Consider the following 44,524-nt stretch of genomic DNA (forward strand, 5'->3'; position numbering starts at 1 on the left):
GGCGCTTTCATCTCGGTCATTGAATGACCGAGGATTCCCGCTTAGATGTCCTAAAACAGATCCGAAAGGAGGGGATCTCAACCCCCGTTCTGATGCTGACCGCCCGCTCCGAACTGACTGACCGGGTCAAAGGTCTTGACTGGGGAGCAGACTACTATCTCACAAAACCATTTGAGAACGAGGAGCTTCTAGCCTGTCTCCGCTCAATTCTTCGCAGACCGTCAACTATGGTTCCCGAGGATCTGCAATTTGGAGATTTGACTCTGATTCCCTCTGCCTCCAAGCTGACCTGTGGGGAGCGTGAGGTTCTGCTGAGCGCCAAAGAGCTTGAGATGATGCGCCTTCTGATGCAGAATATCGGACAGTATCTCTCCAAAGAGACTCTGATTTTGAAAATCTGGGGATACGACGGGGATGTCTCCTCAAACAGTGCCGAGGCATACATCTCTTTCCTGCGAAGAAAACTGAAACTCCTCCGCTCAACGGTTCAGATCTGTTCTGCGCGAAGCATCGGATACCGACTTGAGCAGAATCAATAAAAATCAATTATTTTGAGAACAAAAGGGGGAAAGGGGGGGATTTACCCATGCTGAAACAGCTTCGCTGGAAGATTACAGGACTGATTATGAGTGTTGTCGTGATTCTTCTGACGGCTATTTTTCTCGCGCTCTACTCCTCAACCGCGCTGAGTTACCGAAATCGCAGTATGGAGGCAATGCGAACGGCACTTCAACAGAATCAGAGCGGGCAGCTTAAGCCCGGACAAGAAAAACCGCAGGCTCAAGCTGAACCTCAACCGGATTCCACACAACCGCCCAAGCAAGAACAGAATTCATCCATGCCGAGTCAGCGTTCATCAGAAACACCTCTTGAATCACCTCCTGAAAAGCCACAAAATGAGCCAAACGCAAAGACAAGTAGTGATCCGAGTCTAAATCAGCCAAAAAATACCGATTCTCCTCCACCGCCCAGACAGGAAATCTCCGCAGTCGCAGTCGTGGAGATCGGCACGCTGACAAACGCAGATGGAAAATTCACAAATGAAACAGCACCCGATGAAGTCCTCGAGAACACGGACACAGAGGAGACGAACTTCGTCCTTGAAAATCACATTCCTGCCCTCTCCGATGAGGATGCAATCACGTTTGCTCTTCTCGCAGAAAAAGAGGAAAAGGACGGACTGTGGTTCCCTGTGCGGACAACACCTTCGCTATATGAGACAGAAAACTCCTCTGGGAAGCGTCCGCTATGCGCTTGCAGACACGTTCAGCGAAGATCATGCACTGAAAACTCAGATGCTCCACTCCGGCGCCGTCGCACTTCTCGCTCTCGTCGCCTTTTTCGTTGCATCGTGCCTGCTCTCCCACCGTCTTGTCGCTCCGGTCGAGACTGCATGGAAGCAACAGCAACAGTTCGTCGCCGATGCCTCCCACGAGCTAAAAACCCCTCTGACCGTCATTTTGTCAAATACCAATCTGCTTCTGCGCGACTATGATGATCGCAAAAGTGGGAATTTTGAGCGAACTTTGCGGATACAAAGCGAAGCGACCCGTATGAAACAACTCGTCGAATCTCTCCTCCTCGCCCGAAGCGATTCAGGACGACTCTCTCAGGATTATCACAACGTCGATTTCAGTTATCTCGTTGAGAGCAGTGTCATGGCATTTGAGCCTATTGCCTTTGAGAGCGGGCGGAAAATTGAGGCTGACCTTACCGAAGACATCGAGCTTTATGGAAATGAGACAAGACTTCGCCAGCTTGCAGACATCCTGATCGACAACGCCTGCAAATACAGCAATCCCGGTTCCGTCATTGAAGTTCAGCTTTGTGAAAAGAAAGACACTCGTAGCGTTTCCTTTTCTGTCACCAGCGAGGGAAAATCATTGAATGAGGAAGAACAAAAACAGATTTTCCTGCGCTTTTACCGCGCCGACCCTTCCCGCGGAGAGAGCCCCGGCTTCGGTCTCGGTCTCTCGATTGCGTCAAGCATTGTAAACGAACAGGGGGGAACGATTCAGGTTTCCTCCGATGGAGTCCAAAAGAATACGTTTACTGTAACCTTGCCAAAAAAGAAAGATGGTTCAAGGTCAGATTCCAATTAAGTGAACTCTGATTAATCGTTTGACTATGCATTTGATTACACGCATAAGAACGAACCATCAAATCCATAAAACCCATAAAATGCACAAAACATCCAAAAGAAAAAGACGAAGAGTTCTCCGCCCTGCAAATTCACAAACTCTCTTTTGTAGTCTCTAAATTTGCATGCGAAGTTATCTTCGTCTTTTGTGTTTCTACGGATTCGTCATTCAGATTCTAATTTTTCTGCAACGTCTCCAATTTTATTTATGCCAGAATCTCTTTTACAACTGCCTTCAGATTCTCATCCTTGCAGTTATCCCAGAAATACTCGTCAAATCCCTTGGTTGCCAGAGCGCCCTTAACCAGCTCACGATCCAGATTCTTTAAGATTGTTCCGAGATCCTGATAGGTTACCGTCTTCACCTGATCCAGAATCTTCTTATTGCGCTGTTCCGGAACGGCACGCTCTCTCGGATATCCCTGACCGCTCTCCTCCACATACAATTTCTCAAAGATGTACTCGAGGTTCAGATCTCCGCCCCAACCGAAGCCTTTTGCAAACGGGATAGCAATCGCATTTCCGTCATTGATCTGTGCAAATGTATATGCATCCAGTGCATCCTCCACATGACCGCAGATAACACCCGGGAAGGAGTTGCATGCCAGCATAGCGCCCTCGCCAGTTCCGCATCCGGTAATCACATAGTCTGCTGCGCCGGAATTCAGAAGAACTGCTGCCAGAATACCAACCTGAACATAGGTCAGCTGTGCCTCATCATCTGCGGAATACATACCATAGTTGTATACCTGATGTCCCATCGGCTCTACAACTTTCTTCAGCGCATTCTCAATAATAGCGTTCTTTCCTGCCTGGCTGTTCTCATTAATCAGTGCAATTTTCATGTTAAAAATCCCCTTTCTGATGATTCAATGCATCGATCGCCGATAAATCAGTGATAGATAAATCGGTAATGGATAAATCAAATCATTCTATACATATTGATACGGATACTTCATACCTTCCCTATCATCATATCTGATTTTCCGCATAAAAGCAACGCAGTTTTCATTATTTTCTGAATTTTGAAAGTAGTTACTATTTTCTCTTCCCTGTGCATGTTTTTTTTTGCACATTTTCCATATTTTCTCAATAATGCGCTTGTTCATTATCCGCAGTTGACAGGTTGATCCTCTTTTTGTGGTAAGGCGATAAACAGCTCCATAATCACAATCTGTCATTCACGCATTCGCTTAAAAATCCAGATAAAGTAGGTAATCTCTGCCACAGCCGTGATCGACCAAGAAACCGGATAGAGCAGATAAAGCGAACGAATCGTGTGAATGCTCGCAAATACCGTGTAAATCCAGACAAGTCGGAAAACACAGGAACCAAGAATTACCACAACCGTCGGCACAACCGTCTTTCCAAGTCCGCGCGAAGCTGCAATCGTCGCATCCATGAATGCGCTGACCGCATACGAGAGTGCCATCACGGAGAGACGATGAATTCCCGCTTCCATAACTTCACGGTCACTCGTGAAGAGTCCGAGGAATGCATATCGCATCACATAGAGTCCAACACCGAGAGCCAGTGCCAAGGTAAATGAATAAATGATACTGAACACATAGCTCTTCATCATTCGATCACGTTTTCCTGCACCGCGGTTCTGCGCGATAAAGCTGGTGCCTGCGGTGTAGAATGCCGCCATCATGTCATAGACAAGCGGATCTGCATTTGCCGCAGCCGAATTTCCCTCAACCATCACATGATCAAAGGAATTGACACTCGCCTGAACGAAGAGGTTTGCAACCGAAAAAATCGTATTCTGGAACGCCGCCGGAACACCAAGCTGAAGCACTCGGCGCAGTTTATCCGCATTGAACTCTTTTCGGACCTCATTTGGGTGAAACGCAAAAGAAGCCTTGCTTCTGATGAGCATTCCTACAACAAGAATTGCAGAGACATACTGGGAGGTGACACTTGCAAGTGCGACACCTGCCACATCCAAATGGCATCCAATGACAAAAATCAGGTTGAGAATCACATTCAGAATTCCCGAAAATGTCAGGCAATACAGCGGTCTCTTCGTATCTCCCGCTGCGCTGAGCACAGCATTACCGAAATTGTACATTGCGAGTGCAGGAGATCCAAGCAGATAAATATGCAGATATAAAACCGCTCCCTTCATCAGCTCCGCCTTCGTCTTCATCATCGTCAAAACGGTCCGCGCAAACACGATTCCAAATCCCATGATCAAAAGTCCCGTCACCAGACAGACCACCGCTGACGTGTGAACCGTCTGTCGAATATTTCGCTCATGTTTTGATCCGATATAAAGTGCCGTCAGCGCGTTCACTCCACTCGCAATTCCGAGCAGAATTCCTGTAAACAGTGTCACAAGCAAACTCGTCGAGCCTACTGCACCGAGCGCAAGCGGACCTGAAAATTTCCCGACAACTGCGACGTCCGACATATTAAACAGCACCTGCAAGATGTTGGAAAACATCAGTGGCACACTAAAAACAAGCATTTTTTTCCACAACAAACCCGTTGTGAGATCCATCTCCGTGCTTTTCATTTTTCTTTTGTCCTTATTTTCTTTCGTGATTTTTTCTGTTCTCGTATTTCTTTTTTCTGTCTCCCCGTGCATCCGATGCGAAGATTCGTTCTTTCCCCGTTTTGTTCAAGCTTCGTTCCATATCCACCATGCTCAACTTTTTTGTAAACATAGAATGAGCGTTAGAAGATGCAGGACTTAAAATTCCGATTCATCCACTAACGCTCATTCCATCATACACTTAAAATATCAAAATGAAAAGCACATTTTTCTTACAAATTGAATCTCTCTACTTTAAAAAATTATCTATCGATCCAAAAAATGATATATTTCTCAATCATATCTTTCTTTTGCAGTGCATCAAACCACTCAGATTCACAGCCGTGATCAGTGCCTCCTCAAAGGAATCCGTCTGAATCAGACACCAGATTGCAGATTCCAGTGTATCTACCACATATCCACTGCTCGAAATTTCCATCTCCGGAAGCTCCCGAAACTTCTCCAAATGCATCAATCTCTGGAAATGTTGCAGTTGTGCATAATTTCTCAGATCATGTCGATAATATTCATATGTCTGATCAATTCCCTTTTGTAAACGCTCGATCAAACCAAATATTTCTCAATTTTTCATCCTCTCCCCCAAATGTTTCTTCGAGTTTTTGTGGACCTGTTATTCAATCCTGTCTTCACGATTATCCTCATGATCGAATTTTCACTTCTCCGGCAATATCAACCGAAAAATATTCTTTCATCTCCCGAAGATCATCGGTCTGACCAAGCACCCACATCAGTTTCGTCATCGCCGCCTCGGCTGTCATATCATAAGCCTGGAGAACACCCTTTTCAAGTGCCAACCGCCCTGTCTCATAGACAGAGAGATTGCTTCCCTCATACCGACACTGGCTTCCAACAAGAACCAGCATTCCCTTCTCGACTACCGTTCCAACCGCTCCTATAAAATCATTTTTCAGAAACGGCATTCCACCAAGTCCAAATCCTTCAATAAATACGCCCCGGCAACCTCTCTCATAGAGAAGTTCTAAGACATCCGGCGTAATGCCCGGATAAAGTTTCAAGAGCGCTACCCTGTCTGAATAGGCAGTCTGAGGTCTGAAAATCCCACGTTTTTCTACAAGATTTTCTCGAAAAATCTGAAGTCCGAGTGAACTGATCTCTCCGACATAGGGATAATTGATGCTCTCAAATGCATCAAAACTCATCGTCCTCACCTTGGAAGCGCGACAACCCAAAATCACTTTCCGATTAAAGGCGACAAAAACTCCGGGGCATCCGCTCGCAGACATATGAATCCCACAGCGACAGTTTTCCAGAGCATCTGCCACCGGATTTGCCATCGAAAGCTGACTTCCCGTGACTACCACCGGAATTGAAATATTTTGGAGCATGAAAGAGAGCATCGAAGAAGTGTATGCCAGCGTATCTGTGCCGTGAATCACCACAATCCCGTCATACTCATGACTTCTCTGTGCAATGCACGATGCCAGTCCCGCCCAATCTTCCGGTCCGATATTGGCACTGTCGAGAGAACAGAAATCCTCCGTCTCAAGTGTAAGATTTTTTGAGACCATTTTCAGCTCCTCCATCATGTCCTTGCCACTGATTCCCGGCACAAGACCATTTGCTCCCTTTACAGAAGAAAGCGTTCCTCCAGTGTTGATTATCAAAATTTTCTTAGACATTTTCTCGTTCTTCTCCATTGTCCTGTCTGTTATCGTTACTTGCTATTACTATTTTGTATTATGATTTCTTGTCCAAATCTCTCCGTTTTTTCACCAGATCATCCACCTGAGCGATCGAAAGATTCTGCTGTCGCGCAATTCTGACCAGATCGTCATACTCTGCTTTCTCCCGCTCAACACCCCAACCGGAGACATGTTTGATCCGTACAGGACCATACTCCGTCTCCACAGTTTCCATAAAACGCTTCATGATATAACGATTGCAGACCTTTTCCCTGATTCCGAGCGTTGTCGTATGAAGGAATAACAGCTTAATCATCCGCTCCCGCAATTCCACACGGCACATGCAAATCAAAAGAACTGCCGGACGATTTTTCTTCATTCCAATCGGTGTGGTATAGACATCAAGTGCTCCAGCCAGAAATAACTCCTCCATCGCAAATCCGATTCGCTCCGGTGTCATATCATCCAGATTACAGCACAGTTCCAGCACGCTGTCTTCGTGCGCTGCGCTCTCACCCATCATTGCGCGCATCACGATTCCGGTATCCGCTACAATCCTCATCCCTGTATCACCTGTATTTAAAGAATTGGCAAATGCAAATCCATATCCGATTTCTTCCACTCGCATTCGAGGCTGGCTGCCAAACTCCTGGACAAAATGTTTGAGCAGACCCGCTCCTGTCAGATCACAGACTTCTTTTTGAATCTGATCTTTTTGAATCTGATCTTTTTGAGTCCAATCTGCCTGAGTCCAATCTGCCTGAATCCAATCTGCCTGAATCCGATCTGCCTGGATCTGTTGAATCTGTCCTCCATAAGTCGGCACGCCTCGCAACATCCAAGCAACCTCAGGCGATGGAATTGGAAAAAATCCATGATCCCTGCGCTCTACTCCACTGCCGACCTGAACACAGGATGCCACGACTTTCTCTGGTTTCAATTCATCCATTAGAACACAGACAGCGATCACTTCCGCGATCGCCGTCTTATTCTCTACCTTCCAGACACCATTTCCACCTTCTTGTACTCGAGATCGAGATCCGGTTCCAGTTTCATTCTCGTCGCCCAAATCACTATCATTCATCGGCAAATCTGCCTTTGCTTCGATCGATTCCATTGATTCAATCGGCTCGATCGGCTGGCCACAGACAGCAGATTTTGCCTCTGCAATCAACCGAAAGACCGCCTGCACACCTTCTTGAATCTTCTCCGGGCAATTTTCCGATAAATCACCCATCAGATTTTGATAAGAACAAGAATCCAGAAAAAGTGACTGAGGAGAAGAAAAACGTTGAGAACCCGAAGCAAGGGAATCCTCTTTAAAAACAGCAGAATCTCTCAAAATCTTTATATGAGTACCTACAAGTCCACCCGTTGCCACCGATTCAGCCTGAAACCTGATTCCCGGCAAGTTCAACTGATTCAGCCGTTCGATCACTTGATTTTGATTTGGGTGAATCGCCAGCAATGCCGATGCCAACATCTCCCCCGTTGCCCCCATATTACAATCTAAATATAAGGTTTTCATGTCACTCTTTCTACTCTCCTCACATCATTTTTGTCTATTTCTGATTTTGTTATTCCTCTGATTCATCCGGCTTCTTCTCAAAATCCCTTGCCACATCTACGAGCAAATCGCGAATCAGCAGATGGTAATAATAATCTGCGTTCCAGTCATGGTAGATCTGCTTCGTATTCATCGTCGCAAACAGATCCGGAATGGAGATGTGTTTCGGACAGCCATCTGTGCAATAACGGCTGGCGGTACACGGAATCAAACGCTTGCTTCTGAAAATCTCCTGCACCGTTTTAACTGCATTAAGTTCCGTCTTATTTCAAAACATTCCCAATTTTATTTCTAAGACCCTATCGCATAAACCTATATCATAAATTCTAAACGATTTCATTCTAAGATGCAATTCCTGGCGCTATAAAAAAATTTTATCAATCTAACAGTCATTATCGGGCGTAGTATTGCACTAACACAAGTTTGATATCCCATACCAGATATTTTCCATATATTAAATTCCATATACCAAATCCATACAACACAAAAACAGAATGACCTTCCATCTCACAAGATAAAATGTTCATTCTGTCCTTCAACTGATTTCCCTGCCAAGCTGCATTAGACTTGATTCAGTGTTTCCCCGATATCGCCATCGATGCAGATCGATCTCTCCCGAATCTCCTCCGGCGCATATGCCTCGCCTTTATTGAGGCACAGATAGAAAGATTTTTTATTTGCTATATTGTATCATATATAGTCCGCAACCTGATCCAAATGATCGATCACAAAGTCAATTCTTCCCATCTTCTGCTCCGGCATTGCTCTCTCAGAGTTTCTCCGATAATAGCAGGTCTTCATTCCATATTGCAATCCACCTGCCATATCGGAAGTCAAAGAATCCCCGATAATCATAGTCTCCGCCGAAGAGATTTTCTCGGTTCTGTTTTCATTTAATTGCTCAAATGCCGTCTCAAAAAATTCTCGCGCCGGTTTTGAGACTCCGATCTTTTCTGAGACAAACACATAATCAAAGTATTTTCTCATATCGGCAAGCTCTAACCGGTGCACCTGCTGTTCATACGGTCCGTTGCTTGCAACACATAAAATGTATTTTGATTTCAGATATGCCAGCATCTCCCGTGCTCCCGGCTCCTCAATTGCACTCTCATGAAGCGCTTTTCGGAAATATTTTTCAAACATCGGACCATCAAAAGAAATCTCTAATTTTTCAAATACAAGATTCCATCGAACTTTCTGTAACTCCGGAAACGTCAATGTCCCCTGCTCAATCTTTTGCCAGAGTGCATTATTTTCCTTTTCAAAAACATCATACATATATGGTTCATACGGCTTCAAGCCAAAATGTTCAAATCCACTTTTCATTGTCTGTCTGACATACTCATCAAAACTCAGAAGAGTATTATCAATGTCGACAAAGACTGCTTTTAAATTCATCATAATTATTCTGTTGCTCCGTTTCTATCGCATTCTTAATAAGTCATTTTTTATGATTAATCCCTTTATGATTAATCTGTTGAATCGAATAAAACCATCCGAAACGCAAATGCAAATGTAAATAAATACAGGATAACGCCAAAGATCAGCGTAACCCATTGGCTTACGCCGTCTTTTTCTTTTCCATTGCTTTATTCATATGGATGAAATATCCCGTACTCAGAATGACTCCGACAATCGTGGAGATCGGCGCGGCAAGACCGATCTTTGTCAGGCTTGCATTCGGCTGAATACTCATAAAGTACGCTAACGGAAGTCGAATCAGAAGGGTCTGAATCAATCCCTGTACCATTACCCAGACCGTCTTGTTGTTTCCGTTGAAATATCCGATCATACTGAACAGAATTGCGGTCGCAATCGTCTCGAGTGCGAATCCCTTCAGATACTCGTACGCTCTCGCAACAACTGCCTCATCCGTCGTGAAGAATCCAGAAAGCACATCACCCTTGAACATCACGAGCAGAAAGACCAGACAACCCACAGTCAAACCCACACCGATTCCGGTAAACAGAGACTGTTTTGCACGCTTCATCTTGCCTGCACCGACATTCTGTGATACAAAGGATGCCATTGACTGCATCAGGGAACTCGGAATCAGCATCGCAAAGTTTACGATCTTGCAGGCCACTCCGTAACCGGAGGAGGCATCCAGACCGAGGCGATTGACAAACGCGCACAGTGCGAGGAACGAAAGCTGGGTCAGCATCTCCTGAAGTGCCAGCGGGAATCCAATCTCAAGGAATTTCGGACACTGTTCATTCCATCTGAAATCGCTCTTTTTAATCTCAAACGGCATTTTCTTCTTGATCAGAAGAATCACGGCAAAGACAACACTGCATGCCTGAGCCATTACCGTTGCAATCGCTGCACCCGCTGCATCCATATGAAAACCGGCAACCAGAACGAGATCTCCAATCACATTGATGATGCAGGCAACAAAGACAAAGAGAAGCGGAGAATTGCTGTCTCCGAGTCCTCTAAAGATTGCAGATAACAGGTTATATGCCACGATGAAGAAAATACCGCTTCCGCAAATGCGCACATATGTCGAGGTCAGATCAACTGCCTCAACCGGAGCCTGCATCAGCACGGAAATTCCGCGCGCAAATCCTACCATGACAACAAACAAGATCACTGCAAATACGGTAAATACAATGCCTGCACCGCCAATCACAGAGCCGATCTTCTCTGCACGCTTTTCACCTAAATAGCGGGCAATCAGAACGGTAACGCCCATTGCAAGCTGAGTCACAACAAAGGTGACAAAATTAAGCACCTGGCTTCCGGTTGAAACCGCAGAAAGACCGGATGTCGATCCAAATCTTCCGACCACAAGCAGATCCACCGCACCGTAGGCCGCCTGCAAAATCAGCGCGCCAAGAATCGGTATCATAAATGCGATCAGCTTCTTTAAAATACTTCCTTGTGTAAAATCTGCCTTATCATTTGTCATATCCATGATCCCCCTCTTTTCTCTCACACATGATCCGATAAAACTTTTCTATCGTCTGGATCATGCAGTTTGCTTCCTCCTCCGAAATCTCCTCCATATAGGGGGACAACGCATCAAAATACTGTTGATCATACTTCCTTGAGAGTTCTTTTCCTGCCTCTGTCAGTGAAATATAGACCACGCGCCCATCTTCCGGTGAGGCGAACTTGTGAAGATATCCCTTCATCTCCATCTCTTTGATTGTTCTGGTAACACCGGGTCGCGGAAGATTCATGGCATCGCTGACATCGGACACTCTCACTTGATGATGTTCTGCTTCCATCGCCTGAATCACATCCAGATATTGAATATAAGATGGCATGACTCCCTTCGGCAGTGCCGGAAGCATCTCTCGAGTCCGTTTTGCGAGATAACATGCATCAAACATCCTCTTGATCGTCTTGTTATTCATGTTTTCTTCTCATTTTCCTCCTCAGAACCATCAATATAATTACCATTGGTAATTATATCAAGATTTTTCATTTTGTCAATTCCCAAATTTCCAGTCCGCAGATTTTGCCATAAAATCCCACCCAAACGATTGACACAGCGCCCCTTTTTCCAAGATTATCCTCTCACCAACGTCAACGTTTCGCCTTCATAAAACAAACAAATAAACTTCAAAAACTTCAAAAGCCTCAAAAATCTTACATCACAAAGCGAGCAAAATAAATGAAACAAACGAATCGAACGAAACTCGCCCTTACAGAAGCAAACTCTCCAGCTTCTTCTTCATCAATTCTCTTCGTTTCTGCAAAAACTGCTCAAAATTCGGATAAGTATATGCCAGATCCGGGAGATAGTGAAGATTCCGGTAAGCAATCTTCTCGTCATCGGTCGGATAAGTCTCGGCAAACCACAGATCAAAATCCCTGTTCTGCTTCTCGATGTTCGGAATTGCAGGCAAAAGCTGAAGATTGCTCAAATCATTGACATGAGCGATGTACGCTTCCGTCTTCTGATCCGAAACACCGTTCTTCTCAAGCATCTTCTTCGTAAACTTGCTCTTCGGATACATGTGATCAATATGAAACTTGTTGTTGAAATCGAGCGATGGATACAGAAGCATCAGCACGTTAAGCGTCTCCGCCTTTCCGTACTGATGATCGAGAAGGCTCTCGATGTCGTCACTCGTGAAGACCATCGTCTTGCTCGTTCCACGCAGTTTGCTTATGATCTCATCGAGCGGAAATTCCTTTGTCCCGTTGTTCTTGATGATCTCACGCATCAAGCGAAGCAGATTGTCGGGCTGTCCGCTGAAAATCCGCTTAAACAGGGACATAATCAGCCACTTCTTAATCTTTGCACGGTTCCCCTTCTGAAGCGTGGAGACCTCAAAATTTTCCGGATTTCCGATTGTCATCAGATAATAAGCGATCGGAATCACTGCATTGTTTGATTTTAAACTCTCCCGCGAAAATCCAAAACTTGCGACAAGCACAAATGCCTGATACAGGGACTTCTTGATCTTCTGCCAGTTTGCCTCAATCTTCAGCATATTCGGCTTATTGAAATTGTCCACCTTGAATGCAATGTTTTTAAAATCGCTCAGGACAAGCGAAGCCTTCAAGACAAAATCCTTGTTTACGCGGAATCCTCCTCCAATCCCATTTAAGAGATCTACAAAGTCCGTGATCTCCTCCCTTGCGTCTAAACTCTCCCACTGTGCGGTGGCAATCGAGAGAAGCAGATCCGAATAGCTTAAAATCGTTCCCCCGCTGTTAACTCGGATGAAGATATTGAGCACCCGGTCAAGCTCCTCTGACTTGACTTTGTAATAGCTGATAATCGGCTGAACGTGGATCACCTTGTGCAACTGGGCGAGACAATCCATCGCAAAATCGCCCTGATCCTCGTCATATCGATCATCCTTATAAATCTGGCGATTGATGAATTTCGTGACATCCCCGATATTTTTCATATCAAGAATCTGCCCGACCTCAAACCAGTAGTGATCGTCGTCATTGACACTCTCCGTCTCCGTCAGAAAGGCAAACTCGTACCGGTCATTCTCCTCCTTCGCCGGTTCGACGAGATTTAAGTAGAGTTTTCTCTTGGGAAATGCCTCGTCATTCTTCCACTGCTTCCACGGCATCTTATACGCATAAGACCCCTTCAAGCCGATAAAAAGAGAACTCAACCTCTGCTGACCGTCGAGAACCGCAACCGCATTGTCACTTCCACTTAAGTTGATCTTTGTGTTATGCCGTGCCTTCTTCTCGTGATAATTTTGAAGAAAGCCGTAAAAATCGTACAACGTATTCTGACCGTCTGCAAGCTCCCAAAACAGAAATGCTCCAATCGGATATTCCTGCATCACCGAATCAAACAGTCTCTCAATCTGTGTCGTGCTCCAGACAAACTCCCTCTGAATCGACGGTAGAACATACCGATTCTCCGAAATATCTCCGATTACATCCGCAATTGTCAATGGTGATTCATATGCCATCTTCTTCTCCCTCCCCGTTTTTCCATTATTATTTTTTGTGTTATCTATCTTTTTCGTTCTCTACGTTTGTCGCTTGCTTCCCTCTCATTAAAAAATGGAGGATTCCGAAACAGAATTCCTCCATTTTCCATTCATGCTATCATCTACTTATTCAAGTCGACGCAAGCATCGACTTGGCGCGATTCTGTCAGGCTTCGCTGACATCTTCCTATCAGAATCACGGCTCACATTTCTATGGACTTTGGTTCTTTACTGCATCTTGAGCTTTGCAAATCACCCATCTTGCCTCTTACAGATAGCGTTTTGCAAACTCTCCGATCGAGCCATCCGCGGTTCCCTGCCCGACTGCGTTGAACTTCCACTCGCCGTTGTGGCGATATACCTCGCCAAACAACATTGCGGTCTGGTTGGAATAATTATCCGTCAGATTGTAAATGCACATCTCCTTGTTGTTTCTTGCGTCCACAAGGCGGATAAATGCATTTCGGATCATTCCAAAATGCTGATGACGCTTGTACGCCTCATAAATATTGACCGCAAGCACAATCCGGTCATACTGCGCCGGAACGCGATTCAAATCAATGACAATCTGCTCATCATCTCCCTCGCCCGCTCCGGTGAGGTTATCCCCCATATGCTGTACCGATCCGCTCATATGAGTCAGATTGTGGAAATAGACAATATCTTTATTGTCTACGAGCTTTCCATTCTGGAGCATCAGCGCAAACGCATCACAGTCGATCGCCTGCGGACTCGAGAGAAATGAAAAGAATCCTCCCGGCTGTTTCACCTCATCCCAGCCAAGTCCCACAATAATTTTTGATAATCCTGCATTTTCCTTTGACAGACTGACTTTCTGTCCCTTTTGAAGTTTTACAGACATCTCCTCTGTCACCTCCTAAACGATTGGAACAACTTTCCGTAATAAATAATTGACTTAAATCATTACTCTGCATCAATTCCATAATGTGCGCAGAGTGCGGCAAGACCACCTTGGAATCCACTTCCAATCGCATTGAACTTCCACTCGCCATTGTGCTTATAGAGTTCTCCGACTACCAGTGCTGTCTCGATCGAGAAATCTTCTCCGAGATCAAAGTGAACGATCTCCTCGCCGGTCGCCTCATCCACAATTCGACAATAGGAATTCGATACCTGACCGAAATTCTGGCGTCTCTTATCTGCATCATAAATCGTGACCGTGAACGCAATTCTCTCAATATTTGCAGGAACAAGGCTTAAATCTACCTCGATCTGCTCATCGTCGCCCTCGCCTGCTCCGGTACGGTTGTCTCCCATATGCGCCACAGCACCGCTCTGATGCTCCAAATTTCCATAGAAAATAAATTCCTGATCGGTCGGGCATTTTCCATTTGCTCCGGTGAGGAATGCAGACGCATCGAGATCAAAATCTGCTCCGGAGTCAAATGCATTGACATCCCATCCAAGTCCCACCATAATTTTTTTGAGTCCCGGATTCTCCTTTGTAAGGCTGACTTTCTGTCCTTTTGATAAATTGATAGGCATAATCGCTTCCTCCTTGTCATTTCTTTTTTATTTTTATGGGTGGTCAAAAAAACCATCCATTTTTATCTTTCCTGTACCACAGTCCACACACGAATTGTCTCGGTCATCCTACTTTTTCTCTCTTTACCTCTTGCTTGGCATATGATACTTCTGGTTGAACTCCTGCTTGATCGCCTCAAGACGCTTTGCATCCTCGACTCTCTGTCTGCGCGCATTGTCCTGAATTGCTCTCGTCTCATCAATTCCATTCACGATCGTTCTCCACGTCGTCTCAAGCGTCTCAATCTTGATTGAACTTCCCGATGCCAGTTTCGAGGTCAGCTTCGCCTGTTCCACCGTGTTTCGCGCATTCTTGACGAGAAGCTCATTCGTCTTTGCATCGAGTGCCGCCATCGATTCTGCCTGAATCTTCTGGCGTTTAAGCATCATCGCCTGTGCTAGTGACTGCTTAAAGACCGGAAGCGTGATGATAAATGCCGAATTGATCTTTCTGACAAGATTCATGTTGCTGAATTCCATCGTCTTCAGCATCGGAATCGACTGGATCGCAACGCTCTCCGCCGTTCTCAAATCCTGAGTTCTCTGCTCTAAAAGCATCAGACACTGATTTAAGTTTGTGAGTTCAAACTGAATCGACTGATCCCCGGTCGCCTCCATATCCGCCTGTCTCTGTGCGATATAGTTCTCGATCTCTCTGCATCCCTGCTCTCCGGCAAGAATATATTTGACAAGCTCATGATAGTAGTTGACATTCGCCTCAAAAATCTGGTCGAGCTTCCGGTTGGACTGCTTGATCTCCGACTCGTACTGTTTGAGCTGAACATAGATCTTGTCGACTTCCCCGCCCATCGTGTGATATTTGTCGAGAATCTGGTCGAGCTTCTTTCTCATATTTCCGAACAGTTTATCGAAAAATCCTTTGCTCTCCTTGATCTCCTCAATATCGAATTTGTCCATGATCTTTGCAAGTGCGCCGAGCATCTGACTCGACTCGTCGAGCTGTGCCAGATTCATGCTGTTTAACACGACATCCGACACCTTTGAGATCTCCTCCGCCGCATGCGCACCAAACGTGACGATAGTCTCCATATTGTCAATCTCAATCGTGCTAACAAGCGCATCGACCTCCGCAGAATTTGTCCATTCATGATTCATCTGCTGACGATCTGCCACAATATCATACTGCTGAACAACCAGTTCATCCTTCGGCTCCTCCTGTGGTTCCGGTGCCTTTGATGATTTGCTGAAATCAAGCCCCATATCGCTATATCCTCCTCTTAAAGTTAAAGATTTTCTCACACCACCCAGGGCGCTGTGTATGCAGGGGAAGCCGATCGAAATCGGGCACCTGCTGTTCATACCGGTATGTGCCAATCTGATGTTCCTCAAAGATTCTCTCACGGAAAAACCGCTCCACACACTGATATCCGGTCGGAACAAACATCAAAATATCAAACCCGACCAGATTCAGAAATGCCATCTGAATCGAATCCTCGAGAGACATCATCTCCTCCCCGGTTATAAGATAAATCAGCTTTGGATTCTTCTTGGTAAAATCAAATCTCTGGATCATTCGCAGCAGAGATTTATCCAGATTCAAAGCTGTCGACACAATCGTAAATTCCGTTCCATTTTCCCCGGTTCCGCGAATCGTCTTCCGGTCAATCAAGAGCTGAATCTTGTCAAGCAGGTAATCCTGCATCGGCTCCCGCAAAAATCCATACGGATAGGCGCGATGCTGTCGGATTTTTTCTCGCTGAAGACGACCGTTTCTGAAAAATTCCACGGCAAACGGCTTGATCGGATTCTCTGAGGCAGAAGTCAGGTTCGGAATTTTGCTGATCACCGTTACATTTTCTGTGTCTGCTGTGATCAGCTCCTTGATCGATTGCCAGTAGATCCCCATGATCCCATCTTTCACACCGGAAATCTTAGAGAAGATCACCGGTATATTGACGGTATCCGAAAATGTGCTGAAATTCGGGCGGTACTTCAACTCCTGATTCCACAGGATCGGAATCTCCTCATACATTGTCTGCAAGGTGATCGTATTCGCCTTCGCATACTGCTGTTCCCGGTAAATCCCGCTGTCCTGATACATCAGCGTGTCAAGCTCCCGCTCCGCATAGTAGGCAACCGTCCCGACTCTGAGTCCTGCGCTCGCCTCCGGATAGGACGAGAGCGAGAGCGAAAACGGATAATTCACCTCATACAGGGACGAATCTGTCAGAGCACAGGTCTCATTGAGATCCGGCTGAAAAATCACGACATCGACAGGAAGTCTCGCAATCAACCTGCAAAATATCGCCTCTTTCTCATTCTTACAACCACCAAGATAAAAGAAACCGGAAATCTCAGGCTTCTTCCATCTATGAAAGAGATCCCGCTGATAGCGCTTCAGCCAACAGATCAGGTAAACCGCCGTATTTATCAGTCGATTTAAGGAATTTGAATTTGGACTGTTTTCCCGTCGTCCTTCCTCCGCCATAACCTCCACAAAGGCTTTTCTCATCATCGGTTGAAGCTCAAAATTTTCTGAACAGACGAGATTTCGCGATAAATCTTCCAAAACCTGATTTAAATTCGGATAACTGTTTTTTCGCTTTACCTCTTGAGTCTCCTCGACTGTCGGCGGAGAAATCCGCTGATTGACAATTACAAGTCTTCGCCCGCTCCCTCGAATCGCCTGTCCGAGCTGATAGAGTTCATTTTCATAAGTAAGTTTGTCCGAAACGCCACGAATCCGGCAAAAACAATTATAAAAAAATCGTGTATCATTCCCACGCTCTCCCGCAGACTCTTTGATTTGCTCAATCAGATCGATTTTTGCGGAAAGCCAGACATTTGTCGCAGGAATCAGAGAGGACACTCCCGAAAATCCCCCGCCGTACAAGCGTTCTTGGCTCTGCTCAGTCTCGAGCTCCTCGCGAATCTGCTTTAAATCAAAGGAGTCCGGAAAATTCTGTGCCCCGCCCGCTCCAAATGCTGACACCGGTATCTCCTCCGAGATCTCCGATTGCGGGTCCACACTCCGGTAAGCGTCATCCCCGTGATACTCTAAGATCACCAGATCACAGCCAGCTTGCGTGAGTACCCGCATCAACAGCAGTTCGTAAATGCTGATCTCCCCCTCATAGAGAATCTTTGGAAGTTTCTCCTCTCCGAGATGGTTGACGATCCGCTCAAATCGGTAATAGAGCCAGCACATGAACTTGATATATGCATTTTTCAGCATATTGTCATTTTTCCCACTCTCACGCAGGTGAAGCAGTGTTGCATAGATCGCACCGGATACATTTGCCCTCTGCCTCTCATTCATCCGCGGAAGCCATTTTTTGAGTCTCTGCGAGAAAAAGTTCTGGTCAATCTCAAATGCGGTCCCCATCATCTCCTGATAATAATCGAGCTGGCGCTGATCGGGATTCTTTAATTTTCCCTCCACAATCACTCCGGACAGGCGCGCCGTCTCGTAATATTTTCGGATAAATGCATGAACCTGTGAATTATATTCATGGATTCGACAGGCGTAAATCCCCCTGCGATTCCGTTTTCCCAGTTCCAGGAAATAATCATCGGGATTTTGCAGTGAAACACGCTCTAGCATGATGACTCTCTCCTTTCCGGTCTACTTACTCATCAAAAAAAATCCAAACCAAGCCCCGACAACTCCACCGAGAATATGCGTAAAGTTAGAGATGTTGCTCGGCACGAAAATTCCTTCATAGATCTGCCCGCCCAGATAAAAGATTGCGACGAGAAGAAACGTCAGCGGTATGTAGTGTTCCCGGATACTCGTAAATGAGGAGAGCAGGATAAAGGCGGATACCACCCCGCTCGCCCCCAAAAGCTGAGTATGTGGAAACAGAAGGAAACTTGCAATTCCCGTCACAAACGCCGTGATCAATATGACAACCAATAGATTCAGAGAACCGTATTTTTCTTCCAACATTGGTCCGATAATCAGAAGAAGCGTCATATTTCCAAGCAGATGATCGAGACTGGCATGTCCAAAGACATGACCGATCAGCCGAACATAGGTAAACGGACTCGACAGCGAAGCTCGATATACGCTGAAAAACATGGTTGTAGTTCTTCCTCCACTGAGCCACCCCATCAGCCATGCGACCAGACAGATCAGCGCAAAGCAAAGCACAACCGGAGAATTAAAAGAAATGCTCCATCCTCTACTGTTTTTCAATCGTTTTCCCCCTCTCATCCGTCCTGGCGCCCTTTCTTTCCGACCTCCAACAGAATCTCCGTTATCTTTCCCATTGACAGACTGCGATTTTCTTTTTTGCATCCCCGCTCCTTCTATAATGAAACGAAAACTGGCGAAAGCATACGGACAGAACTCAATCTGTTCTCTCCAGACGCTTTCGCCAAACTCATCAAAATCTCCTGCGACTGAAGCCGGGAGAATCTCCGCTATCATCCAAAAACTGCTATAACTTCGTACATGAACTTAACCTCGTACTTAATTCCTACTTGATTTTCTACTTAACCTTCCACCTCACGTCCTACTTGTGTGCAGTCAGTAACTTTCTTACCGCATCGATCGGAATGACCATAAATGCCAGAACCAGGCAGATCAGCCAGGACTTCAGGCTCAGGCTCTCAACACTGAGCACCTCTCCGCCGAAGGTGACAAACACAAACTGCATCACAAAGATCGACAGCATAACGAGAAGGAAATTCTTATTTCTCATCAGGTTCTCAAACGGATTGATGTGAGCGGTTCTCGCATTGAATCCGTTGAATGTGATCGCCATCATAAACGTCGCAAACAGTGCCGATTTGAGGTAGGTCATATCGACATCTCCGAACAGGTTTCTGATCGGTGCAAAGAAGAGAATCGACAGACAGATAACGGTAATATAAAGTGCACTGATAATTACCTCAATCAGCATATCTTTCGTGACAATTCTCTCATTTCTCGGAACCGGTTTGTCTTTCATATACTCTCGAAGTGCCGGCTCACTTCCGAAGGCGATCGCCGCAAGCGTATCCATTGCAAGGTTGATCAACAGAAGCTGAATAACCGTCAAGATTACATTTTCACCCAAAATCGGTCCAATAAAGCAGGTCAGAACCGCCGACACATTTACCGTCAGCTGGAAGATCAGGAACTTGCGGATGCTCTTAAACATTGTACGTCCGTACAGGATTGCCTTCTCAATCGAGGAGAAGTTATCGTCGAGAATCGTGATGTCTCCCGCCTCCTTTGCAACCTCTGTACCGCTTCCCATTGCAAATCCAACATCCGCTTTTTTCAGAGCCGGGGAATCGTTGACACCGTCTCCGGTCATTCCGACTACCTCCTCGAGCTCCTGTGCCAGTCTCACGAGACGGCTCTTGTCCGTCGGAAGTGCTCTTGCGACAACTCTCAGATGCGGAAGAATCTTCTTCATCTCCTCGTCGCTCTTCTCTGCCATCTCCGCAGAAGTCAGAGCGACATCTTCCGGATTCACAAGCAGACCTGCCTCTTTTGCGATTGCGACAGCGGTCTCTTTTCGGTCACCGGTTACCATGACAACCTGAATTCCCGCATTCTGTACCTCATGGATCGCATCAGCTGCCTCCTTGCGGACGTTATCACGGATACTGATCACACACACGAGAGTCAGATCGCCCTCATCAGACTCGCCCTCTCTCTTTGCAACTGCAAGAAGTCTCATCGAGCGTCCTGCCTGTGCATCCATATGCGCGATCAGGTAATTCTTCTCAACAAGTTCTTTCGTCTCACCGTTCTCATCAATGTAATGCGTACATCTCTCAATGATTCGCTCCGGCGCACCCTTGATGTAAGTCATGCTCTTGCCATCGCGCTGAACGGTTACGCTGGAAAATTTCTTTGCGGAATCAAACGCGTTAAAGTTTCTCGCCTCTTCCTTCGCAATCGAATTTACAACCTTTGAGTCAATCAGGTATGCCATCAGTGCACGGTCGGTGCTGTTTCCACCGATGATCGAGCCATTTGAGGCAACTGCACTGTTGTTGATTCCGGTTCCGATGATCACATCCCCTGCAAGATTGGACGGCATCTTGGAAAGCTCCTTAAACGGAACAACATTTCCCGTCACAAGCTCTACAACAGACAGGCGACCCTCGGTGATCGTACCGGTCTTATCGCTGAAGAGAATGCTCAAACTTCCTGCGGTCTCAAGACCGTTGATTTTTCTGACGAGGACGTTGTCCTTTGCCATTCTAAGGCTCTGAAACGACAGCAGAATCGAGGTCAGCATCGGCAGACCCTCCGGCACTGCACAGACAATGACCGTGATTGCGACGGTGATCGCATCGAGAAGCAGGCGAATCCATCCATAAATTCCAGTCGGAAGCGCGCCCGTTATAAACGTCTTTGCAAGAATTCCTACAACAATTGCACCTGCGCCGATATAGCCAAACTTGGAAATCTGCTGAGCGAGAACGCCGAGCTTTACCTGAAGCGGAGTCTGTCTCGTCTCCTCCTGCACCTCAAGCGCAAGCTCTCCGAACAGCGTCTTGTCTCCGACTACCCTGATCTCCATATAGCCTTCTCCGCCACAAACGACGGTTCCGCGATATGCGTAATGCTTATTGAGCAAATCTTTCACGTCATACGAAGTCTTCTCATCCGGACACGGAATCTTCGTTGCCTCCTCAGTCTCACCGTTGAGTGCTGCCTGATCGACCTTGAGAACACCTTCCACGACAACTCCATCTGCCGAAATCTTGTCGCCCGCCTGAAGATACACGAGATCTCCAACCACAACCTCACTCACATGAATCTCGAGAAGTTTTCCGTCTCGAATGACTTTTGCGATCTCCTTTGCCTCTTCCTCTTCCTTGAGGGCAGACGCCTTGTTTTCCTGTTTGTTCTCACTGATCGATGCAACTCCATTTGCAATCACAATCGCAATCAGAATTCCTACCGGCTCAAACCATTCCGCCTGTCCGAGCAGAAAAAGTCCGATCTGAACAACCAGTGCGACCAGCAAAATCATAATCATCGGATCCTTGAAACCTTCAAGAATCTTTTTCCACAACGGGTCCGCCGGAATCTGCGTCAGCTCATTCGAGCCATGCTGTTTGCGACTCTCTTCTACCTGTTTTGATGACAGTCCCTGCAACTTCATTTTTTTCTCCTATTTTCTCCTATCTTTTCCCTAATCCGGAACCAAAGTCTGAATTAAATTCCAAATCGCATTCTGGATCAAATTTTGAATCAACTTCTGGGTCCATATTGAGAATTTTTTCGGCAATCTCGTCAAGAAATTGTCTAAACAATATTTTATAAAATATCTCGTTTTTTGTCAATATATGCTTGGTGTGAATACAAAAAACCTTTGCGCTTCCATTCCTATCCGTGTCCAGTAAGAAGATTTGTTTTCACAATCTCATCGAGCTGTCTCGCAATCCCTGAGAACTTTTGGTTCAAGTCCAGTGTCTTCACGCTGATCCGATTTCCACCGATCACAAACTCGCAGTCCGGCGTGATCTCCTCCTCCGTCTTCGCATACAAAAGAAGTCCCGATACCTTCCCGCTCCCCATGACATCCTGATTTTTTACATAGGTAAAGATCTGATAAAGGTTTCCAGAGTGAATCGTCTCCTTCTCATAATGGCTCTGCATCGTGTGACCGTAATATTTTGCGTCAATAATCAAAATCTCATCACCCAATCGCAAAAAAATATCCGTCTGCATCACCGGAAGGAAATGAATCATCCGAGACTGTGGTCTTTCCGTCAAATTCCACTTCACCTGCGCTGACCGCACCTCATTGAGTTCCGGGTGATGACACCTGATATACTCCAGAATAAACTTCTCGTAGAGCCGGTGCATCGATTCTTCCGAAAATGTCATCATCCGGTATCCACCTGCCTCCTCCGTCTGGATCATCCCCTCGTCAACGAAATAGCAGAGATTGAGAAGCATCTCATAATTCGCGTTTCCGCGCTCGTAGCGAAGCGACTCCCAGCAGATCTTGGAAACGTCCACCGAATCCACCTCATGAAAGAAGGAAATCAGTTTTTTGAGCCTTGCCCGCCTTGCCCTCTTCACCTGTGAATCCCGAATCAGAGTTTCCATCGTTGCCTTTAAAATCTGATTGAACAGGTTGTTTACCGACATCTCCTCACACTCGCACTGCATCTGTCGTTTTCTCTGAATCTGATTGCGGATGGTTCCTGCAATCAGCAACTTTCCGCGCACAGTCGACAAATCTTCCTCACGATTCACATACGTCCGATAAAGTCCCTGTTTTAACTGACGGGAAATTCCGCGAAACAAAATCTCCGCAAAGAGATCCGAGATCTCCTCAAACTCCTCCGCAACCACATCCTCATAAGAGTTCTGGCGTAGCACCTGAAATGCATACGCCAGCATGTAATAAACATTTTTGATGAAAATTCCTTTGTCCTTCATAAATCTTTACTTTAATAAGTCCATAAATCTTCGATAAATCCTACATAAATTGTCTATCAAATTTTTGTCGTCTATTCACGACCCGGTCTTCCCGATTTACTTTATTTTTCCCTATTTTTTCGTCTCCAACACGCCTTTCAGCCGCCTCTCCCATCCTGCCAGTCGTTCTCTCTCGTCAAACCAGTACTCGCGAAGCATCGGGAGAATGTCGTAATTCACAACCATCTTCATCCACTCCAATGTACAGGTTTCCCGATTCTGTCCGCAAAAATAACTGTGACCGATGCAAAATCCATCTCCAAGAGAGTCATCCTCCCGAATCTCCCGATTTAAGTCCACGATCTGTTCAATCAGCCGGTCAAACACTTCATTTTGCAGGAATTTCTGATAATTTTGAAAACCCTCAGATGAGAATCCAGGCTCCATCTCAAAGAAACTGAACCGCCTGCGCAGAGCATAGTCGATCATCGCAAGACTTCGATCCGCCGTGTTCATCATACCAATCAAATAGAGATTTTCCGGCACTGAAAACAGTGTCTGGCTGTACGCCAGCGTCGCCGGTGTTCTCCGATACTCCTTTTCAATCAGCATCAGAAGTTCACCAAAAATTCGACTCAAGTTTCCACGATTGATCTCATCAATCAGAAAGAAATATTCATGGTCAGGATCTTTCTCTGCCTGTTTGCAGGCGCGATAAAAGATTCCCTCTCTGAGCTTAAATCCCTCTCCGACCGGCTTGTAACCCATAATAAAATCTTCATACGAATAACTCTGGTGAAACTGGATCAGACGAATTCTTGACTCATCCTTTTTTCCCATCATCGCATACGCGAGGCGCCTTGCCGTAAACGTCTTTCCGACTCCCGGGGCTCCCTGCAAGATCAGATTCTTCTTATTTTTTAGCAGAGCCACAAGCGTGTTAAAATCCTCTTCCCCGATATAAACTTCGCTCAGAAAATCCTCTTTTGTATAAGGCGTATAAGATTCAAGTTCAGACTCCGATTCATATTGACATGGACCCTGATCACATGGAGAGGATTCACAATTCGATTCTCCATTGTTATTCCAACTCGCGATCGGTTCTCGACTTCTGTCCCGATATCGTGCTTCCCTCGACTCTCGATCTCTGTTGTGACCTCTATCTTGCCCTTTATCCCGATTTCTATCTCGATCGTGATCCTTCTTGCCCCGATTTCCATAAAAACGACTCACAAAAAATGCGAGATCAGTCGTCATCGTGATCTTCTCCGGATCGGGATAACAAGACTCATCTGACAAATCCCGAAACATCTGGTCTAGCTCCGAATCCCTGCGGATCACATCCCGAATCTCCTCATAAAGCTGGTACGTTCCTCTGACATTCAGAATTGCATCTCCGCGAATCGGCAAAAAATCCGACTTCACCGCCTGCGCGAGCGCAAGTGCATCCGAGTATTTATACACATAGTACTGATCCGGATTTTTCAGCCACAGATACGTTGTGATTGCATTTGCCATCTGATAGTGATGATTCCACGTTCCATCATCGTACTTCATCCGAAGCCAGTCCGCCGATGCCTGAAACTGACCAATCCTTAAAGCAAGATCCTCCGACTCATCAAACAGACTGCGAAACATACTCCGAACCGCCTCTGCGTCAGCACTCGCAAACTGACCAATCATCCTGCGCGGATAATTACTCCGGTTTGCAAGCAGATTTGCCGTCTTTTCTGTTGCCTTCATAAACATCTGCCGAAAATCATCCGCCTCAAAATCCCAGTATCTCTGAAAATGCAGGATTGCTCTCCATTTATAGCGTTCCCTGTTCCAGTGTTCCGGGAAATACTTCTTGTAGGCAGAAAGAATCTCTGCCAGATTTTCCGGATGAAACATCTCCTCATTCCGCCCTTCTCTATTTATTCTATCCTTTTCAATCCACTTTTCTCGGTTTGCACTTTTATTTTCTCATAATATTAAAAACTTTTAAAATATAAGTCCATATTTTTTTATTAAAAACTGGTCGACATCTACCTGATCACGCTCTTTCACATACTCAATTTCTGCCTTTGTAAAAACAGGTAAAGAAAATTTCTCTATATATTTTTTTTGATAACAGTAATATCCACCTTCTATGCTGTAACTGGTGTTTTGAACATAATAATCCATAATTGCTGAATTTAAAACTTTACTCAAAAAGCCAAGCTCATATTTATCATTTTCAAATACTGCATATCCATTGCAGAACAAAGTATCCTTATTTTCCACATAATAGAATTTCGGTTTTTGTGAAAATGTCGGAAACAACAATTTCTTTCCATATTTGTTTAATCCCTGTGTTCTTCCATATGCATACCAACCCTGTTTGTTTTTCTTTCCTTTATCTCGAGAATCTAGGATCTCCTTTTGTGTCAGTAAATACTTATACGTCCTAAAATAACGTTTTTTTAAAACATCTTCAGGTATAATTGTATATCCCTGATCTGCATGTACATATGGAAAAATAATATAACGCTGCGCTTTTAAAAGAGTCTCACATTTTTTTAATTCTGGAATTTTATAAATTGGTTTTATGAGTTCAGAATCTAACTCATACCGTTCTCCCCCTGCTGTCACAAAAAATCCATCTTGATCTTTCTGTGCAAAATAAACCTGATCTTTTAATGTTGCAATTCCTGTTCTAACAAAATCTTTAATTAAGGTACCCTGATTTTCAATTCTATGCAAATTTTCCCATGTTTGCCGATTTACCAACTTCCAGCCTTCTTGATCTAACTGGCAAATTGGCATTTTGCAAAATCTAATATCTTTAAGTTCTTTTTCAATACACTCTGCTCGATCCATAACCGCATACTCAAACTCTTCCTGTTTTTTTCTTGAAAGAAATAAAATGCAATTATAAGTACGAACTGGCTTAAATACCATATTTTCTCCAAAGTCTAGAATTCTTCTCAAGAAAGCATGTTCTTTCAAATATTTTCTTAACTCTAAAGCAGATTTAATTGTCAAGAAATTATTTGGAACAATAAATCCTAATCTTCCATCTTCTGAGAGTTGATCCATAGCATGTTCAATGAATGCATAAAAAATATTAAAAGTACCATTTACCGTCGTTTCAAAAGTATTTTTCAAAAATTCTATGGTATCTTTACTCAAATCGTGTGGATTCACATATGGAGGATTTCCAATCACATACGAAAAGCCAATTCTCTGATTTAAATGAAAAGTATCTTTCCATCTCTCTTTCAGACTATTTTTGCATACGATATGAGGAATTTCACTTATTTCCTCCCCATACTTTTTGGTCAAAAGTCTCATAACCAATTTGCATCTTCGCACATTATCCTTGTTGATATCTATTCCAAAAATATGATCCCTCAGCAACTTTTTAATGGAAATCTGAAACCTTTCATGAATATATTCGATTGCAGAAACTAAAAAAATTCCACAACCACAACCAGGATCTATAATCGTAATCGTATCATCCCACACCATCAAGTCAGAAAACAAATTTTGAACAATGTAATCTGCAATATATTTGGGAGTAAAAACAATTCCATTTTCCGTTGTCTCCTGATTTTCCAGCAAAAACTCAAATAGCTCTATCACCGATTCGATTGTTCCTGAAAAACCACTTGTTGACAACTCATATGCTACTTGTTCTGCTTTCTCAGAACCTATTAAAAAATTTTGTTCTGGATGTAATGCATATTCAAAAATTCCATTTTCAATTTCATCCATCTCAAATTTTTCTAATTTCTGTATAATAGAACGATAGTCTTTTATACGGTTACTCTTTTCCATTTAAGTTTCTTTCTCCAATTATCTTATCTTACACCAACAAATTTTGTATCTGGTAACGCTCTGAATAAATCTCCAGAATCTCTTTTACAAAATTTTGAAAGTTCAATTTCTCATACTCTATGTTAAAATCTTCTGAAATCAGTCCTGCTTCTTTCAACTGATTGCTATTCGAGAACAAAAGAGGCTGCTCTTTATCAAAATCAACAATCAATAGAGCACATCTTTCATAACTATAATCTGGACCTCCAATTTCTCTACGATTGATTCCACTGAAAAAGCTAATATATTTTTCAAGATCCGTCTGTTTCTTTTTAAATCCAACCACCTTCTGTTTTACCAATTGATCATCATATTCATGAGTTGGAATCAGATAAACTTCTCCTAAAACAATATTGGAATAACGCATATGAAGATTTTGCGCCTCTGCAAAAGTTCTCTCAAAAAGAGTGTCCGCATTCTTTGCTAGACTACTCATCTGACTTCTCACATTTACAATCAGTGTATTCTCTGAATATTCTTCCCCATAAAGATCCACTTTTCTCAAAAATGCCAATGGTCCCCAACTAATTAACGTTGGGATCGGTTCTATGTTAGAAGGAACAATGCAGATGTCCTGATCTTTTTGCTTTAAAAAACCTGCTATTTTTAATTCTGGTTTTGTTTCATAAAGATGAGGATAAATATTATCAGGGCATACTCCTGCTTCTATGAATTCCTGTTTTACACCGTCATGGATAAGATTAATCAGGCTAGAGGATCGAATCACTGATTCTTTTCCTCTAGCACCATCCTCAAGAATCGCTTCTTCTATTAGTTTCTTAAACTTATACAACTGTTTATCCATAAACATACGATCCGTCCCTCCCCTTTTTCTTATTGTACCTTAAGAAATTCTACTAATCGTGAACTCCCCCGACTTAAAGAAGTCGAAACTTCCTGATTAAAAATATCTTGCTAAGTGTTCCTAATTATATCATATTTTTATTTTTCGTCCAATAAACGAATGCAATTATACACAGAATAAGCTGTACGGTCGAGGATGCCGGTGTGCCAAGGCCAATCTCAAACAGCGTCGCTCCTGCCATCTTGCTCACTGCATAGGCAATCGGAATTCTCACTCCAAATGCGCCGATCAATCCCTGGATCATCACAAACAAGGTCTTCTCGCATCCGTTGAAATATCCGATGAAACAGAACAAAAACGGAGTCAGGAAACAGTCAATGCCGTATGCTTTTAAATAGCTATGAGAAGCGACAATCACATCCAGATCCTTTGAGAACAGACTACTCAGGATATCTCCATGAATGTACGCAAGGAATCCCATAAACGCACCTGCAAGGAATGCCGTAACCATTCCCGATTTCAGCGCCGATTTTGCGCGCTCCGGCTTTCCCGCTCCACGGTTCTGTGCCGTAAATGCCGACATCGACTGCATAAACGCCGAGGTGACAAGCATCATAAATACGCAAACTTTCTCTGCAACGCCAACTCCGGCAGATGCCGTCACACCAAAGGTATTGACGATCATCTGAAGAACCAGAAATGAGGTTCCCACCAGAAATTCCTGAAGAGCAACCGGTGTTCCAAGTCTCAGTTCTTTTCCGATCACCCTGCCGTGAAAACGCACATCCTCCCGCTTTAAAAAAAACGGAAGTTGCTTTCTTCTGACAATGCCAAAAGACACCAGCACACTCACTGCCTGGGCAAGCACCGTCGCAAGACCTGCTCCCAGCGCACCTAAATGGAAGTCTGCGACAAGAACAAGGTCCCCCACAATATTGACCACACACGCAATGCAGACTGTCACAAGCGGAGTCTGGGAATCTCCGATTCCTCGAAAGACCGCACTGAGCACGTTGTAAGCGACAATAAAAAGAGAACCTGCTCCGCAGATTCGGATATAAGTGGTCGTCTCCCGAAATGCCTCCTCCGGTGCATGGAGCATGATCGCAATCCGCTCTGCAAATGTCAACAACATTACAGTTAAAATCAGTCCAAAGACCAGAAACAGACAGATTCCGCTTCCGATCGCCTCCCCCGCCTCTCTTGGCTTTTTCTGTCCAATCTTCTCCCCAACGAGAATTGTGATTCCCATTGCAAGACCCGTAATCACATTTGTCACCGTCTGAAGCAGATTACTTCCAGATGCAACACCGGAGACATCCGCGGTTCCCGCAAACCGTCCGACTACCAGAAGATCGACACCTCCATAAAGTGCCTGCAAAAACAAGCTGAAAAAAATCGGGATTGCAAACATAATCAGACTCTTAAAGACGCTTCCCTCCGTCAGACTTCTCATTTTTTGTTTCATTTTCCTCTCTCCTCGTATCTGCCATTTTTCTTACTTTTTCTGTTTTTCTCGTCTTTTTCCCTACCTCTATCTCGAACAGCAACCTGCTTGTGATACCTCACCTATAGAGGAGGGGGACATCTACTCCTGCGCCGAGTGCGCATCCTATCATATAAATAAAAAAAGCTGGACAGGACGCAGATATTTCAATCTACCGCCTTATCCAGCTTATCATTTCTTCTGAATGATTCACCCTCCAAACGAGCACCTGTATTATAGCAAATTATAAAAAAATGTCAAGCTCCGATTAGCCTTGACGAATCCCCTGGAAATACGTTATGCTGAAGATGCACTCACGAGTTTACAGAAAGGATTTTTTATTTGCTATGAGTTCTTCAATCAACCAGCATTTCACTCCGTGGAAGCTCTTGCAGTTTGCCACTCCGTCAATCATCATGATGATGTTCATGTCACTCTACACGATTGTGGATGGAATTTTTATCTCCCGTTTTGTCGGAAGCAATGCACTTTCATCTTTAAATATCGTTTTTCCCGTCCTCAACGTCGTGATCGCGGTTGCGACAATGTTCGGAACGGGCGGAAATGCAATCATCAGCCGTTATCTCGGAGAACAGAAACCGCAGGAAGCCAGAGAATGCCTGACCCAGTTCGTCGTTGTCAGCCTGATTTTCAGCATCGTGATTCTGATCCTGACTCAGTTTTTCCTGACTCCGATCTCCCTGTTTTTAGGTTCCAATGAGGTGCTTCTTGACGACTGTCGAATCTATCTGTCGATCGCAGTCAGCTTTGCCCCGGCATGCACGCTCCAGTCCCTGTTTCAGTCCTATCTGGTGACTGCCGGTCATCCGGGATTCGGTCTGTTTCTGACAATCGGAGCCGGCATCCTAAATGCCGTCCTCGACTACGTTCTGATCGTCCTCTGCAATCTTGGAATCGGCGGTGCCGCACTTGCGACGGGAATCGGTCAGTCCGTCCCCGCGATCGCCGGAGTCTGTTTCTTTCTTTTTTCCAAGAGAGAGCTGCACTTTACCCGGTTTCATCTGCGTCCGAAGGAGCTTCTTCTTGCCTGCTACAACGGCTCTTCCGAGATGGTCACCCAGCTTTCTAATGCAGTCGTGACCTTTCTCTTCAACATTGTGCTGATGAATCTCGCAGGCGAGCACGGAGTCGCAGCGATCACAATCCTGCTCTACGGACAGTTTCTGTTCAATGCGTTCTATCTGGGATTTTCAATCGGCATCAGCCCGATTGTCGGCTTTCAGTATGGCGCACGTAACAAAAAGGAGCTTGAGAACGTTTATCGGATCTCCTTCGTCTTTGTCGGAGCTTCGTCGATCGTTCTTCTGTTTGTCGCGATCTCACTCTCACGCCCACTTGTGACCGTGTTTACACAGGACCCGAAGACACTCTCGCTTGCAGTGACCGGATTTCCGATTTTTGCGTTCAACTTCCTGTTCAGCGGACTCAACATCACATCATCCGGATTTTTCACGGCACTCTCAAACGGAAAGATCTCCGCGATCCTCTCATTCAGCCGGACCCTTGTTTTCACCGTGATCTCCCTGCTCGTGCTTCCGCCGATCCTCGGAATCAATGGTGCCTGGGTTGCAATTCCGACCGCTGAATTTTTCACACTTCTGCTGTCGATCGCAATGCACTTAAAATATTTCCTTCGTCCGGGTCCAAAAAACTATTTTTCTACGACATAATAAACACTTATTAAATTCAAGTCGACGCTCGCAGGGCGCAATCACGCCCTGCTCTTTACATTTCCGATCGCTCAATCGCCGCTGTTGCAATCTGCTCCGGTGTGATCGGAAGCTCATAGAAACGCTTTCCGACCGCCCGGCAGACTGCGTCTGCGATCGCCGGGAGAGGGGTATTGATCACAACCTCGCCGATCGACTTTGCTCCAAACGGTCCCTCACTCTCATAACTGCTCTCAAATGCAACCCGAATCCGTCCGATGTCAGCACGCGTCGGAATCTTGTACTGCATCAGAGAATTTTCCAGAACCTGTCCTCGCTTTGTATAAGTGATATTCTCCGTCAGCGCCATTCCGATTCCTTGAAGGATTCCGCCTTCTGCCTGCACTCTCGCAAGGTTCGGATTGATCGGCGTTCCACAGTCGACAACACCCACGTAGTCGATAACTTCGACCTCTCCGGTCTCAAGATCCACCTCGACCTCCGCCGCACCGACCATGAACGGTGGCGGGGAGAGCTTGGAACTGTTCGTCACCGTCGCCTCGAGTGCAATGTCATTTCCACACATCGAGTCAGTCGCAAGATCTACCAGAGAAACCTTGCGCACCGTATCTTCTGCATCTCTGACAGATTTTTCCTCTGTGTCCGCTGTTGTTTCTGCACCCTCGTCCTCATTCTCCACATAAACCCATTTTCCATCGAAGCTCACATCCTCGGGCGCACATCCAAGTTTCTTTGCTCCGAGTTTACAGATCTGATCGCGAATTTGCAGAGCGCACTTTTCGACTGCCTTTCCGGTTACATACGTTGTGCTTGATGCATAGGAGCCGGAATCATAAGGGGAGAAATCCGTGTCCGCTCCGCAGACTGTGATGTCATCGATCGGGCACTCAAGCACCTCCGCTGCAATCTGCGCAAGAATCGTATCGCACCCTGTTCCCATATCCGCCGCACCGATCGCAAGCGTGTAGAATCCATCGTCATTGACCTTGATTGTCGCACTTCCGACATCGACTGAACCGATTCCGGAGCCCTGCATCGCCATACCAATTCCAACAGCACGGACTTTTCCATTTCCCATATCGCGAACCATCTTTTTGTGATCCCAGTCCACCATCTCGCGGACTTTTTTCAGACAGCGGTCAAGCGCACAGCTTGTATTGACCTGACCGTAGTAGGCAGGCATCACATCGCCCTCTTTTACGATATTCTTCTCGCGGATCTCAAATGGGTCCATGTTGAGACGCTGTGCAAGCTCATTGACTGCCGACTCAACTGCAAAAAGTCCCTGCGTCGCTCCATATCCGCGGTAAGCGCCCGACGACATGCGGTTTGTATACACCACATCGTTGACAAATCGGAAGGCTTCCGCTTTTCCGTAAAGCGGGATCGATTTGTGGCCGGAAAGTCCAACGGTTGTCGGTCCATGCTCCCCGTAAGCGCCCGTGTTCGACAGTGTGTAGAGGTCAATTCCCCGCACAATTCCATCCTTCGTCGCCCCAAGGCGCACATGCATCTCCATCTCGTGACGCGGGGTCGATGCCGTCATACTCTCCTGGCGTGTGTAAATGATCTTCGACGGTTTCTTCGTCATCCAGGTCACAAATGCCGGATAAACCTCACAGACTGAGGTCTGTTTTGCCCCAAATCCACCTCCGATTCTCGGCTTGCTGACTCGAATCTTTGACTTGGGAATGTGGAGCGCATTTGCGAGAATGCGACGACAGTGGAAGACGATCTGTGTCGAGCTGAACACATTCAATCGCCCATAAGGGTCAATCGAACAATAGGTGCGAAACGTCTCCATCATCGTCTGCTGGCACGCTTTCGTGTGATAGACACGATCAATCACAATGTCACAATCTGCCAAAACCGCGTCAATATCACCGTCCGAAGATTCTGCATGGGCACAGAGATTGCGCTTGTTGTCCGCTCCGACCGGACAAAGACTCTCCCAATTTTCCTCCGGATGGACAAGGACCGGATTGTCCTTTGCAGTGTGAAAATCGAGAACCGGATCAAGCACCTCATACTTTACTTTTATCATCCGAAGTGCCTTGTCAACACACGCCTCATCCTTTCCGGCAACAATCGCAACGACATCCCCGATAAAGCGCACATGGCGATCAATGATCAGGCGATCATACGGGCTTGCCTCCGGGTAAGTCTGTCCCGCCTGTGTGTAACGTCTTCCATTCTGGTCAATATCCCTCCAAGTGTAAATCACTTCGATTCCCGGCACCCGCATTGCAGAAGTCGTGTTTACCTCCTGCACTATCGCATTGGCATACGGGGAGCGCAACAATTTGACTATCAGGCAGTTCTGAGGAGCCAGATCATCCATGTAGACCGGCTGTCCCGTCACAAGCTGCATCGCGTCTTTCTTTCGCACAGCATGATTTACAATAAGATTTCCTTCGCGTTTCATTTTTTCCTCTCCTCCTCTCCCTGCACAGGCTTTTTCTCCTGCTGTTTGTTCTTTTTCCAGTCCAGAAATGCGAGAATTCCACGAAGCTGTCCCTCATATCCGGAACAACGGCAAAGATTTCCGGCAAGGTACTCCTTGATCTCCTCCTCGCTCGGGAATTCGTTTTCCCGAAACAGTGCAAGCGCATTCATGATAAATCCCGGATTGCAAAATCCACACTGCTCGGCACCCTGATCGGCAATAAAAGCTCCAAACTCCGCTGCCTCCTCCTGAAGCCCCTCTAATGTTGTTACTGTTCTTCCATCCACGCGCACTGCCAGAACAGAGCAGGACAACACCGGTTTTTCATCCAGAAAGACCGTGCAGAGACCGCAATTTGAAGTCTCGCATCCTCTCTTTACACTGTAACAGCCCATCCTTCTGACCAGATCAATCAGAAGCATATCCGGCTCGATCTCCTCGCTCACCTTTCTTCCATTTAGTACAAATGTAATCTGCATCGACTGTCTTCCCTTCTCTCAACTCCACAAAATTTCACCATTTTCATTTTTATCTTTCTTGGCGATTCGCACGATTCGCAAATCATTTCTCACGTCATTCAAGTCGCTCGACTGCACGTCTCACAAGAACTCCCGCCAAGTGTCTGCGGTACTGCGCACTTCCACGCAAATTGCTGTCTGTCACAATCTCCGCTCTCACCTTTTCAGAAATTGCCTGCGCCAGATCTGCATTCTGCTTCTGCAACTCCTCCACAAACTGCGCCGACACGCTCATCAGGACTGCTCTTGCCGGGCGAGCGCCAATCGCAATGCGGTAGCTTCCATCCTCCTCCCTTGCCGTCGCACATGTCAGAACCGGAAAATCCGTCTTCGTGTTCCGGACGGACTGATAGCAGAAATCCGCATTTTCTTTATGTACAATCACTTTGACGAGGATGTCTCTTCCCGCTCCCTCGCGCGCAAACGTCTCAAGCGGGACGATTCCGCCCTTGTACAGCTCGACTTCCGTCTTCATCGCCAAAAACATCGTCAAGACATCGGAAAATCCAAATCTTCCAAAAATGCTTCCGCCAACGGTTGCCAGATTGCGAAACTGCACACCAACAATGTGGCGCACTGACTCCCGAACCGCTCCATCTGTGTAGGCTTCAAGTCCCGCATGAAGCTCCAAATCGCGCAGAGTCACCATCGCACCAATCTCAAAGCGATCCTCCTTCTCCTCAATCTGATTTAAACCAAGTCCGGACAGATCAATCGCAGTTCCGACTCTGCCATGTCCCATTTTCAGCCAGAGCATTCCTCCTATTACCCGATTTGGCTTTTTCTGATTCAGCTCCCAGGCTTCCTCAAGGTTCTCCACCCGCCTGTACTCCCGGATTGTCATCATAATCGTGATCTCCTCTTATCTTTTTCTCTTGTCTTTTGTCTTTTTCTTTTATCTTTATCTTTTTCTTTTATCTTTCCCACATGTTTTCTTTGTTTCTTTTCCAGAACATTCTAAACCTCACTCTATTATATCTTTCATTTTAACATACTTTCTGCTATAATACCGTTGTTGTTTTATTTCTACAACGAATTTTTTTACTGTTCACGCATTGCGCAAACAGTAAAAAATCTTTTCAAAAGAGGGAGAACATTATGAAAAAGAACATCAAACAGTTATCGGCAATTTTTCTGTCTATGGCACTTGCATTTGGCACGACCGCGTGCGGAGGAAATGCTGGTTCCGTTTCTTCATCTGCTGAGACTTCTTCTGAGGTAGCTTCTGAAACAGCCGCTGAGACGAGCGCTGAGAATACCGCTGAGGAAACCGCTTCGGCAGACAGCACAGACGCAACTGTCACCTATCCGCTCACCGTCACCGACCAGCTCGGACGTGAAGTCACGATCGAGAAAGAGCCGGAGTCTCTTGTGAGTGGTTACTATATCTCCACCAGCCTGATGATTGCACTCGGACTTGACGAGAAACTCGTCGGTGTAGAGGCTAAGGCTGACACCCGCAACATTTACAAGCTCAGCGCACCGGAGATTCTCGATCTTCCGAGCGTTGGAACTGCAAAGGAATTTGATTTAGAGGGATGCGCATCCCTGAATCCGGATCTCGTGATCGTTCCGGCAAAATTAAAGGATTCGATCCCGGCAATGGAGGAGCTTGGTCTCACCGTTCTCGCTGTAAAACCAGAGAACCAGGATCTGCTCTTTGACGCCATCGATCTGATCGATCAGGCTACGAACACGGTTTCTGAGGGTGAAAAGTTAAAATCTTACATCACAGACTCTCTTGACAACTTAACCGAGACCTTAAGCTCTGCTGAAGACACCCCGTCTGTATACCTCGGCGGAAACAGCGCTCTGCTTGAGACTGCCGGTCCGGCTATGTATCAGTCCAGCCTGATCGAGAATGCAAAGGGTGCAAATGTTGCAGCCGAGATCAGCGATTCCTACTGGGCAGAGGTTTCCTACGAGCAGATCCTCTCCTGGAATCCGGACTACATCGTTCTGGCCTCTGATGCTTCCTACACGACCGATTCCGTCCTCACTGACAGCGCACTTGCAGATTGCAACGCAGTCAAGGAGGGACAGGTTGTAAAACTTCCTGATGAGATCGAGTCTCTCGACTCTCCGGTTCCGGCAGGCTTCCTTGGAAGCATCTACCTTGCTTCTGTTCTTCATCCGGACCTTGTCTCCGAGGAGGACTATCAGAAGACCGCCAGTGATTTCTATGAAACCTTCTACGGTTTCACCCCGGAAGTAACTGCACAGTAAACACCGAACAATCCGCATAAACAATGCAAAATTTTCACGATTTTCGCTTTCATATTTTTGACAAGCATCGCAGGACACATTGCTTGCGATCAAACAGAACCACACTGCTTGCAGGGATCTCTTCCCTGCTTGTGTGTGCGTCCTTTTTTACAGCCATCCTGATCGGAAAATATCCGATCTCCCTCACTGCACTTCTAGCGGGGGACAGGATGGCTATTCGTACATTTTGGATTCTTCGTCTGCCCCGCGCACTCATGGCACTCTTCGGAGGATTTGGACTCGGCATTGCAGGATTTGTCTATCAGACCATCTTTGGAAATCCTCTTGCCTCCCCCGACATCATAGGAGTCTCCTCAGGCGCAAGTGCCGGTGCTGCCTTTGCGATCCTCTTTGTCTCCTCAGGCATCGTCGGGACAACCGTCTTTGCCTTTGTCGGAGGACTTCTCGCTGTGTGCGTCTCTCTCGGACTCTCCGCCCTTGCTCCGGGAAAAAGTCGTTCCTCGATCGTCCTTGCCGGAATCGCCGTACATGCACTTGCGCAGACGATCCTGATGTTTCTGAAGCTGACTGCCGATCCGGAGAAAGAACTCGCGTCAATCGAGTACTGGATTATGGGAAGCCTTGGCGGGGTCACCCTCTCCAAGATTCCTTTTTCGATCGCAGCCATCTGTCTGTGCTCAGCTCTGATTTTCGCGCTTCACCGTCATCTTCTGATGCTCTCCGTGCACGAGGAGGAAGCACGCATGCTCGGGATCTCGGTCGGAACGATGCGGATGGCGCTTTTGTTTCTCGCAACGTTTGCTGTCTCCGCCGTCGTCAGCGTCACCGGTCTGATCAGCTTCGTCGGTCTCCTCGCCCCGCACACAGCAAGGATACTCTGCGGGCATAACCGGCGCTCCTGCTGTTTTTTGAGCGGTACGATCGGCAGTTTTCTTCTGCTCACCGCAGACACGCTTGCAAAAAGCATTGCCAAGACCGAACTTCCGATCAGCATCTTCACATCTCTGCTTGGCGCTCCGTTTCTGATTTATCTGATTCTTGCAAAAAGAGAGGAGGATACCCGATGACAGGGACATTTCCACACCCATCCCACGATCCTGCACCCTCTCTTGAATCAGTTTTTGAATCATCACCTAAATCATCCGACTCTTCTCCGGTCTTCTTCGCAGATCACCTTAGGGTCTTGCGGGGAGGTCACCCGATTCTCAACGACCTCTCGTTCTCGATCGAATCGGCAGGCACAATGACCGGACTGCTCGGCGCAAACGGATGCGGAAAGACGACACTGATTCGCACAATCTGCCAGGATCTTCCTCACTCTGGAAGCTGTAAACTGAACGGTTCTGTCCTGGAGGGTCTGTCTGTCCGCAATCTTGCGCGTCAGATCAGCTACATTCCTCAGCAGACGGGAATCTCAATCTCAATGTCTGTCCTCGATGTCATTCTGATGGGCTTTCATCCTATGCTCAAACTGTTTGAACAGCCCTCTGCCATGATGCGAGAGCAGGCATACACCGCGCTCTGCCAAACTGGAATTGAGAATCTTGCCGATCGGGATTACCTGACACTCAGTGGCGGGCAAAAACAGCTTGCGATTCTTGCTCGGACTCTCGTCGAGAACACATCTCTGTTGCTCCTGGATGAGCCGGACAGCTCTCTCGACTTTCCAAATCGAAGTTCGATGCTCCGCCTGATTGCCGAGACGACAAAAAATCACAACAAGACGACTCTCGTCTGTCTTCACAGCCCCGATCTCGCCCTGCAATTCTGTGACCAGATCCTGCTCTTAAAAGACGGGAAGGTCTCAGCATGCCTGCACCCCAAAACTGATTCGGATGAACAGATGGAGAAGGCGTTCGCCGAAATCTATGGTCCGGTTCGCCTCCTTCGAATTTCAAAAAATCAGGTGGAACCAGATACGCAGGATCGCCTTGTTCTGCTCCTGCTTTAATTATGAGGATTATTTTATGAAACCTATGATTCGCATCTGCCTCTGTGATGAGGAAAATAAACGATTTTTCGGAGAGGGACCCTGCCGTCTCCTCCATGCGATCGAGGAGACCGGTTCTCTGCGCTCCGCCTCTCTCTCAATGGAAATGGCATACACAAAAGCGCTTCAACTGATCCGAAATGCCGAGCGTGAACTTGGATTTCCTCTGACTGTCAGAAAAACCGGTGGAAAAGGAGGCGGTGGAAGCTGTCTGACCCCGGAAGCAAAGGAGTTTTTGCATGAATACGAAGCCTATCGTGATGCCTGCATTCAGGCCTGCACCGAGCTCTATTCTCAGAGCTTTTCAAAACAGTAAAAAAAAGCATCTGCTGATCACCGGAAGCCGAGGTGTCGGGAAAACAACTCTCTTAAACAGCCTGCTCCCTCTCCTTTTTCCTCTCCTTCCTTCAGATAATTCCGATGATTCTAATGATTCTAACGCTGATACATCTTTGAAGATTCCGGGATTTTCAACCCATGCAATCCCGAAAACCCGTGTCGAGATCCACGATCGAATCTCCGGAAAAATCGGTATCATCGGCACATTTTCTTCGGACCTCGCCTCCCAGAGCGAAATTCCATCCGGATGCCAGATGCAACCCCATCCGGACGGTTTTCTTGAAGTTGGAATCCCGGCGCTTCAACACGCGATCTCGATGAGCACAGAGAAGGCGCCCTGGGCAGTTCTCGATGAGATCGGCTATCTTGAGACCTCGTGTCCACCGTTTCTCAATGCTCTCGTCACTCTCTTTGACACAAGACCTGTCATTGCTGTGATTCGCAAGCAATCTCTACCGTTTCTCAATGAACTCAAACGTCGACCGGATGTCTTCGTGATTGATCTCGACGAACCTGTACTTCCGATCGGCTGTGTAATCATGGCTTCCGGTCTTGGCAAACGCTTCGGCTCTGACAAGCTGATGGCTTCCTTTCAGGGCAATCCCATGATTTCACAGATCCTTCAGGCAACCTCCTCTGCTCTCTTTGCGAGCCGGATCGTTGTCACACGCTCGAGAGCCGTCCAGACTTTTTGTGAGATTGCTGACATTCCCGTCCTCTTTCACGAATTTCCAGATCGCAACGACACAGTTCGCCTCGGTTTGACCACACTCTTGCAATCACACCCAAACCTTTCAGGCTGTCTCTTTGCGCTCGGTGACCAACCGCTGTTAAGCCGAGAGACCTTGGAGTCTATGGCAATCGCCTTCTCTCAAAATCTCGTTGCCCGATCTTGCGAAAGCGAAAAAGCAATTTCAGCAAAAAAAGGACCGGGTATCTTCCGTCTGTGTTTTGAAGAAGATCCAGATGTTACTCACCCGAATCCTTCTGTCACAGTCGGAAGCCCTGTCCTTTTTTCAAATTCTTTTTTTGAGGAGCTCCTCACCCTTCCCAAGGGAAAAGGGGGGAATTTCGTGATCCGAAATCATCCTGAAGCCGTTCATCTGATTTCCGCCCTCAGCCCCTATGAACTCATGGACGTCGACACCCCGGAAGATCTGAAGTTTCTTCTTGATCATGCAGGTTTAAATCTTTCATCACATTCATCCACGTAAGCTCTGTCCTTCGGATAATTCCGGTTTGCTCCCCCTTCCCACTCTTCTTATTTTTCATCTGCCGGGAGCAGGATGTTTAAGAGAATCGCTACAAATGCTGCCGGAACGATACCGGAGCCACCGAACACAAGCTGAATTGCCTCCGGCATTTTCGAGAGGATCGTCGCGTGCGCACCCATTCCGTATCCGACACCGAGTGCGACCGACACAATCGTCAAGTTGCGAGGAGTCATTTTTTCTCTCATAATCAGCTGGATTCCGCTGACCACGATCGAGGAGAACATCATCACCGCTGCTCCGCCGAGTACTGCCTGTGGCATGATCGAGACGATCGCTCCGAGTTTCGGGAAGAGACCGCAAAGCACAAGGAAAACAGCTCCGGTTGCAAGTGCCATGCGGTTGACCACCTTTGTCATCGTCACAAGACCAACGTTCTGGCTGAACGAGGTATTCGGGAGTACGCCGAAAAGGGCTGCAAAAGTAGAACCGATGCCATCACAGATCACACCGCCTGAGAGTTCCTTGTCCGTTGCCTCGCGATCCATTCCGCCTTCCATCACACCGGAAATGTCACCAACAGTCTCCACTGCGGTTACGACAAACATGATGAGCACCGGAAGAATCGCGCGAAGATCAAAGACGAGCTTGACTGGCATCAGCGCCGGAATGCTGAACCAGGATGCCTGAGCAACCTTATCCCAGTTTAAGACCCACGCCTTCGTGTACTCCGTTCCATCAACGGCAACGGCGGTATGCGGAAGCACGATTCCCATAATTATCGACGCGATATATCCCGCAATGATTCCGATCAGAATTGCAGATGAGCTTGCAAATCCCTTTGTGCCATGCTTAACCGCAAGAATTACAACCAGAACAAAGATCGCAAGAAACATATTTTCCGCAGATCCAAAATCCTTTGCACTGCTTCCGCCACCGAACGAGTTAATCCCGACTGCAATCAGAGAAAGTCCTATTGAGAGCACAACGGTTCCGGTCACAACGGACGGGAAAAATTTACGAAGCGGTTTTAAGAAAAATCCGAGCACACTCTCAAACAGACCGCCGAGCACCGACGCTCCCATAATTGCGCCGTAAGCGAGAACGCCTCCACCCATCGATGCAGCAACACTGTTGAAAACACCGATGAATCCAGAACTGGTTCCCATGATGATCGGCACTTTTCCGCCAACCGGTCCAATCGCAAACAGCTGAACCAAGGTCACCAGACCTGCGACTAGCATCGCATTCTGCAAAAGCTCCACCTGAAGATAAGCCAGATCGCTTCCTCCCGTGATTCCGCAGGCTCCTGTGATAATCAGAAGTGGGGTCAGGTTTCCGACAAACATTGCCAGCACATGCTGTAAACCAAGCGGAATCGCCTGGCTCAGTGGCATTTTCGCCTCAAATTCGTATGCTGGACCTTCCAGTTTCTTTTTCTCACTCATATCTTCTCCTTTTTTTGATTGGAAATGCGCATGGCATTCCAGAATGAATTATGAATTGTAAAATCGCACCCATTATACGAGATAATTTTTTTCATGTAAAGACTTTTTTGTCGAACACTGAGTTTTTCTGTCTGTTTTTTCATCGTATTTTTTCCACAACCGCTTTTTGATTGCTTTTCCTTCTGATTTTGTTTATAATATTTTTGCTGTTATAAAACGGCTGACGAAAGGATTTATTTATGAAAAAACGAGATTCGTTTCAAAGTAGCTGGGGATTCATCCTCGCCTGTATCGGCTCTGCCGTCGGAATGGGCAATATCTGGATGTTTTCCACCCGAGTTTCTCTCTACGGGGGCGGTTCTTTCCTGATCCCCTATTTTCTCTTTATCGCACTGATCGGATTTACGGGCGTTATCGGTGAGATGGCTTTTGGACGTGCCACAAAATCCGGTCCGATCGATGCCTTCGGTTCTGCCTGTGAGCGCCACGGCAAACGCAATATCGGCGAAGCACTCGGCATGATCCCTGTTCTGGGTTCTCTTGCAATGGCAATCGGCTATACCGTCGTCATGGGATGGATCTTAAAATATGCAATCGGCGCATTCACCGGTTCGATTCTCGCACCGGACAACCTCGATGGATTTGCCTCCACCTTTGGAAGCATGGCTTCCGCCTTTGGAAACAACTTCTGGCAGATTCTCGCCCTGGTCTTCTGTATGTTGATCCTGATGCTCGGAATTGGCGGTGGGATCGAGAAGGCAAACAAACTGATGATGCCGATTTTCTTCTTTCTCTTTGTGATCCTTGGCATCTACGTTGCTTTCCGCCCCGGTGCAACGAAGGGATACCAGTATATTTTTCAGATTGATCCAGTCAAACTCGCCGATCCGAAAACATGGATTTTTGCACTCGGACAGGCATTTTTCTCCCTCTCTGTCGCAGGAAACGGAACTCTGATCTACGGTTCTTACCTCTCCGATCAGGAAAATATTCCATCCTCAGCAGGGCGCGTTGCCTTTTTCGATACGGTCGCAGCGATGCTTGCCTCCCTCGTCATCATTCCAGCGATGGCAGCTGCCGGAGCACAGCTCAACCAGGGTGGCCCGGGACTTCTCTTCATCTATCTCCCGCACTTGATTCAGGCAATGCCGGGAGGTCGACTGATTGCGATTGTCTTCTTCACCGCAGTCCTCTTCGCCGGTATGACCTCTCTTCTGAATCTCTACGAGGCACCGATTGCCACCGTGCAGGAAAAGCTCCACCTCGGACGTGTCCCTGCCTGTGCAATCATTGGAGTCATTGGCGTCGTTGTCTCTCTTCTGATTCAGGGAATCGTCTCTGACTGGATGGATATCCTCTCCATCTATATCTGTCCGCTCGGAGCCGGACTCGCAGGAATCATGTTTTTCTGTGTCTGCGGAAAATCCTATGTGGAGACAGAAGTCAACCGCGGACGAGACAAAGCCTTCACCAGCTTATTTCTTCCGGTCTGCCGTTACCTCTACATTCCGATCTGCTTCTTTGTGCTGATTCTCGGAATCGTTCTCGGCGGAATCGGATAAACTTTTGACCGAAATCTGGATCTCCGTCAAAAACTGTTTCGAATCGTCCATCATTCCCTCATCAATCAACGTGATCTCTCTGGAAAATCCATTGACTTTCAGACGATGTTCCTTCAGGTAAACAAGAAGCCTCCGATCGTAGTCGGGGGCTTCTTTGTAAGTTCCGCAAAAACGGACAACCGCGCAGATTCCTGCCGGAATTCTTGCAACTTCTCCAATTTATAACAGCTTTCTTTTATTCATTTTCATTGCACCGTTTCCGTTTCCTTCTTTCTCATCCACCTGTATGCAAACAGACAGATCACAACGGAGACGAGAGAGCCGCAAGCTGTCGCCAGTCCCATCGGAAACAGCGTTGTCGGAAACATCACTGACATCAGGTAAACGCCCGGCACGCGCACAAGCACAATCGCTGTGATGTTGTGCAGAAACGAGAGTTCTGAGCGTCCATAAGCACAGAAATATCCGCTGAAACTGAAATGAATTCCCGCAAAGATACAATCCCAGATATATCCACGAATGTACTGCGCGCCCTGTGCCACAACAGCATGATCAGACGTAAACATTCCAACCACATTTTCTGCCATAAATTGAATCCCCACAGACACACAGACTCCAAAGATCACTGCAATAAGAATCGCATCGAAGAGCGTCTGTCTCGCCCGTTTCTTCTCTCCTGCACCGATATTCTGCGCACAGAGAGCAGAAACCGTGGAAAGCATTGAGGATGGCACAAGGAAGAGGAAGCTGATGATCTTCTCCACGATTCCTACGGCTGCCGAATCAGTCAGTCCTCGCCGGTTTGCAATGATTGTGATGATGATAAAGGCGACCTGAATCAGACCATCCTGCAAAGCAATCGGAACTCCGATCTTCAAGATTGCCCCCATTGCATTGTGATTTGGCTTAAAATCTGTTCTGCTGACGGAAATTCCCGTCTTTCTCCTCATAATCACAGTCAAAGCAATCACAACACTGATCGTCTGGGAAATTGTTGTTCCAAATGCAGCTCCCGCCGGTCCCATCTGAAAATATCCCATAAAGAGATAATCAAGAGCAATATTCGCTACACAGGCAACCGCAATGAAATACATCGGACTCTTAGAATCTCCGATTCCGCGGAAAATCGCACTGATGATATTATACGCCGTGATAAATGGAATTCCGATAAAACAGATCGTCAGATACGTCACCGTTCCGGAAACAGCCTCCTCCGGAGTGGACATCACACTGACAATCGGTCGCACAATCATCAGCAATCCTACTGTGAGTGCTACGGAAACACCCATAAACAGAATCGCCGTATTTCCCACTGCGGAAGATGCCTTTTTCTGATCTCCCGCACCGATTGCATGACCGATACTCACCGTCGTTCCCATCGCAAGCCCCACAATCACAACCGTCAACATGTGCATAACCTGACTACCAATCGAGACTGCCGTGATCCCTGCTACCTGATCAAACTGTCCAATGATAAAGAGATCCGCCATCCCGTAAAGTGTCTGAAGAAAATAAGACAACAAATACGGCAGAGCAAAACAGACAATACTCCCAAGTACACTTCCCGATGTCAGCTTGTTTTCTCTTTTATTCATCTCATTTTCTCCTTTATCCATTTTAATTAAAAAAACAAAAAGGCGCTTGAATCTGCGGACGCGTCACTGGCGCGTCCTTGATATGCAAAGCAAATAAAAAAGAATGTGCCCTGGCGCATTCTCGCGCCGAGGCGCGGTTGCTTCGGCA

The 44,524-nt window shown here is 46.4% G+C and carries 37 protein-coding genes; 9 read left to right on the forward strand and 28 right to left on the reverse strand.

Annotation, left to right across the window (positions count from 1 at the left end; all coding sequences use genetic code 11):
- The first annotated feature begins 23 nt into the window (after nt 1-23).
- A complete protein-coding gene (locus tag AC4EVX_RS09375; protein ID WP_490160073.1) occupies nt 24-539 on the forward strand; it encodes a response regulator transcription factor in 516 nt (171 codons plus the stop codon).
- A 213-nt stretch (nt 540-752) separates the two neighbouring features.
- Here AC4EVX_RS09375 and AC4EVX_RS09380 read toward each other — a convergent pair whose 3' ends face one another.
- Nucleotides 753-944, reverse strand: a complete 192-nt coding sequence (locus AC4EVX_RS09380; protein ID WP_177976817.1) for a hypothetical protein — start codon at nt 942-944, stop codon at nt 753-755.
- Nucleotides 945-1,214: 270 nt separating this feature from the next.
- Here AC4EVX_RS09380 and AC4EVX_RS09385 point away from each other — a divergent pair, with 270 nt between their 5' ends.
- On the forward strand, nt 1,215-2,102 hold the full coding sequence (locus AC4EVX_RS09385; RefSeq protein ID WP_490160074.1) for a sensor histidine kinase: 888 nt from the start codon (nt 1,215-1,217) through the stop codon (nt 2,100-2,102).
- 244 nt (nt 2,103-2,346) lie between these two features.
- Here AC4EVX_RS09385 and AC4EVX_RS09390 read toward each other — a convergent pair whose 3' ends face one another.
- The 21 genes from AC4EVX_RS09390 to AC4EVX_RS09490 form a co-directional block, all read right to left on the reverse strand.
- Nucleotides 2,347-2,985 carry an RpiB/LacA/LacB family sugar-phosphate isomerase gene (locus tag AC4EVX_RS09390; protein ID WP_177976819.1) on the reverse strand — a complete coding sequence of 213 codons (639 nt, stop codon included), beginning with the start codon at nt 2,983-2,985 and terminating at the stop codon, nt 2,347-2,349.
- Nucleotides 2,986-3,317: 332 nt separating this feature from the next.
- A complete protein-coding gene (locus tag AC4EVX_RS09395) occupies nt 3,318-4,661 on the reverse strand; it encodes an MATE family efflux transporter (protein WP_177976820.1) in 1,344 nt (447 codons plus the stop codon).
- A gap of 316 nt (nt 4,662-4,977) precedes the next feature.
- Nucleotides 4,978-5,247, reverse strand: a complete 270-nt coding sequence (locus AC4EVX_RS09400; protein WP_490160075.1) for an ADP-ribosylglycohydrolase family protein — start codon at nt 5,245-5,247, stop codon at nt 4,978-4,980.
- 91 nt (nt 5,248-5,338) lie between these two features.
- Nucleotides 5,339-6,340, reverse strand: coding sequence for a type I asparaginase (locus tag AC4EVX_RS09405; RefSeq protein WP_177976822.1), 1,002 nt, complete (start codon nt 6,338-6,340; stop codon nt 5,339-5,341).
- Between the two features lie 58 nt (nt 6,341-6,398).
- Nucleotides 6,399-7,871 carry a nickel pincer cofactor biosynthesis protein LarC2 gene (larC2, locus tag AC4EVX_RS09410; protein WP_490160076.1) on the reverse strand — a complete coding sequence of 491 codons (1,473 nt, stop codon included), beginning with the start codon at nt 7,869-7,871 and terminating at the stop codon, nt 6,399-6,401.
- 49 nt (nt 7,872-7,920) lie between these two features.
- On the reverse strand, nt 7,921-8,148 hold the full coding sequence (locus tag AC4EVX_RS09415) for a hypothetical protein (protein WP_177976824.1): 228 nt from the start codon (nt 8,146-8,148) through the stop codon (nt 7,921-7,923).
- Nucleotides 8,149-8,600: 452 nt separating this feature from the next.
- Nucleotides 8,601-9,311, reverse strand: coding sequence for an HAD family hydrolase (locus AC4EVX_RS09420; RefSeq protein ID WP_490160077.1), 711 nt, complete (start codon nt 9,309-9,311; stop codon nt 8,601-8,603).
- 160 nt (nt 9,312-9,471) lie between these two features.
- On the reverse strand, nt 9,472-10,821 hold the full coding sequence (locus tag AC4EVX_RS09425) for an MATE family efflux transporter (protein ID WP_490160090.1): 1,350 nt from the start codon (nt 10,819-10,821) through the stop codon (nt 9,472-9,474).
- Nucleotides 10,811-11,272: a MarR family transcriptional regulator gene (locus tag AC4EVX_RS09430; RefSeq protein ID WP_177976826.1), complete on the reverse strand. Its 462-nt coding sequence runs from the start codon at nt 11,270-11,272 to the stop codon at nt 10,811-10,813. Before AC4EVX_RS09430 ends, AC4EVX_RS09425 begins: the two co-directional genes overlap by 11 nt.
- Nucleotides 11,273-11,563: 291 nt before the next feature.
- Nucleotides 11,564-13,309 carry a DUF262 domain-containing protein gene (locus tag AC4EVX_RS09435; protein WP_490160078.1) on the reverse strand — a complete coding sequence of 582 codons (1,746 nt, stop codon included), beginning with the start codon at nt 13,307-13,309 and terminating at the stop codon, nt 11,564-11,566.
- A 289-nt stretch (nt 13,310-13,598) separates the two neighbouring features.
- Nucleotides 13,599-14,192, reverse strand: coding sequence for a TerD family protein (locus tag AC4EVX_RS09440; protein WP_490160079.1), 594 nt, complete (start codon nt 14,190-14,192; stop codon nt 13,599-13,601).
- 62 nt (nt 14,193-14,254) lie between these two features.
- Nucleotides 14,255-14,836, reverse strand: coding sequence for a TerD family protein (locus AC4EVX_RS09445; protein WP_177976829.1), 582 nt, complete (start codon nt 14,834-14,836; stop codon nt 14,255-14,257).
- A 123-nt stretch (nt 14,837-14,959) separates the two neighbouring features.
- Nucleotides 14,960-16,096, reverse strand: a complete 1,137-nt coding sequence (locus AC4EVX_RS09450; RefSeq protein WP_177976830.1) for a toxic anion resistance protein — start codon at nt 16,094-16,096, stop codon at nt 14,960-14,962.
- A 4-nt stretch (nt 16,097-16,100) separates the two neighbouring features.
- On the reverse strand, nt 16,101-18,440 hold the full coding sequence (locus tag AC4EVX_RS09455) for a YceG family protein (protein WP_490160080.1): 2,340 nt from the start codon (nt 18,438-18,440) through the stop codon (nt 16,101-16,103).
- Nucleotides 18,441-18,461: 21 nt separating this feature from the next.
- Nucleotides 18,462-19,052 (reverse strand): rhomboid family intramembrane serine protease, encoded by a 591-nt coding sequence (locus AC4EVX_RS09460; RefSeq protein ID WP_177976832.1) that lies wholly within the window; start codon nt 19,050-19,052, stop codon nt 18,462-18,464.
- Nucleotides 19,053-19,353: 301 nt separating this feature from the next.
- On the reverse strand, nt 19,354-21,951 hold the full coding sequence (locus AC4EVX_RS09465) for a calcium-translocating P-type ATPase, PMCA-type (RefSeq protein ID WP_490160081.1): 2,598 nt from the start codon (nt 21,949-21,951) through the stop codon (nt 19,354-19,356).
- Between the two features lie 224 nt (nt 21,952-22,175).
- Nucleotides 22,176-23,240: a 5-methylcytosine-specific restriction endonuclease system specificity protein McrC gene (gene mcrC, locus AC4EVX_RS09470; RefSeq protein ID WP_490160082.1), complete on the reverse strand. Its 1,065-nt coding sequence runs from the start codon at nt 23,238-23,240 to the stop codon at nt 22,176-22,178.
- A 111-nt stretch (nt 23,241-23,351) separates the two neighbouring features.
- Nucleotides 23,352-25,112, reverse strand: coding sequence for an AAA family ATPase (locus AC4EVX_RS09475; RefSeq protein ID WP_177976835.1), 1,761 nt, complete (start codon nt 25,110-25,112; stop codon nt 23,352-23,354).
- A 90-nt stretch (nt 25,113-25,202) separates the two neighbouring features.
- On the reverse strand, nt 25,203-27,020 hold the full coding sequence (locus AC4EVX_RS09480; RefSeq protein WP_177976836.1) for an Eco57I restriction-modification methylase domain-containing protein: 1,818 nt from the start codon (nt 27,018-27,020) through the stop codon (nt 25,203-25,205).
- A 28-nt stretch (nt 27,021-27,048) separates the two neighbouring features.
- Nucleotides 27,049-27,870 carry a restriction endonuclease gene (locus tag AC4EVX_RS09485; protein ID WP_177976837.1) on the reverse strand — a complete coding sequence of 274 codons (822 nt, stop codon included), beginning with the start codon at nt 27,868-27,870 and terminating at the stop codon, nt 27,049-27,051.
- A gap of 118 nt (nt 27,871-27,988) precedes the next feature.
- The gene (locus AC4EVX_RS09490) at nt 27,989-29,332 is read right to left on the reverse strand and encodes an MATE family efflux transporter (protein ID WP_490160083.1); all 1,344 of its coding nucleotides are present in this window, start codon (nt 29,330-29,332) and stop codon (nt 27,989-27,991) included.
- A 365-nt stretch (nt 29,333-29,697) separates the two neighbouring features.
- Here AC4EVX_RS09490 and AC4EVX_RS09495 point away from each other — a divergent pair, with 365 nt between their 5' ends.
- The gene (locus AC4EVX_RS09495) at nt 29,698-31,041 is read left to right on the forward strand and encodes an MATE family efflux transporter (RefSeq protein WP_177976839.1); all 1,344 of its coding nucleotides are present in this window, start codon (nt 29,698-29,700) and stop codon (nt 31,039-31,041) included.
- Nucleotides 31,042-31,096: 55 nt separating this feature from the next.
- Here the strand turns inward: AC4EVX_RS09495 and AC4EVX_RS09500 are convergent, their stop codons facing one another.
- From AC4EVX_RS09500 to AC4EVX_RS09510, 3 genes are all read right to left on the reverse strand, one after another.
- Nucleotides 31,097-33,466: a xanthine dehydrogenase family protein molybdopterin-binding subunit gene (locus tag AC4EVX_RS09500; protein ID WP_490160084.1), complete on the reverse strand. Its 2,370-nt coding sequence runs from the start codon at nt 33,464-33,466 to the stop codon at nt 31,097-31,099.
- Nucleotides 33,463-33,966, reverse strand: a complete 504-nt coding sequence (locus AC4EVX_RS09505; protein ID WP_177976656.1) for a 2Fe-2S iron-sulfur cluster-binding protein — start codon at nt 33,964-33,966, stop codon at nt 33,463-33,465. The genes AC4EVX_RS09500 and AC4EVX_RS09505 overlap by 4 nt, the downstream gene beginning before the upstream one ends.
- Nucleotides 33,967-34,060: 94 nt before the next feature.
- Nucleotides 34,061-34,852: an FAD binding domain-containing protein gene (locus tag AC4EVX_RS09510; protein ID WP_177976655.1), complete on the reverse strand. Its 792-nt coding sequence runs from the start codon at nt 34,850-34,852 to the stop codon at nt 34,061-34,063.
- 251 nt (nt 34,853-35,103) lie between these two features.
- Here AC4EVX_RS09510 and AC4EVX_RS09515 point away from each other — a divergent pair, with 251 nt between their 5' ends.
- From AC4EVX_RS09515 to AC4EVX_RS09535, 5 genes are all read left to right on the forward strand, one after another.
- On the forward strand, nt 35,104-36,231 hold the full coding sequence (locus tag AC4EVX_RS09515) for an ABC transporter substrate-binding protein (RefSeq protein WP_177976654.1): 1,128 nt from the start codon (nt 35,104-35,106) through the stop codon (nt 36,229-36,231).
- 83 nt (nt 36,232-36,314) lie between these two features.
- A complete protein-coding gene (locus AC4EVX_RS09520; protein ID WP_490160085.1) occupies nt 36,315-37,298 on the forward strand; it encodes a FecCD family ABC transporter permease in 984 nt (327 codons plus the stop codon).
- Nucleotides 37,295-38,182 (forward strand): ABC transporter ATP-binding protein, encoded by an 888-nt coding sequence (locus AC4EVX_RS09525; RefSeq protein ID WP_490160086.1) that lies wholly within the window; start codon nt 37,295-37,297, stop codon nt 38,180-38,182. Before AC4EVX_RS09520 ends, AC4EVX_RS09525 begins: the two co-directional genes overlap by 4 nt.
- A gap of 16 nt (nt 38,183-38,198) precedes the next feature.
- Nucleotides 38,199-38,537 (forward strand): winged helix-turn-helix domain-containing protein, encoded by a 339-nt coding sequence (locus AC4EVX_RS09530; RefSeq protein WP_177976651.1) that lies wholly within the window; start codon nt 38,199-38,201, stop codon nt 38,535-38,537.
- A 136-nt stretch (nt 38,538-38,673) separates the two neighbouring features.
- On the forward strand, nt 38,674-39,774 hold the full coding sequence (locus AC4EVX_RS09535; RefSeq protein WP_490160087.1) for an NTP transferase domain-containing protein: 1,101 nt from the start codon (nt 38,674-38,676) through the stop codon (nt 39,772-39,774).
- A gap of 47 nt (nt 39,775-39,821) precedes the next feature.
- Here AC4EVX_RS09535 and AC4EVX_RS09540 read toward each other — a convergent pair whose 3' ends face one another.
- Nucleotides 39,822-41,219, reverse strand: a complete 1,398-nt coding sequence (locus AC4EVX_RS09540) for a uracil-xanthine permease family protein (RefSeq protein ID WP_490160088.1) — start codon at nt 41,217-41,219, stop codon at nt 39,822-39,824.
- Nucleotides 41,220-41,458: 239 nt separating this feature from the next.
- Between AC4EVX_RS09540 and AC4EVX_RS09545 the strand changes: the two genes are divergently transcribed.
- Nucleotides 41,459-42,781 carry a sodium-dependent transporter gene (locus AC4EVX_RS09545; RefSeq protein ID WP_177976648.1) on the forward strand — a complete coding sequence of 441 codons (1,323 nt, stop codon included), beginning with the start codon at nt 41,459-41,461 and terminating at the stop codon, nt 42,779-42,781.
- Here AC4EVX_RS09545 and AC4EVX_RS09550 read toward each other — a convergent pair.
- Together AC4EVX_RS09550 and AC4EVX_RS09555 are read right to left on the reverse strand one after the other, a co-directional pair.
- Entirely contained in the window at nt 42,695-43,000 is a 306-nt protein-coding gene (locus AC4EVX_RS09550) for a GyrI-like domain-containing protein (protein WP_490160091.1), read from the reverse strand. The genes AC4EVX_RS09545 and AC4EVX_RS09550 overlap by 87 nt on opposite strands.
- 26 nt (nt 43,001-43,026) lie before the next feature.
- Entirely contained in the window at nt 43,027-44,376 is a 1,350-nt protein-coding gene (locus tag AC4EVX_RS09555) for an MATE family efflux transporter (protein WP_490160089.1), read from the reverse strand.
- Nucleotides 44,377-44,524: the final 148 nt, after the last annotated feature.

The organism is Brotaphodocola sp., from assembly GCF_983179755.1.

Coding starts and splice junctions, on each gene's coding strand:
- AC4EVX_RS09405 (WP_177976822.1), bottom strand. CDS start 6,340: ATGTCTAAGAAAATTTTGATAATCAACACTGGAGGAACGCTTTCTTCT.
- AC4EVX_RS09450 (WP_177976830.1), bottom strand. CDS start 16,096: ATGGGGCTTGATTTCAGCAAATCATCAAAGGCACCGGAACCACAGGAG.
- AC4EVX_RS09515 (WP_177976654.1), top strand. CDS start 35,104: ATGAAAAAGAACATCAAACAGTTATCGGCAATTTTTCTGTCTATGGCA.
- AC4EVX_RS09435 (WP_490160078.1), bottom strand. CDS start 13,309: ATGGCATATGAATCACCATTGACAATTGCGGATGTAATCGGAGATATT.
- AC4EVX_RS09555 (WP_490160089.1), bottom strand. CDS start 44,376: ATGAATAAAAGAGAAAACAAGCTGACATCGGGAAGTGTACTTGGGAGT.
- AC4EVX_RS09465 (WP_490160081.1), bottom strand. CDS start 21,951: ATGAAGTTGCAGGGACTGTCATCAAAACAGGTAGAAGAGAGTCGCAAA.
- AC4EVX_RS09545 (WP_177976648.1), top strand. CDS start 41,459: ATGAAAAAACGAGATTCGTTTCAAAGTAGCTGGGGATTCATCCTCGCC.
- AC4EVX_RS09530 (WP_177976651.1), top strand. CDS start 38,199: ATGAAACCTATGATTCGCATCTGCCTCTGTGATGAGGAAAATAAACGA.
- AC4EVX_RS09490 (WP_490160083.1), bottom strand. CDS start 29,332: ATGAAACAAAAAATGAGAAGTCTGACGGAGGGAAGCGTCTTTAAGAGT.
- AC4EVX_RS09505 (WP_177976656.1), bottom strand. CDS start 33,966: ATGCAGATTACATTTGTACTAAATGGAAGAAAGGTGAGCGAGGAGATC.
- AC4EVX_RS09425 (WP_490160090.1), bottom strand. CDS start 10,821: ATGACAAATGATAAGGCAGATTTTACACAAGGAAGTATTTTAAAGAAG.
- AC4EVX_RS09510 (WP_177976655.1), bottom strand. CDS start 34,852: ATGATGACAATCCGGGAGTACAGGCGGGTGGAGAACCTTGAGGAAGCC.
- AC4EVX_RS09375 (WP_490160073.1), top strand. CDS start 24: ATGACCGAGGATTCCCGCTTAGATGTCCTAAAACAGATCCGAAAGGAG.
- larC2 (WP_490160076.1), bottom strand. CDS start 7,871: ATGAAAACCTTATATTTAGATTGTAATATGGGGGCAACGGGGGAGATG.
- AC4EVX_RS09395 (WP_177976820.1), bottom strand. CDS start 4,661: ATGAAAAGCACGGAGATGGATCTCACAACGGGTTTGTTGTGGAAAAAA.
- AC4EVX_RS09485 (WP_177976837.1), bottom strand. CDS start 27,870: ATGTTTATGGATAAACAGTTGTATAAGTTTAAGAAACTAATAGAAGAA.
- AC4EVX_RS09500 (WP_490160084.1), bottom strand. CDS start 33,466: ATGAAACGCGAAGGAAATCTTATTGTAAATCATGCTGTGCGAAAGAAA.
- AC4EVX_RS09385 (WP_490160074.1), top strand. CDS start 1,215: ATGAGACAGAAAACTCCTCTGGGAAGCGTCCGCTATGCGCTTGCAGAC.
- AC4EVX_RS09430 (WP_177976826.1), bottom strand. CDS start 11,272: ATGAATAACAAGACGATCAAGAGGATGTTTGATGCATGTTATCTCGCA.
- AC4EVX_RS09540 (WP_490160088.1), bottom strand. CDS start 41,219: ATGAGTGAGAAAAAGAAACTGGAAGGTCCAGCATACGAATTTGAGGCG.
- AC4EVX_RS09420 (WP_490160077.1), bottom strand. CDS start 9,311: ATGATGAATTTAAAAGCAGTCTTTGTCGACATTGATAATACTCTTCTG.
- mcrC (WP_490160082.1), bottom strand. CDS start 23,240: ATGAAGGACAAAGGAATTTTCATCAAAAATGTTTATTACATGCTGGCG.
- AC4EVX_RS09480 (WP_177976836.1), bottom strand. CDS start 27,020: ATGGAAAAGAGTAACCGTATAAAAGACTATCGTTCTATTATACAGAAA.
- AC4EVX_RS09460 (WP_177976832.1), bottom strand. CDS start 19,052: ATGAGAGGGGGAAAACGATTGAAAAACAGTAGAGGATGGAGCATTTCT.
- AC4EVX_RS09495 (WP_177976839.1), top strand. CDS start 29,698: ATGAGTTCTTCAATCAACCAGCATTTCACTCCGTGGAAGCTCTTGCAG.
- AC4EVX_RS09390 (WP_177976819.1), bottom strand. CDS start 2,985: ATGAAAATTGCACTGATTAATGAGAACAGCCAGGCAGGAAAGAACGCT.
- AC4EVX_RS09525 (WP_490160086.1), top strand. CDS start 37,295: ATGACAGGGACATTTCCACACCCATCCCACGATCCTGCACCCTCTCTT.
- AC4EVX_RS09455 (WP_490160080.1), bottom strand. CDS start 18,440: ATGCTAGAGCGTGTTTCACTGCAAAATCCCGATGATTATTTCCTGGAA.
- AC4EVX_RS09445 (WP_177976829.1), bottom strand. CDS start 14,836: ATGCCTATCAATTTATCAAAAGGACAGAAAGTCAGCCTTACAAAGGAG.
- AC4EVX_RS09475 (WP_177976835.1), bottom strand. CDS start 25,112: ATGTTTCATCCGGAAAATCTGGCAGAGATTCTTTCTGCCTACAAGAAG.
- AC4EVX_RS09440 (WP_490160079.1), bottom strand. CDS start 14,192: ATGTCTGTAAAACTTCAAAAGGGACAGAAAGTCAGTCTGTCAAAGGAA.